We start from the raw sequence: 57671 nt of genomic DNA on the forward strand, positions 1-57671 counted from the left end.
CGGTCGCTGATCGAATAGGCCGTCTTGACGAAGTCCATCTGCGCATTGACGGGGATGAAATCCTCGCCGATGCCCTCGACGATCCACGACCCGGCCTCGCCATGGGTCCCGGTCGCCACATAATCGCAAAGGATCGAGCCGACGGGATCGGCCAGCACCATTTGCGTCTTCGGCGAATGCTGGGCCATGAACCGGCCGATGCCGGTCAGGGTGCCGCCCGAGCCGACCCCCACCACCACAGCGTCGACGTCGCCGCCCATCTGCTCGAAGATTTCCGGTGCGGTGGTGGTCTCGTGAGCCAGCGGATTGGCCGGGTTCTCGAACTGGTTGACATAGATCGAGCCAGGGATCGACTGGGCCAGGGTCTGGGCCATGTCCTGGTAATATTCCGGGTGGCCCTTGCCGACATCGCTGCGGGTCAGGCGCACGTCCACGCCCATGGCGCGCAGGTGCAGGATCTTCTCACGGGCCATCTTGTCCGGGACGATCAGGATCAGCTTGTAGCCCTTCAGCGTCGCCACCTGGGCCAGGCCCAGGCCGGTGTTGCCGGCCGTCGCCTCGATGATGGCCCCGCCGGGCTTGAGGCTGCCGTCGGCCTCGGCCGCTTCGATCATCGAGCGCGCGACGCGATCCTTGATCGAGCCCCCGGGGTTCTGGTTTTCGAGCTTCAAGAACAGTCGGCAGAGGCCGGTGTCGAGGTTGTGAACCTCCATCATCGGCGTCCGGCCGATCAGATCCAGCGCGGAACCGACGACCGGGGGAAGAGCGGATTTGGGGTCGTTCATGGCGCAACTCGGCGACAGAGAGAAATGATCTCCCTATCTAGGCCGGTTTCTTGAAACCGCCAACGTCGTTACGCGAAGCGCGGCTCCGCCGACGTCAAATGATTTAGCCCCCACTCGCTGGCGAACTTGCGGCTGACCGTCTCGTCCTCGAACACCACCTTGCGAAGTTCACCCGCCAGCTCTGGAGCGTTGTGGATCATCACGAACGGGAAACCGTTGCGCGACAGGAAGGCCTGCACGAAATTGGAGAACCGCAGGGCCTCGTCGGCGGAGGCGATGCAGATTTCAACAGCGATGTCGGCGACGTTCATGGCGCGCTCCCGCGTGGGTACTGAGACCCTAACGCACGAACTCGCAATTGCGAACCGCCTTCGCAGTCGCAAAAAGCAACGGCCCCGAAATCCTCCGGGGCCGCGCAGAAATCGAACAGGATTTGACGGTCCTACAGGATCGATTGCCCGGTTCCGGCCCAATCCTTCAGGAATTGCTCCAGGCCCTTGTCGGTCAGGGGATGCTTGAAAAGGTCGGCGAAGGTGGCCGGGGGGATGGTCACCACATCGGCGCCGACGATGGCCGCGTCCTTGACGTGGGCGACATGGCGCACCGAGGCGGCCAGGATTTCGGTCTCGTAGCCGTAGTTGTCGTAGATCGTGCGGATGTCGCGGATCAGGTCCATGCCGTCGAAGCCATAGTCATCCAGCCGGCCGATGAACGGCGAGACATAGGTCGCACCGGCCTTGGCGGCCAGCAAGGCCTGGGTCGCCGAGAAACACAGGGTGACGTTGGTCAAGATGCCCTCGCTGGCGAAGGCGGCGGTGGCGATCAAGCCGTCGCGGGTTAGCGGCACCTTGACCACGACATTGGGCGCGATGCCGGCAAGCTTCTTGCCCTCGGCGATCATCGCCTCGTGGGTGGTGGCGGCGACCTCGGCGCTGATCGGGCCGGGCACCAGGTCGCAAATCTCTGCGATCACTTCCAGCATCGGCCGGCCCGACTTGGCGATCAGCGTCGGGTTGGTGGTCACCCCGTCCACCAAGCCCGTCGAGGCCAGGTCGGCGATGATCTTGGTGTCGGTGCTGTCGAGGAAGATCTGCATGGGCCTGCGCTTCTTGTTTTGGAGTTTGGGTTGGGTTTATCCGCCCGGGGGCGGCGCGCCAACCGGGAAAGTCCCTAGCGGTCGGCCTCGGGGAGGCGCGGACCCAGGGACTCGCGCAGGAAGTCCAGCAGGTCGCCCCCCCCTGAACCGCAGTCCCTCGACCCCGGCTCGCCGCGCGGCCTCGACATCGGACGCCTTGTCGCCGACCAGCACCGTCTCCTCCGGCGCCAGTGACCAGTCGGTCAGGCCGCGCAGAATCATGCCGGGATTCGGCTTGCGATCGGGATGGTTGGGATGGCGGCAGCGCTCGACCATGCCGTGCCCGTGATGCGGCGCGACGTAGAAGGCGTCGATCCGGGCGCCGACTTCCGCCAAGTCCGCCTGCATCGCAGCGTGAAAGCCTTCAACCTGAGCTTCAGTGAAATAGCCGCGCGCCACGCCCGACTGGTTGGTGACCACCAGCACTTTCACCCCCGCCGCGTGAAGGATCGCGACGGCCTCGCGGGCCCCTGGAATCCAGTCCAGCTGAGCAGGCTCGAAGACATAGCCGTGATCGAGGTTCAGCACCCCGTCGCGGTCGAAGAACACGGCTTTCAGTGGTGGCTTGGCGGACATGGTTCCGCCTTACGCCAGGCGGCCCGAAGCGACAGGGCGATCACCTTGGCGAAGGGGTTGGCGAATTCCGGGGCGCATCCTAGAACGGCCTTGCCTGCAGGAGACCCCGATGACCCAAGATTTCGCCCGCCTTGTTCGCCTGCGTGATCAGCTGAAGGTCTGGGCTCTGGAGGCGGCGTTCCCGCTGTGGTGGACCGTCGGGGCGGACCATGTGCAGGGCGGGTTCTTCGAGAAGATCGCGCTGGACGGCGCGCCCGTGGAGGCCCCGCGCCGGGCCAGGGTGCAGCCGCGGCAGATCTATTCCTACGCGGTGGCGGGCCTGCTGGGCTGGGAGGGCCCGTGGAAACAGGCCCTGACCCATGGCCTGGACTTCTATCTGTCCAGGTACCGCCGCCCCGACGGCTTCATGCGCACTCTGGTGGCCAGCGACGGCTCGCCGCTGGACGACACCGTCGATCTCTATGACCAAGCCTTTGGGCTGTTTGGCCTGGCCATGGCCGCCCAGGTATTACCCCAACGGACCGACCTGCCGAGGCTGGCCACAGCGCTGCGCGACGCCCTTTACGCCACCCTCAAACACCCGATCGCGGGGTTCGAGGAAAGCGTTCCACGCACCCTGCCCTTGCTGTCCAACCCCCACATGCATCTGTTCGAGGCCAGCCTGGCCTGGATAGAGGCGGGGGGCGACGCCGCCTGGCGGGCAATGGCCGATGAGATCGCCGAACTCGCCCTCGCCAAATTCATCGATCCGGTCAGCGGCGGGCTCCGAGAATACTATGACGGCGACTGGAACCCGGCGTCGGGCGTGGCCGGTCGGATCATCGAGCCCGGCCACCAATTCGAATGGGCGTGGCTGCTATTGCGGTGGGGCCGGCTTGCCGGCCGTGACGACGCTATCGCCGCGGCCCTGCGGATGATCGCCATCGGCGAGGGGCCGGGTGTCGACCCGGCGCGCGGCGTGGCGATCTTCGCCCTGCTCGACGACATGAGCGTCCATGACGACATCGCTCGCCTCTGGGCCCAGACCGAACAGATCAAGGCCGGCGTGCTGGCCGCCCAGGTCACGGGCGACGCGCACTGGTGGACCACGGCCGCGAACGGCGCCGAAGCGCTGCTGAAATATCTCGACACGCCCGTGCGGGGGCTGTGGCGCGACAAGCTGCGGGCGGACGGGACCTTCGTCGACGAGGCCGCGCCGGCCAGCTCGTTCTACCACATCGTTTGCGCGATCCTGGAGCTGGACCGAGCGGTCAGCGCCAGACCGTGATCAGGACGACGCTGGCCGTCGCCGACTTGACCAGCGTGGGTGAGCGCAGGTCCTCGCGGGCGCCGGCGGCGAAGACCGCAGCCTCGGCGACTAGCTCGCCATCCAGAACCTGAATGGAGCTGGTCGGCAGGCTGACGACCGAGCCGGCCTCCATGCGCCAGACCTCGACCTCCGCCTTGGCGGCCTTGGTCAGGGGCTGACGTTCGACGCCGCCGCTGAAGGCAATAGCATGGCGGTGGGCGATGTCCCGACCGCCGGCCTTGAGGATGTCCACCAGGGTCTTGACGCCTTGGGCGTCGTCGCGACGGCAGACCAGCACCGCGTCGGGCTCGGCGACGATCAGCAGGTCCTCAACCCCGATCGCTCCGACAAACGGGCCTGTCGAGCGGGCCAGAACGCCCTTCGAATTGATCAGATGGACGTCGCCGCTCGCGGCGTTGCCCTCGGCGTCTCGGGCTGAAGCCTCCCAGATCGCGTCCCACGCGCCGAGGTCGGACCATGTGAAGGCCGCCGGGGCCACTGCGGCGCGGGTCGTGCGTTCCATGACTGCGTAGTCGAGCGACTTCTTGGTCGTGCGGCCGAACGCCTCGCGATCCAGGCGCAGACGTACGCCGTCGCGCTGGCCGCGCTCGACCGACGCCATCGCCCCCTGGCCAATCTCGGGTTCGAAGACCGCCAGTTCGTCCAGCAGGGTCTGGGCGGTGAAGGCGAAGTTGCCGCTGTTCCAGTAATAGCCTTCCGCCACATAACGCTCGGCGGTCTCGCGGTCGGGCTTCTCGACGAAGGCGGCGACCGACATCACGCCATCGGGCAGGGGCGCGCCGGGCTTGATATAGCCGAAACCGGTCGCTGGGCTGGTGGACTCGACGCCGAAGGTGACGATCAGCCCGGAACGCGAGGCCTGGATGGCCACCAAGGCCGCGTCACGGAACTTCTCGGGCTCGGCAATATGGTGGTCGGCGGCCAGCATCAGTATCACCCCGTCGGGGGACAGCGACTGGACATAGGCCGCCGCTGCGGCGATGGCCGGCGCGGAGTCCCGGGCCTCGGGCTCGATGATCACCGTCAGCTTGACGTTCAGCTCCAGGGCTTGCCGCTCGACCAGATCGGCCATGCCCTCGCCGGTCACCACCACGATCTCTTCGGTCCCCGGCAGGTCCATGACCCGCAAAATCGCGTCCTGGAAGCTGGAGCGATCGCCGATCAGCTTGAGAAACTGCTTGGGACGGTCAGCGCGCGACGCGGGCCAAAGACGCGTGCCAGAGCCTCCGCAGAGGATAACAGGATAGATGGCGGTCAAGACGTCCCCCGAATTTCGACGATGTGATCGCGCGGCAGCCGTCAGTTACCACATCGCCTTCGCCAAAATGAGCTGTTCTAACGCTTGACGCCGCTTTCAGGTCCTAGTCCGGCATTCCGCCGCGCAATTCCGCCAGCCAGGCGTCGGCCGTGGCGTCTGAAGGCATGCGCCAGTCTCCGCGCGGCGACAGGGCCCCGCCGGACGAGATCTTTGGCCCGTTGGGCATGGCAGAGCGCTTGAACTGGTTGGCGAAGAACCGCTTCAGGAACAGCGCCAGCCAATGCTTGATCTCCGCCAGGTCATGGGCCCTGCGCGCCGCGTCCGGCGTGCCAACCGGCCAGGCGCCGGCGGCCGCGTCATGCCAGGCGCTCCAGGCCAGGAAGGCGATCTTGGACGGCGCCATGCCGTAGCGGGTCATGTAATAGAGGTTGAAGTCCTGCAGGGCGTAGGGGCCCACAAAGCTTTCGGTAGCCTGGGTCACTTCACCCGGCACCAGTTCCGGCGAGATCTCGGTGGCCAGTATGTCCTCGAGCAGGTCGCCGGTCGCCTCGTCCACGTCGTCAGAGGCCGCCACGAAGCGGATCAGGTGCTGAATCAGGGTCTTGGGCACGCCGCTGTTGGGGTTGTAGTGGCTCATCTGGTCGCCGACACCATAGGTGCACCAGCCCAGGGCCAGCTCCGACAGGTCGCCGGTGCCCACCACCAGCCCGCCATTCTGGTTGGCCAGTCGGAACAGATAGTCGGTGCGCAGGCCGGCCTGGACGTTCTCGAAGGTCACGTCATAGACCGCCTCGCCCCGGGAAAACGGATGGTCCAGGTCCTTCAGCAGCTGCTGGGCGGCGGGGCGGATGTCGATCTCGGCGGCGGTGACGCCCATGGCGTTCATCAGCGCCCAGGCGTTGGACTTGGTGCGGTCCGAGGTCGCGAAGCCCGGCAGGGTGTAGGCCAGGATGTTGGTCCGAGGCAGCTTCAGCTGGTCCATGACCTTGGCGGCGACGATCAGGGCCTGGGTCGAATCCAGTCCGCCGGACACGCCGATCACCAGTCTGGACAGACCTGAGGCCTCGACCCGCCGCGCCAGGCCCTGGACCTGGATATTGTAGGCCTCGTAGCAGTTCTCGGCCAGCTTGGCCGGGTCGGACGGGGTGAACGGAAAACGCTCCACGGTCCGCTTTAGCGCGAGGTCGCCGGCCGGCGGCGTGAAGTCAAAGGGGACGATCCGGAACGGCGTCAAGGGCGGGCTGAGCGTCGCGGCGTCGCCGAAGCTGACGACGCGCATGCGCTCCTGGCGGATGCGGCCGACATCGACGTCGGCCATGGCCACCACCGCCTCGGTCGAGAAGCGCGGGCTCTGGGCCAGCAGGTTTCCCAACTCGTGGATGTCCACATGGCCGTCCCAGGCCAGATCCGACGAGCTCTCGCCCGCCCCGGCCGCCGAATAGACATAAGCGGCGATGGCCCGGGCCGACTGGCTGGCGCACAGCAGGCGGCGGGTTTCGGACTTGCCGATCGTGATGTTGCTGGCCGACAGGTTCAGCAGGATCTCGGCCCCGGCCATGGCCTGGGCGGTGCTGGGCGGGGTGGGCGTCCAGACGTCCTCGCAGATCTCGATCCCGACCGTGAAGGCGACGTCACCCACCGCGCGCAGCAGAACGTCGGTCCCGAACGGAACGGCCTGGCCCGCGAGGTTGAGCGTGCGGCCCGTGACGCCGGCCCCCGGCGTGAACCAGCGGCGCTCGTAGAATTCGCGATAGTTGGGCAGGAAGCTCTTGGGGATCACCCCCCGCACCCGCCCGCCCTGGATCGCCACGGCGGTGTTGTAGAGCCGGCCATTATCGCGCAGCGGCGCGCCGACCACGAACAGCGGGGCCAGGTCCTTGCTGGCCTCGGCCAGGGTGGTGATGGCCGTTTCGACGGCGTCCAGCAAGGCGTCCTGCTGCAGCAGGTCGTCGATGGCGTAGCCAGTCAAGCCCAGTTCCGGAAAGACGATGACCGCCGCGCCGGCCGCGTCGGCCTCGCGCACCAAGGCCAGCGCGCTCAGGGCGTTGGCGGCCGGATCGGCGAGCTTGACCTTCGGCGTCGCCGTCGCGACGCGGACGAAGCCGTGGCGATAGGGCGAGAAGAACGACAGGTCCGCCAAGGGTTGAGCCTTCGGTTGCGGCCGCGATCTGCGGGCGTGGCTATCAGGTAACGGCGCGCGCCCGGCCGGGCAAGGGAGAGCGCGCCCGAGGCCGGCTTTGCTTGACCCCATCGGCCTCGCGTGCCACGTGCGGGCCGCGCAGACCCCCGACACAAAAGCATCAAAAGAGCCTGTCCCATGCCTGTTTCGCCCGTCAAAATGGCCGATGCGATCCGCGTTCTGTCGATGGACGCCGTCCACAAGGCCAAGTCCGGCCACCAAGGCATGCCGATGGGCATGGCCGATGTGGCGACGGTGCTGTGGAGCAAGTTCCTGAAGTTCGACGCGAGCCAGCCCGACTGGGCCGACCGCGACCGCTTCGTGCTGTCGGCCGGCCACGGCTCGATGCTGCTCTATGCTCTGCTGCACCTGACCGGCTTCAAGGCCGTGACGATGAAGGAGATCGAAAACTTCCGTCAGTGGGGCTCGATGACCCCGGGCCATCCAGAAGTCCACCACACGCCCGGAGTCGAATGCACCACGGGCCCGTTGGGCCAGGGCCTGGCGATGTCGGTCGGCATGGCCATGGCCGAGGCCCATCTGGCGTCGCGTTTCGGCAAGGACGTCGTCGATCACCGCACCTGGGTGATTGCCGGCGACGGCTGCCTGATGGAGGGCGTCAGCCACGAGGCCATCAGCCTGGCCGGGCGGTTTGGCCTGTCGAAGCTGACCGTGCTGTTTGACGACAACAACACCACCATCGACGGCGAGGCGACGATCGCCGAGACCGGCGACCAGATGGCCCGCTTCAAGGCCGCTGGCTGGGCGGTCAAGGCCGTCGATGGCCACGACCACGGCAAGATCGCCGCCGCCCTGCGCTGGGCCACCCGGCAGCACAAGCCGACCCTGATCGCCTGCAAGACCCTGATCTCCAAGGGCGCGGGCCCCAAGGAAGGCGACCCCCACAGCCACGGCTACACGCTGTTTGACGATCAGATCAAGGATGCCCGCGAGGCGATGGGCTGGACCGACGGCCCCTTCACGACGCCCGCCGATGTCGCCTCCGCCTGGAAGGCCGTCGGCCGTCGCGGCGCCAAGGCCCGCAAGGCCTGGGACGCGAAGCTGGCCGCCTCGGACCATGTCGCCGACTTCACCGGCGCCATGGCCGGCCAGCTGCCGACCGGAGCCTATGACCGCATCGACGCTCATCTGGCCGAGGCCGCCAAGACCAAGCCGGGCAACGCGACCCGCGTCCATTCCGGCGCGGCCCTGGACCAGCTGATTCCGGCCATTCCCGAGATGATCGGCGGCTCGGCCGACCTGACGGGCTCCAACAACACCTTCGTCAAGGGCATGCGGCCCTTCGACAAGCCCGACTATGACGGCCGCTACGTGCACTACGGCGTGCGCGAGTTCGGCATGGCCGCGGCGATGAACGGCATGGCCCTGCACGGCGGGGTCATCCCCTATTCGGGCACCTTCCTGGCCTTCGCCGACTATAGCCGCCCGGCGATCCGCCTGGGCGCGCTGATGGGGGCCAAGGTCATCCACGTGATGACCCACGACTCCATTGGCCTGGGCGAGGACGGCCCGACCCACCAGCCGGTCGAGCAGGTGGCCTCCCTTCGGGCCATCCCCAACCTGCTGGTGTTCCGCCCCGCCGACGCGGTCGAGACCGCCGAATGCTGGAAGATCGCCCTGGACCAGGCCGCCACTCCGTCGGTGATGTGCCTGTCGCGCCAGAAGGTCCCCGGCGTGCGCGGCGACGCCACCGAAAACCTGTCGGCCAAGGGCGCCTATGAGCTGCTGGCCGCCGAGGGCGGCGAGGCCGTGGTGACGATCTTCGCCTCGGGCACGGAAGTCTCGATCGCCGTGGCGGCTCGCGACATCTTGCAGACCCAAGGCAAGCCGACCCGTGTGGTCTCCACCCCATGCTGGGAGCTGTTCGAGCAGCAGCCGGCCGATTATCGCCAGGCGGTGATCGGGACCGCCCCCACCCGCATCGCCGTCGAGGCCGCCATCCGCATGGGCTGGGAACGCTTCATCGGCGAGGATGGCAAGTTCGTGGGCATGACGGGGTTCGGCGCGTCGGCGCCTTTCGAGCGCCTCTACAAGGAATTTGGCATCACCGCTGAGGCCGTAGCGGCGCGCGCGGCAGATTGAAGGGCGCAGGAATCGGCGGCGATCCTCGCCTCTGGACGCGGCGAGCAACCCGATGCAAACAGGCGCCGCCGCCATAGGAGATGCCCTTGTCCGCCCCAGAGACCGCCATCGATGTGCCGTTCGCCGACATCCGACGCTGGATGTTCGACCAGGCTCTGCCCTTCTGGGCCGAACAAGGCGTCGATCACGAGAATGGCGGCTTCCTAGAACAACTCGACTTCGAGGGCCGCGACACAGGCGTCGATTTCAAACGTACACGGGTCACCTCCCGCCAGATCTACGTGTTCGCCCACGCCGCTGTGTTGGGCTGGACGCCCGGCAAGGCGCTGGCCGACCAAGGCGTAGCGTTTCTGAAGAAGGCGTGGCTAGGGCCGGACGGCGGCTGGGCCCGTCTTCTCAACCGTCAAGGCGAGGTGCTCGACACGACGCCGGACCTCTATGACATCGCATTCGCTCTATTTGCCCTGGGTTGGCACGTCCGCGCCACAGGCGACACCGCGTCCGCCGCCCTTGCCTTGCAAACCCTCGATTTCCTTGACGCACACATGCGTCCCAGCCAGGGTCGTGGCTTCCTGCACGAGAAGCCGGCCAAGGGCAGGCGGCTGCAGAATCCTCACATGCACCTCATGGAAGCCGCGCTGGCCTGCCTTGAGGCGACCGGCGACGCGCGCTACGCCGTCTTGGCCCAGGAGCTGGAGAGCCTTTTCCGCGACCGGCTCTTCGACCCCGAAACCCAGACCCTGGCGGAATATTTCGACGACGACTGGAATCGCGCGTCCGGTGACGAAGGCCGGATCGTCGAGCCGGGCCACCAGCTAGAATGGGCTTGGATATTGGCCAATCTTGAGCGACTGACCGGCGCCAAGACAGGCGACCTGGTCAGAGGCCTCACCGATTTCGCCGAGCGCCATGGCGTGGATCCTGAGACGGGCGTCACCTTCAACCAGGTTCGGGACGATGGCGTTGTGCTTGATCGCGGCTCGCGCACCTGGCCCAACACCGAGCGGCTAAAGGGCCATGTGGCGCGTTTCGAACAGTTAGGCGAAGACCCCCGGACGGCCCTGGCCAGTTCCAGCCGCGTGCTGCTAGATCGCTACCTGGGCTACGGTCGACCGGCGCTCTGGATGGATCATTTTGGTCCAAACGGCGAACATCGCGTGAACTTCGCGCCAGCCTCGACGCTCTACCACGTGTTCCTGGCCTTCGCCGAGGTTCTGCGGATCGAGCCGCGTCTGGCGGCGCTCTAAAGGCCCAGCTGCGTCACCAGGCTCTCAGCCGAGTTGAAACCAATCCAGTCGGCCTCGGCTTTGGTCGGGACGAAGGGCGAGGCGCCCACGCCAGCGGCGTCGGTCAATATCTGGGCCGCCGCGGCGAGATCGGTGAAGTCGGCTGGGAAGTAGCGCGTCAGCCCGACGCGGGCGGCTTCGTCGCCCATCCAGCCGTCCAGCGGGCCAACGACCGCGCAGCCGACCGCCAGCCCGGCCGCGAAGATGCCCGAGGTTCCGGCGCGATAGATGACCGGATCATAGGGTGTCAACAAGACGGCGCAGCCTGCCAGTGCAATGTGGAACTCCTGGCTGGAAAGCGGGGCTTCCAGCAAGGTGATGCGCGGCGCGGCGCGCAGCGCGGCCAGAGCTCGCGCGATCTCCGGGTCAGGCGCGTCATCCGGGTGACCATAGACCTGGACCACAAAGCTCAAGGTCGGGTCGGCCGACAACGCCGCGGCGAAAAGACCCGGCAGGTGCTGAAAACCCTTTTGGCGACGCATCGCCCCGAAAAAGCCTACGATCCGAGGCTTGGGCGCGACCCCGGACGCGGCCTGGACTGGGATGGGCGCCAAGCGAATCTCCGCAGGCGCGAGGGGGGCAAGCAGGGTTCGCAGGGTCTCGCTGTCGGCGAAAAGCGCGATACGCGGATCGGAAGCCGGCGCCAGGGCCCGCCGGACAGCCTCGACCGCGGCTGGATCGTCGTAATGGTCATAGCGCAAGATCACCGCCAGCCGGCCCTTGCCGAACCTGGAGAAGGCCAAGGCAATTCTGGCGATTTCGTCATAGGGCGCAGTGTGAACCAACCACAGGGTCGGGCCGCTCCGCGCGAAGAGGCGCTCGTACCGCATACGCTCGAGTCGCTCCCGCAGCGGCAGGAGCCGTGCCCGGACCCGCGTCGCCAGAGAGCGATCCGGAATCGGCGCCCGCCGCGTCGGCAGAACCGCGAGAGTTTCGCCAGGCAAACCGAGCTCCTCGGTCGGCGGCGGGCAAATTACCCGCACCGTCGCCCCTCGGCTGATGGCCGCGCGCGCGACCATCAGCGTATATTCATGCTCGTGGCCGACGCGGTTCGTCAGGCCAGGCGCCAGGATCGTCAGTCCGGACAAAGGCGCCACGTGTTTCGCCGATCACAAACGCAGGCCGTCGCCGGCTTCGGCGTAGTTCTCCTGGAACCACGCGTAGGTCTTGACCAGGCCTTCGCGCAGGCCCGTGGGGCAGTCGATGCCCATCTCGCGCATGCGCTTGACGTCGAAGATCTTGATTAGCTGACCCTCGGGCTTGTCGTGGTCCCAATTGATCTTCGCTTCGAGACCCACGACCTCGGCGACGGTTTCCGCCAACTCGCGAATGGTCGTGGTCGCTCCGTGCGAAAGGTTGACCGGACCGGGCACGTCCGTGCGGTCGAGAAACTGGGGAATGGCCCTGGCCACGTCTTCGGCATAGACAAAATCGCGCTGGGCGATGCCGCGACCCCAACAGGTGACTTCGCTCACGCCGTTCAGCTTGGCTTCGTGGAAGCGGCGCAGAAACGCCGGGATCACGTGGCTCTCGCCATTGCGATAGTTGTCGAATTCGCCGAACAGGTTGCCGGGCACCAGAACGGTCGAACTGATGCCATGCTGGGCCTCGTAGGCCTTGGCGGCGACGATACCCATCTTCTTCGCGGCCGAATAGGCGGCGGAGTCGCCCTGCGGATAGCCTTCCCACATCTGGTCCTCGCTGATCGGCGAGGTGGCGGTGCCGGGATACGAACAGCCGCCCATGGTGTAGACGATGCGCTTGACGCCGGTTTGGGCGGCAGCCTCGTACATGTTCGAGACCAGGGTGATGTTGCGCCAGTAGAAGTCGGCGGGCCAAGAGCGATTTGCGCCGATCCCCCCGGAATAGGCCGCCAAGTGGATCACCGCGTCGGGGCGAATTTTGTCGAGTAGCGCGCGGGTGGCTTCGAACTGCGTGAGATCTCCATCCACGCTGGACGCTCCGACGATCTCCCGGTCAGGATAGGCTTCGCGCAATACCGGCATCATGTGGCGGCCGAGAAAACCGGTCGCGCCGGTGACAAGAATCTTGCGTTGGGTCATCAGGCGCCTTTCGTCAGCGCATTTCGCGCGCGCCGCCTATGACAGACCCCACCGTCCGGGGTCAACGGACACGAAGAGGCGCGTTGTTGACAAGCCTGACGCGGACGGCCAATAGCCACGCGCTTTTCGACATTATTTGGAAGAGAGACATCGCATGCGCGTACTCATCACCGGAGGCGCCGGCTATATCGGCTCCATCCTCACCCCGACCCTTCTTGAAATGGGGCATGAGGTCACGGTGCTCGATACGTTCGCGCGTGGCGACACCGCTCTGGCGGCGTGCTGCCAATACGAAGGCTTCACGCCTGTGCGCGGCGACGCTCGCGATGAGCGCTTGCTGGACGAGTTGACCCCCAAGGCGGACGTAATCATTCCGCTCGCCGCGCTGGTCGGCGCCCCGCTGTGCAAGGAAGATCCGATCGCCGCACAGACGCTCAACCAGGACGCCGTCGTGGCCCTGGCCAAGCGCAAGGGCGAGGGCCAGATGATGGTGTATCCAACCACCAACTCGGGCTACGGCGTCGGCATCGCCGGTCAGTTCTGCACCGAAGAGACCCCGCTGAACCCTCTGTCGTTGTATGGCATCACCAAGATGGCCGCTGAAAACGCCGTGCTCGAGCAGGGTGGTGTTTCTTTCCGCCTGGCGACCGTGTTCGGCATGGCGCCGCGCATGCGGCTAGACCTGCTGGTCAACGACTTCGCTTGGCGCGCGGTCACAGACCGAGCCGTGGTAATCTTCGAAGGTCACTTCAAGCGCAATTACATCCACATTCGCGACGTCGTGAAGGGCTTTCTGTACGGGATCGAGAACTACGAAACCATGGGCGGCCAAGCCTATAATCTAGGCCTGTCATCGGCCAATCTCTCCAAGCTGGAACTGTGCGCCAAAATCCAGGAGCACGTGCCCAACTTCGTGTTCCTGGAAGCGCCTATCGGCGAGGATCCCGACAAGCGCGACTACATCGTGTCGAACGCAAAGCTCGAAGGAACCGGCTGGACCCCCGACTGGACGCTAGATCGGGGCATCCCCGAACTGCTGCGCGGCTACAAGACCATCCGCAACTCGCGCTACGCCAACGTCTGACCTGCAGGGCCGCGATCGGCGCTCACGCCGCTCGCGGCCCTTGGTCTCGGTCAGAACGCGCTCGCCGCCGTCTGAAACCGCGCGGTCATCGCAGAGAGCGTGTCGGCCCAGTCGGGCCGCCGTACGCCTCGCGGCGCGGGTGCGATGGCGAACACTTCCGATCCGGCATGCAGGATCGACGATATCTTCACCGCGCTTGTCTTGCGGTCGATAACATACAGAAGACTCTCATCGACGTGCAGCGCCTCGCGCTCGATCGGCACCGTAACGCCTAAATGTCTCGACCGCCTGCGGTGCGCGCTAGCCCCGACGATGACGTGCCGGGGCGTAACCATTAGCCCCCTAAGATAGCCGCGCAGGCGCGCCACCGGCGCGGCGCCTTCCCCGGGGGTGTGCCGCCAAACCGTCGAGGTGGCGGACTCGCACCACCAGAAGGCCAAACCCTCGGCAATCAGGGAATGAGGCTGCGCGATCCCTGACACCAGAATTTCGCCGCTCACGCAATCGACGATGAAGCCGCCGCGCGCCGATCGCCAACCTGCCCCCGGCTTAACGCCGAACGCCGTGGCTAGAACGCGCCCCCCCACGACCGCGACCGAATTGACGTGCTGAGTGTCGGCGCCGGTGTCGCTAGCCCGCCACAGGGTCTTGGTTGGTTTGCCGGGGCGCAGCCAAGCGATCCGATCGTGGCCGGTGTCCGCCACCACCAAGCCCCCCCGCCACGACCTTAGGTCGTGCCCGTCGGCGATCTCGGGCAGGTCCTCAGCCTGGCTCGGGGCCAGGGTTTCGTCATAGCGCGTCAACCAAGTTCCGCCGCCATAGACCTGTTCCATGGCCAGCATACCACCGGGGACACGGATCAATCCGTCGGTGCCGTTGAAGGCCGGTCGGCTTGGCACGCCGTGACCCACCCAACGAAAGTAGCCGCTATCAGGATCCAGCACCGCCAGCCCGTGTCCTGCCGGCCAAGTGTTGCAGAACGAGATTAGGACGCTACGCGACCGCGAATGGGTGACTCGATCAGCAAGAACAAATTCGCTTTCAACTAGGTGACCCGAAAAAACGCGGCCTTTATCTACCTCAAGAACGGAGGGAATATCAAAGATTGAATCCATAGTGTCTTGCTCTTCACTCAAACTATTCTAGTATAGATACTTTTAGGTCAAACAAATCCAGGCCAGAATTGCAACCGTCATTTGACGCTCCTAACCATATCGGATAAAGCGAGCGTCGGTCACGATGTTGGGGGCTTGAGTGGCAGAAATCATTGGCATTTCGGACGTTAGCGTAGGGTACGGATCGCCGGAGGTGCCTGCGTTGATGGACTCGATCTGCAAGCTGTTCGGCAAGCGCGGCCTGCTCATTGAGCCCGACGAGATCGCCCGCCCTCCGGTCGAAATGCCGTGGGGTCCCGCATTTGAGCTCAAGCGCGTCTCGTCTGACTATCCGGACCACAGTCCGATGTGGCAACGCGCATACCTTTCGCAAGCCCTGCGCATGGTGGAAAAATACAACCCAAAGCTTTTGGTGGTTTTCGGCTCCAGCGTCTTCACCAGCCTGATCGGTCTCAAGCGCCGTCCCCAGCGGATCATCTACCATGCGTACGAATTCATCTCGAACCTCCAGGAAGCCGATATCGACGCGCACCGCCTGATGCTTGCTGACGTCGACCTGATGGTGACGCCCGACGTCGAACGGCTGGTCTATGACGTGCGCACGGTGCAAACTCAGCCGAAGGTGGCGACCGCGATCTACAATGTCGCCGACGTCAGTTATCCTGCGGCCGTGCACAGCCTGCCGGCCGACCAGCGCAACGGCCGGTTTCTCTGGTACGGAACCCTTCACCGCCATCAGGCGCTAGCTGATCACTTCACCTCGGAACTGGTTCGCGAGTATCAGTTCGATCTGTTCGGGCGTATCACGGATCCGAACGCCGGCGAGGTGGAAGCCGCCCTGCGCGACGCGCACAACATTCGTTATTTTGGCGTGGCTCCTGCGGAAGAGTTGAATGCGCGCCGGGCCGAGAACATCTTTTCCTTCGTGTGGTGGAATCCAGAGATTTCGCCGGGACATTACTATCTCCCCTCGAACCGTTTCTTCACCTCGATCCAGGCCGGCGTGCCGCCGATTTGCGCGCCGCACCCTCAGTGCGTTGAACTGGTCGAGCGCTATGGCTGTGGCATGATCATGGAAGATTGGTCCCTGTCAGCTTTCGCCCGGGCCCTGGCGCGGGCGCAGCGGATCTATGGCACCAGCGCCTATGCGGATTTGGTCCGAAACTGCGAGATCGCGGCTCGCGACGAACTTAACTGGCCACGCCAGTTCGCTCGCGTCGAACCGCATATCCGCCAAGCCCTGGCCGGGGTGCTGTGATGACCACGTTTGAAACGATTGGCCGGATGGGCTCGCAATGCCGCGGATAATCTTCACCGACAAGCTCATGAGGTCGAGCGGCGGCCACCATCTGGAATACTGCCTGAGGTTGGTCGAGGCGTTCGTCGCCCAAGGCTATGAACCCGTCTTTCTCGCCAATCGCGAGTTCAAGGGGGCGCGCCCGCCCGGCCTGAAGGCCGTCATTGAGTTTGATTTCAATCGTGTGATCTTGGGCCAGGAGATGCGCGCCAAGCGTAAGCTTGAGCGTGAAAAGGATAGGCGTCGCCACACTCGGCGGATGCGGGAACGCTTTTATTTCTCACGTCTTGGCATCGCTCACCTGGCCCTGAACGAAATGCGGCGGGGCGCTTCCCTGCAGTCGGAACGCGGCCTGATCGTTGGCGCCTTTCTGATCGGTGCAGCCGCCTTGGCCGTGCGCCTCATCGGACTCGTCGTCTGGGTGATGACTTGGCCCTATCGCGTCGCGATGCGTGGCCTGCAGTGGCTGTCTGCCCGCGGTCGCCGGACGCGCCTCGCCAACGCACTGCGCGCCCGCTGGGAAGTGCTGACGGCGCGCCTGGCGGTGAAGGAACCCCTCAGGCTCCTTCGCGCGGTCTTACAGTCACGGGACGGGCCGGAACAGGCGCTGGTCGCCTCGATCGGACGCGCCCTCACGCGCCTTGAGCCGACAGAGAACGACATCATCTTCTGCACCACCACGGTGGTGTCTGACCTCAACATCTATCTGAAGGTGCTGGAAGCCTTCCCCAGGACGCGCAAACTCCACTGGAACTTCGTTTTCCGGGAACCGATCTTCCTCAACCAGGGGCCGAGCTACGTTGTCGGCCAGAACCAGCGTAGCCTGCGAACCAGGCTGATCTCCTTCGACAGCCGGAAAGACGTGCGGACAGGTTGGTGGGTCGATACTGACGAACTCGCCGAACAATACTCGCACCTGGGTGTTTTCCAGTTCCAGGCTCTGCCGATCCCCATGCCCAAGGCCTTATCGGACTTTGTTGACGATCCGCTCCCGGACGACCGCCCGCTGACGATCGGCTATCTAGGCGACGCGCGGCCCGAAAAGGGCTATTGCGACCTCTCGAACGCCATGCGGGACCTCTCGGCGACCCATCGTTACTGGCTGCGCCAACTCTATCGGATGGCCGACTTGGACGAGAGCGAGGCGCGAGCTCTTCTCCTGCCCAACCGTCCCTCGCCCGATGCGCGCGACGCGATGCTCAAGCGGCGAACCGCCCATCGCTACGAAATCGACCGCGCGAAGCTGAGGTCTGACCCGACCGACAATCTCAAGCACGCTCCGCGGTTCGCGATGCTTGCCCAAAGCAATTTTAACGTGCCCGACGGCATCGATCAGACCCGCTCGGAGCGTTACCGCTTGATGGCGCAAGACGACGTCGGCGTGAAGCTGATCCTCTCGCCGCCCAGTTCGGCCGAATATGTCGCGAACGTGAGACGCAGCGATCTCTTCATGCTGAACTATCGGCATCCACTCTATCACGCGGGCAGCTCGGGCGTGTTTGCCGAGGCTATCATGGCTGGCAGGCCGGTCCTGGTCAGCGACGACACCTGGGGTGGCCGGCGCCTGCGCACGTCTCTCGAATATGTTACCCATCTCAAGCAATTAACCGTGGACCACCAGTCCATCGAGATCGAGATCGCCGCGTCAAAGCATTCGTCGTACGGCCTGACCTGGCGAGTCCTGCCCAGAACGGTCAGCCACCTTGTTTCAGTCTGCGACTTCACGCAGCGCGCGGTCACTGATCAGTTGGCCTGGGTCGCGGAGTTCCGCACCGTCGACGGAACTGTCATCCTTCGCCGTCGCCTCCTGTGCAGCCGCCAGGGCGCCGCCGTCGCCATCGTGGAAGTCCCCGAACAAGCCGTCCTGGTGCGGTCGCGTATTGAGCGCTTGAACCCGCTGTTGCAGCCCAGCGACTGGTCCGTGCGCACCTTCGGCCTTGACCTGCGCGCGTTCGACGCCCCATTGGCGGCGGTCGGCATGGTGGTCAGCGATCCGGAAGAAATCGCGCCGGCCCTCGCCGAGATCGGTCGCCACTATGCCCACTACAGGCAAGGGGCGGCGAGCTTCGCCAGATCATGGGCCGCCGAGAACGACGCCAATCTTCTCGCCAAGCAGGTGGTGGATCACGCCCGCGACCTGCTCCTGCCAGCGGCCCCAGAGCCCGCGGCGGAGCCCAAGCTGCTCGATAACGCCGCCTGATCCGCGTCCCGCCCAGCAATCGCCGTCCAGCGGATATCCAGATGACCCATCAAACGATCCTCGTCACCGGCGCTACCGGCCTGCTCGGCCGGCACGTGGTGCCCCTCCTCGAGCAGCGTTTTTCAGATCGGACCATTATGGCGGTCGGTTCGGAGGCAGGGGACCTGTCGCGCCTCGACCATGCGCTGGGCCTGATCCGCGATACCCGGCCCGACTGCATCGTGCACCTCGCGGCTTACGGAGGCGGTCAAGAGTTCAACCGGGCCTGGACCGCCGACTGTCTGTTTCAGAACGCGTCGATGACCTTGAATCTGTATGAGGCGGCCAGCCAAAACGGGGTCAAGAAGATCGTCTATCCTGTGTCCTTCGACAGTTACCCTGCGCGGTGCCTCTCCCCTGTGGCGGAAAGCCAGCTGTGGGCCGGCTACAACCCGGCCAACTACGCCGGTCACGCCATTGGCAAGCGCCTCGGCGCTGCCGCAGCCGACGTCTATCGCTACCAATATGGAATGGACAGCGCGGTCCTGATCCTGGGCGAACTTTATGGTGAACAAGACAATTTCCGCGCCCAGGAAACCGCCACGGTCGCCTCGATCATCCGCTGCATGACGGAGGCGGAACGGTCCGGCTTACGCAAGATCAGCCTCCCGGCCTCCGACGACGTCCTGTACGATCTGGCCTATGCCGGCGACGTCGCCGCCTTGATCCCCTGGTTCATTGATAATGACAGCCCGCGCCCGGTGAATGTTTCACAGGGCGTCGGCTATAGCGTCAGCGACATCATTGAAGCGGTGCGCGAAGCGACGGGCTATCGCGTCGAGGTCGACCTGACGGAGCCGTCGGTCGACGCGCTCTCGCCGCACCTGATGAACGTCAGCGCGTTAGCCGAACTGGGCCTTTCATGCCCAACGCCCCTCAAGACTGGCATCAAGCGCACCGTTCAGTGGTATCTAAACAACTTGGATGCTCCAAAACATGGCTTCCGCGCATAATTTAGCGACACGGACATCTGATCTGGGAGTCTTTGGTTGATTATCGTCAGAACACCGCTGCGCATCTCCTTCTTCGGAGGCGGCACCGATCATCCGAGCTGGTTCAAGACTTACGGTCCCGGCGCCGTGCTGTCGACAACCATAGACAAGTACGTTTACATCACGCTGCGCCACCTGCCGGCGGTATTTGATTTCAACTACCGCGTCTCCTGGCGAATGCTGGAGCAGGCCGCGACGATCGCTGAAATTCAACATCCGGTCGTCCGTGCGGTGCTGACCCACTATACCGACCCGGACGACGCCGGATACGAGATCGCCTATAATGCTGATCTTCCGGCCCGGTCCGGTCTGGGTTCGTCATCCGCCTTCACCGTTGCGGCCTTGCACGCCCTGATGCGCCACCAAGGCAAGACGGTCTCCAAAATGAGTCTCGCCCAAGAGGCCATTCGGGTAGAGCAAGAATATCTTCAAGAACCAGTCGGCTCCCAAGACCAGACGGCCGTCGCCTTCGGCGGCTTGAACCGCATCGACTTCGAAGCCAACGGAGATCTAGGCGTGCGTCGCCTGGAGCTGTCCCTGAACCGGCAGATGGAGCTGGAAAGCCGCCTAATGATGTTTTTCACCGGCTTCACTCGTGACGCCAGCGCTATTGAAATAGCCAAGGTCCAGACCTTTGGCGATCAGCGCGAGCGGATGGAGAAGCTGTACAAGATGGTCGGCGATGGCGAGGCCATCCTGCTCGACGAAGGGTCCCCGATAGACGATTTTGGTCGGCTGCTACACGAGGCTTGGGTGGAGAAGCGCGGCCTGTCGGCCGGCGTATCGAGCGGGCCGATCGACCGGATGTACAACACCGCCCTGCAGGCCGGAGCCCTGGGCGGAAAGATTCTCGGGGCGGGGGGCGGCGGCTTCATGCTGTTGTTTGTTCCGCCTGAGGCGCAGCCTGACGTGCTGTTCGCCATGTCCAACCTCAAGCTCGACGATGTGCGCAGGCCAATCCACATCCCCTTTCGCTTCGAGCGCGACGGTAGCCAAGTCGTGCTGCACCAGCCCCAACTGACGGCAAACTACGAGCGGATGCCGATCCGGCCCGCGCGCGAGGCCTGATGGCCAACGCCCTCGAAGCCGCGGGCGCTACTCGCCTGGCTGTCGTCGGGGCTTGGTTGTTTCGCCCCACGCGTTTCGAAGACAGTCGAGGTTGGACCTGCGAAGTCATCACCGAGGCTCTCTGGCGAACGGCGGGTTGGCGGGGCTTTGTCCAGGAAAACCAGAACCACGCGGTGCGCAAGGGTACGGTGCGAGGCTTTCACTATCAGGCCGGCGCCAGCGCCCAGGCGCGGATCTTGCGTGTGGTACAGGGCGCGACCTATTCGGTGGTGCTGGATTCGCGGCCCGAGTCTTCGACCTATCGCCGCTGGGACGCGGCCCTGCTTACGGCGCGGGACGGCGACGTGATGTACGTGCCACCCGGATGCGCCCATGCGGTCCAGACGGTCGAGGACGACACTTCGACAAGCTGGATGACAGACGCGCCGTTCGACCGTTCAGCCGCAGCGGGCGTGTTGTGGAACGATCCCGCCCTGGCCATTCCCTGGCCACTGGGCGACGCGGCCTTGGTCGGCGACCGCGACGCGCGCTTCCCACCGGCAGCGCCGTGACCTTGGAGCCTTTCTCGTGACCGAAGTCCATTTCCGCCTCGCCCGCGACGAGCCGGGCGACGCGAAAGCCTTCCGCGCGCTCTCCAACAGCCTATACGCACGAAAGATCGACGAACGGTACTATCGTTGGCAGTTCTTCGACTGTCCCCACGCCCCGTTGCTGATGACCGGCTGGGCCGGCGAGCGCATGGTGGCCGCCTATGGCGTTCACGTGATCTCTAGTGGGGTCGAGGTCGCTGGCATGAGCCTGGACATCATGATCGCCGACGACCATCAGGGCTGCGGCCTCATCGCCCCTCTCGCCCAAGCCGCGATCGATGAGGCCCGTCGGCGCGGCGCCCTTCGGCTGGCGGTGATCGGCAACGCCCGGGCTCGCGATGCCATGAGCCGTCGTTTGGGCTGGAAGACCTGGCAGGTGTTGGCCGACTGGACCCGGCTCACCGCCGGGACAGACTCGGCGCCGGCCGAGCCCGTGGCGCGCCCTCCTCCGGCGTCGTTGGCGCCCGGCGCGCGAACCTTCTATCCGCGGGACGAAGCGACCTTGGCCTGGCGCACGGAACACAGCCCGCGCTACGACTATACGTGGCTAAGGGCTGGCCCCCCGGAGGCTCCACAAGGCTGGTCCGTGATCAAACTGTTCCGCGATCCGGTCAGCGGCGAGGGATTCGGCGACATCGTTGGCCTGTTCCTCTCGCAAGTCGGCGGTTCTCCAGAACCCATTCTCCAGGCGACGCTTGCCTGGCTGGACGCTCAAAACGTCGGCCAGGCTGCCTTTTATCCCGCCGGCCTCGCCGAAAACGCTGCCGCCGAGGCGCTCGGGTTCACCGCGTCCCGTCGCGAGCGCTACCTTTGCGGCGAGGGTGACGCCCTCCCCGGATTGAACATTGGAATGCTGGACGTCGACGTCTATTAGGCCGCCACAGCGCGAGGCTCAACGGGCGGAGGACGGCGGTTCGTTGGCCGGATAGGTGCCGGGTTGGGCTGGAATATCCTTCATGACGGCGGGACGCTCCCTCGTGGGAGCGGGCTCTGGAACCCACGGCTTGAAGATCAAGACCAGGGCAACCGCAAGCATGAAGACCGCGAGGACCGCCCATTCCTTTTTCTTCCACGACGAGCGCTGACGCGGAACAGTCGGTTCAGGGTCGGACATAGGGCGGTTCTCCACTCTGTCCGAAACGAACTCGCCGCATGTTCGATGCATGATTTCCGGATGAATGTTCACGCCGGGCTGGTTGTCCGTGACCGTCGGTCGTAATGGGCGTCTTGTCACCGAAAGCTGACGACCGCCCGGCGCCTGAGGAGGCTCGAACTGAACCGATATCTCGGTGGTTCGACCTCCCCCGGAGCGGGGCTTTTACGTCTTGGAGACTCGCATATACAGGCGGCCGATTGAGAAGAAACCCAGGCTTTCAAACGTGTAGCCGGACGTCGGCGCCCATTCGAAAAAGGCCTTGGTCTCACCCTTTTCCGGATTGAAGGTCCAATCGTCGAAAACCAGGATCGCGCCGTCAACCAATTTTCCGCTCAGGTAGGACAGGGTATCGACGGCGGATTCGTACAGGTCTCCGTCGACGCGGGCATAGGCGATCTGGTCCACTTGGGCTTCGGGCAAGCCGATCGTGTCGCAGAACCAACCTTTGATGAGCTTGAGGTGCGGCCGCTCGGCCAGGCGGAGACGCTGAGAAACCTGGGTCAGCGGCGCATTATATTCGCCTTCCGCCCAGCCCATGCCTTCATCGGCTTCCGTCGGGGCTGGAAGACCCTCGAAGCTGTCGAAACCCAACACGGGACGGGCCATGCCCATCCCGTCCATGGTGTTCATCAGGAACTCCAACCAACGGCCCTCGAAGACGCCGAACTCGACGACCGCGCCGGGGACCTGCTCTTCATGCAATTGCTTCAGCAGAGCCGCAGCGTATTCGCGCTCCACCACACACATGGCATCGTTGATGCGAGCGCCCCACATCGTACCGATGGGGAAACTCGAAGCTGGCCATGTATTCGGGGCAAAGGTGCAGCCCGTCATTAGACTGGAGGCGATTTGTTCGTAACTCATACTGGTATTGCTCCAAACGATTGGATCCGAATGACCGGGCGTATTCCGAAATTTTTGCCGCAAAAGCTTTAGGCGATGCGAGAAAGATTTTCGCAAGATCTTACCACCCCGACTTTACGGATTCCACGACCTTAGCCACGTCCTCGTCACTGAGGTCTTCGTGAATCGGAATATGGATCTGTTCGGCGTCAAAACGGGCAGCGCCTTCAAGATCTTCACGCAATCCGCCCAGAATCGGGTGCTTGTCGATTCTGCGGTCCACGACCGTGATCGGCACATCGCGCGACTTCATCGCCCGCCCGAAGTCTTCACGTCGCTCGACCAGGATCGGGAACAGCCAGAACCCCCCCTCGCTGTCGGCACGGCGGCGAATGTGGCGCAGGCCAGCGACCTGAGCCAGTTCGTGCAGATAGGTTGCCCCGATCTCGCGGCGGCGGCTCAAGCGGGCTGGGTGGTCAGGCAAATTCCCGACGCCCAAGGCAGCGGCGATATTGTTCATGTGGTACTTGTAGCCGAGGATGTCGATCGCCACGCTGCGCTCGCCGATGTCAGTGACCGGCGTGCGGGTCTTGTCGATCCCGAACCAGCGCCGGCGGGTGAGCAGGATGGCGTCCTCCTCGGACTGGACGGCGATCGCGCCGCCATCTCCCGTGGTCATCCCCTTGATCGCCTGGAATGAGAAACAGGTCAGGCGCGACAGCGTACCGACCATCCGGCCTTTGTAGACCGCTCCGAATGCGTGAGCCGCATCCTCGATAACGGCGATCCCCGCTTCGGTGGCGATCGCGTTCAACGTATCCATGTCGCAAGGCTCGCCGCCCCAGTGCACCGGAATGACGGCCTTGGTGCGCGCCGTGATCTTGCGTCGCACCGAGGCCGGGTCGATATTTCCCGTCTCAGGGTCGATATCGGCGAAAACCGGGGTCGCCCCCGCATGCAGGACAACCAGGCCGGTGGCCACGAAGGTTTGAGGCGGAATGATCACCTCGTCACCCGGTCCAATTCCCAGATGGATCAACGCCAGATGTAGCGCCGAGGTCGCGCTGTTGGTGGTCACGACGTGCGGGGCGCCGAGATAATCAACTAGATCCGCCTCGAACTCCTTGACGACCGCCCCCTCGTTTAGGAAGCCGGACCGAAGAACCTGGACGACCCGCTCAATTGCTTCATCTGACACTTTTGTAGTGAAGAAATTCATGGCTCGATCCACTGGCGCGCCGGCTTGTCCGGCCTGGGTTTCGTGCACGTGCCACATCGCGGACGACGTGACAATCGGTGGCGCGACGGGTTGCGCCCTGTCGCCTTGGCGGATAAGCGTCGCTCGCGCGCCTAGGCTTTCTACCGTACCCAAGGACATACATGCTCGCTGCCGCAGACGAATTTGCCGCCATATTCACCCGGTGGCGCGTCTGGTTCCTCATGGCGAACCAGGATATCAGCCTAAGATATCGACGGTCTTTGCTGGGCCCGTTCTGGATCAGCTTGGCGATGGCCTCATTGATCATCGGCTTAGGCTTGCTTTACAGCCAGATCTTTCACCAGCCGTTCAAGGAATATGTTTCCTTTATCGCCGCCGGACTGGTCGCCTGGACGCTGTTGTCGGGCTTGCTGCTTGAGTCCTGCAACGTGGTTATGGAGTCCGACAGCCACCTCCGGGCGCTGCCGCTCCCCCTATCGCTGTTTGCCGCGCGCATGGTTTTTCGCAACCTGATCATCTTTGGACACAACCTCTTGGTTGTGGTCCTGATGCTCTTCATTTTCCAGCACCGCATTTCACCCTTGATCGTGCTGGCGCTGCCCGGGCTGGCGATCATGCTGCTGTTCGGTTTCGGCGTCGCGCTTATCCTGGGCCCCCTGAGCGCCCGGTTCCGTGACATTCCGCAAGTGATGGCCAGCTTCGTTCAGCTCGCCTTTTTCCTGACGCCGATCTTCTGGCGCGCCAGTCAGCTAAAAGCCAGCAACCCGGTGGTCGTCCTCAACCCCCTCTTCCACTTCGTCGAGCTGATCCGCCAACCTCTGCTGGGCCACGTCCCGACCTTGCTGAATTGGGGCGTCGCCTTGGCTGTAACGGCCGTCAGCCTGGCGCTTGCCCTCGTCGTTCAGGCGTACACCCGCCGCAAGCTTTTCCTGTGGCTTTGAGACCCCAATGGCCCGCATCAATCTTGATCACATCGACTTCAACTACCCTGTCTACCAAGTCGCGGGGCGCTCGCTGAAGCTGTCCGCCATGCGTAGGATTAGCGGAGGCCCTTCAGGAGTGGTGCAGGTGCGCGCCATCCGCGACCTAAGCTTGCAGCTCGAAGACGGAGACCGACTGGGCCTGATCGGACGCAATGGGTCAGGCAAGTCCACGCTTTTGCGCGTGGTCGCTGGCCTTGCGCATCCCCAACGTGGCCGGGTCGATATCCAAGGCCGGGTCGTGGCCCTAATCGACAAGGGCCTGGGCATCAACCCCGAGCTATCGGGCGAAGCCAATATCGAGTTGCCGCTGCGTTTTCTGGGCGCGACCGAGGCTGAGATCAAGCACGCCCGAACCTGGGTGCCCGCGTTCACAAATCTCAACGAATTCATCCACCTGCCCTTCCGGACCTATTCGGAAGGCATGAAGGCTCGGCTGACCTTCGCCTTGAGCACGGTGATCGACGCCGATATCCTTGTGCTCGATGAATGGCTGAGCGCCGGCGACATCAACTTCGTTGACAAGGCTGAGGCCCAGCTGACCAGCATGCTGAACCGCACGCGGATCCTGGTGTTCGCCAGCCATTCTCTCGAACTGATCCGCCATACCTGCACCAAGGTGCTCTGGATGGACGGCGGACGTATGGTTCGCTTCGGCGAGCCTGACGAGGTGATTGACGAATACACCGTGGCCATGCGGCAAGCTGAAGCCGCCATGTAAGCCGCCGTTAGCGGGGGCGTCAGGCCCCCGCGATGGCTGCGCGGACTAAGACGTCGAGCGCGCCTCCTTCATATTTCACGCCGCGTACGCCCGCAGCCTTGGCGGCCTCGATGTCGCTGTCTTGGTCGCCGATCATCACGGAGCGCGCCGTATCCGCTTGCCAGTCGGACAAGGCTACGCGCAGCATGCCCGGGTTCGGTTTGCGCCAAGGATGATCGGCGTCGCGATAGGTGTCCACGATCGCCTCTGGATGGAACGGGCAGTGATAGAAGCCGTCGATATGTGCGCCGGCCGCGGCGAGCTCGCGCTGCATGTGGGCGTGGAACGCGCGCATCTGGTCTTCGGTGTAGAGCCCACGAGCGATGCCGGACTGGTTTGTCACCACCAAGGCCAGCCAACCGGCGTCGTTGATGGCCCTCACCGCCGCTACGGCGCCCGGCGTCCAGCGCAAGTCTTGGATGCGGTGCGTGTAGCCGGTGTCCACGTTCAAGGTGCTGTCGCGATCCAGCAATACGGCGGGCCGACGGGTGACGCGCGGCAACTCGTCCCGACCTTGTTGCAGGGTTTCGGGCAGGCCGATGTCCAGAAAATAGCCCTCGAAGGTCGCGCAACCCAGCCGGCCTGCCGCGGCGGCCTGTAGGAAGACGTCCGACTCAATCGAGCAAGGTAGCGGTCCCAGATAATCCAAAACCGACCGCCTGAGAAGGTAGACTCCGCCGGAGATCCAGGCCCCATCGGCCAGCGTCTCGTCCTTTTCGCGAAAACTCAGGATGCGGCCGTCGCGCTGCTCGGTCGCGCCATAGCGCCGCGCGTCTCCAACCCAGCGAAGAGCCAGAGCCCCCAGGTCACCAGGCCGCAGCACGCTGGTGAGAGCCAAGTAGTTGAAGTCGAAGAACGAATCGCCGTTCAACATCAGAAATACTGGGTCTAACCGGTCGCGAACATGAACCAACGCGCCGCCCGTGCCAGCGGGTTCGGGTTCGCGCACGACGATGATTTCACATTCACCGATCCGCTGACCGTCGTATCGCTGCTGCACCTGGTCACCCAGATGGCCCGCGATGAGCAGAATTTCGCTTATGCCGTGGCGCGCGACATTCGTGAGCAGATAGTCCAAAAAGCGCCGGTCGCCATCGATCTGCAGCAGCGGCTTGGGCGTGTTCCGGGTCAGACCACCAAGGCGCGTTCCCTTGCCCCCAACCAGGATCACAGCCTGCCTCATGGTTCTTCCTTCGCTTTCGGATGAGGCCATCCGGCCTACATCATGGGTGAATTTGGCATCCGTCATGCCAGAGTCGCGGCGACGAGACGCGCAATCGACAAGGCGCTCGTCAAGCCTGGCGACTCGATCCCGAAGAGCTCCACCAACCCCTCTCGGCCATGCGCGCCCGGACCGTCGATCCTGAAATCCGCGGCTGGCTCGCCGGGACCGCTTAGCTTGGCGCGGCACCCGGCATAGTCGGCGACCAAGGCGCCGTCAGGCAGTCCCGGCCAATAACGGCGCACGGCCGCGTAGAACGAATCGGCCCGCGCGATATCAACCGCGTAGTCCACGCGACCAGGGTCGTCGCCTGGCAGCCACTCGACGTCGGGCCCAAAGCGCATTCTCCCCGCCAAATCGAGGGTCACGTGGACGCCCAGCCCACCGTCCACGGGCGCGGGATAGATTAGTCGAGAGAACGCTGGCCGACCCGCATAACCAAAGTAGGATCCCTTGGCCAAGCGCAGGGCCGGCACGGGGCGGCTGAAGCCTTCGAGGGTCTGCGCCAGGCCGACCGCGCCCAGGCCGGCGGCGTTGACGAGCCGAGCGCACACGACCAACGTCGGAGCCGGGCCGCCCACCGTAACCTGGAAGCCCCCAGCAGCGCGCGCCTCGATCCTCGTAACCGGCGCGTTAAAGGCGACCACGCCGCCGAAATCCTCCAATTCGCCACGCAGGCTAACCATGAACCCGTGACTGTCGATGATGCCGGTCTGGCTTGAGAGGCTAGCGAGGGTGCAGTTCAGGTCCGGCTCAAGCGCCCGAGCCTGAGCGACTGTCAGCATCTCCATCCCCTCGACATCGTTTCTCAAGGCCTGGTGGTGAAGCGCTTCGACCTTGTCGTTCTCATTTACATCGGTAGCGACGATGAGCTTGCCGCACCGACGATGGTCCACGCCGCGCTCAGCCAAATAAGCATAAAGCAGGTGGCGGCCTTCGAGGCACAAGGTATGCTTCAAGCTGCCTGTCGGGTAATAGATCCCGGCGTGAATGACCTCGCTATTGCGCGACGAAGTCTGCGTGCCGATCGCTCGCTCGGCTTCCAGCACGACGACGTCTCGCCGCCCCTGCCTGGCCAGAGCCGCTGCGCAAGCCAGGCCGACCACGCCAGCCCCGATCACAAGCGTGTCGACCTCGAAGGATTCTATCATGCGTGGGCGATATAACAGACGTTGGCGCGGAGGTGAACGTGCATGCGCCGTTGCGGCGCGAGGGGAGCGCGACTAGGTTCCTGCCTTCAAAAAACCCGGCGGCCCAATGACCCTGTCAATTGAAACGATCCGCGCCGCCGCCGCCCGCCTCGCCGGCCAGATCGAGCGCACGCCGTGCCGTTACTCTCGGACCCTGTCCAAGATCACCGGCGCGGAAGTCTGGGTGAAGTTCGAGAACCTGCAGTTCACGGCCGCCTACAAGGAGCGCGGCGCGCTCAACAAGTTGATGCTGGTGTCGGACGCCGAGAAGGCCAAGGGCGTGATCGCCGCCAGCGCCGGCAACCATGCTCAGGGTCTGGCCTATCACGGCGCCCGGCTGGGCGTGCCGGTGACCATCGTCATGCCGCGCACCACCCCCTTCATCAAGGTTCAACACACCCGCGACTTCGGGGCCACGGTGGTCATAGAGGGCGAAAGCTATGACGACGCGAACGCTCATGCCCGCAAGCTGCGCGACGAGCAGGGCTTGACCTTCGTCCACCCGTTCGACGACTACGATATCATGGCCGGCCAAGGCACGATCGCGCTGGAGATGCTGGAGGACGCCCCTGATTTGGAGGTCATGCCCGTGCCGATCGGCGGTGGTGGCCTGATCAGCGGCGTGGGCACGGCGGCCAAGGCCATCAAGCCCGATATCCGCATCATCGGCTGCGAGCCGGCCATGTATCCGTCCTTCACCGCCAAGATGCGAGGCATCGAGGCTCACTGTGGCGGCCAGACCATCGCCGAAGGCATTGCCGTCAAACAGGTGGGGCAGCTGACCTACGGGGTCGCGCGACCGCTGATCGATGACGTGCTGCTGCTGGAAGAGCCGCATATCGAGCAGGCCGTGGCCCTTTACTGCAATGTCGAGAAGACAATCGCCGAAGGCGCGGGCGCGGCCTCGCTGGCCGCCCTCCTGGCCTATCCCGAGCGGTTCCGCGGCAAGAAGTGCGGCCTGATCCTGTGCGGCGGCAATATCGACACCCGCCTACTGGCCTCGGTGTTGACTCGCGAACTGGTCCGCGCCCAGCGCCTGGTGTCCTTGCGCATCGTCGGCGACGACCGACCAGGTCTGTTGTCAACCGTCGCCAATGTGATCGGCACGGCGGGCGCCAACATCATCGAGGTCAATCACAACCGTTTGGCCCTGGACGTGCCGGCCAAGGGCGCAGAGTTCGATATCACCATCGAAACCCGCGACGCCCAGCACACCCAGGAGGTCATGAACGCCTTGCGCGATAAGGGCTATCCGCCGAGGGCGGTGTAGAGAGATGTTTCGTCCCGGACTTCGATGGCCGGATCAACATCTTGCAGGCTCGCGCCTTAACTTTTTCAGCCGTGAGCCGCCGGACTCTCGTGGCTCTGACGTCTAGGCCTCTTGCCGAACGTAGGCGCCGCGCACCTTCCGGGCTTTGTCTGGGCGCGGCGCGTATTGGCCCAGTATGGCGTCCCATTGAGCGTCGTCGCCTTCCCACGTCCCGCTCTCCGAAACCTCGATCCGGTGAAGGTCGATCCGCTCATCCAAGGCGACATCGGCGTGGAGCGGCCAGATCGAGTCGTGATTGACAACGGCCAGCCGGAAGTCGCGCGACATCGCTTCCAGCGCGACAGCCAGCGCGTTGAGCTTGGAAAACGGCATTGGCTCGTCTGCAAGATAAGGATTTGCGTCGGCTGAATGCGCGAAGGTTCCAAAGCGTATGAAGGTGACCGGACCCATTCGGGCTTGGGCTCTGAAGTTCCGCAATTTGTGCAACAGCTTAGCGCGCGTGGAGAGCAGGGCTTCAACACTGAAGACTACAAGCCCATCCTTGTCGCGGATGAATTCATGATGATAGGAGACGCCATATCGCGCGCAGATTGCCGATTTCCCGTTTGACCGGGTCTTGACATCGCGCGCCAGCCCCTCTCCGTCATCCTCGATGATCTTGATCGTCCCGTCGATCGGGCTGACTAACCAGTCGAATGGGCTAGATGTCTTGCAACCGGTATAGCGCTGAATCTGATGCGCTACTTGACAATAGCCGCCAACACTCAAGAATTGCATGGCTAAACCCGCACCGCGCCCCGCCGGACTAACGCTCCGGCAAGACGGATGGTTCCTACCCGTGCGGTTAGCCGCAAAGCTCCCGGATCATCGCCCGGGCGGCGTCGGCCAAATCCGGACGCTTCAGCGCCATCGCCACATTGGCGCGCAGCAGGCCGATCTTGTCGCCGCAGTCATAGGTTTCGCCCTCGTATTCCAGGGCGTGGAAGTCCTGCGACTTGAGCAGGGTCAACATCGAGTCGGTCAGCTGGATTTCGCCGCCAGCCCCCTTGCCCTGTTGGGCCAGCAGGTCGAAGATTTCCGGTTGCAGGATGTAGCGGCCCGAGATGAACAGGTTCGAGGGCTCGGTCCCCTTCGGCGGCTTCTCGACCATGCCGGTCATGCGGTTGAGGCGGCCCTCCTGGCCGTCCAGCGCCACGATGCCGTACTGGTGGGCCATGCCCTCGGGGGCCGGCTCGACGACGACGATGTTGCCGCCCTTCTGGTCATAGGCCTCGATGGCCTGGGCCAGGGCCGGAACGCCGGCCGACATCACCATGTCGGGCAGCATGACAGCGAACGGCTCGTCGCCGATGACGTCACGGGCGCACCACACCGCGTGGCCCAGGCCCAGTGGGGCCATCTGGCGCACGAAGCTCATCTCGCCGGGTCGAGGCAATTCGCCGAGCAATTCTTCAAGCAGGGCGGTCTTGCCCTTGGCGGCTAGGGCGGCCTCCAGCTCGACCTGATGGTCGAAATAGTCCTCGATCGCGCCCTTGTTGCGGCCCGTCACGAAGACGAAGTGCTCGATGCCCGCCTTGCGACCTTCCTCGACGACATAGGACAGGATCGGCCGGTCCACGACGTTCAGGAGTTCCTTGGGCGTGGTCTTGGTGCAGGGCAGAACCCGGGTGCCGAAACCGGCGACGGGGAGAACAGCCTTGCGGACGGGTTTCATGAAAGCCTCGTGAGCGGTCATTGGGTAGAGGGTTTCTAGGGCGGGTCGCGCGTCTGCGCCACCACTGTTCGGTGACCGGGCGTTGCAAATCGCGCGCTGTTGAAAATCGGCGCGCCGCTCGCGCTCGAGCGCCCGTGGATTCCGCGACGGCGCAAAATGGTCTAGCAGGGAGCGGTATTGTCGCCGGAGTTTCCCGTCATGGTCCGCACCCTCAGCCTCATCCTCGCCCTGGGGGCCGCCCTGGCCCTGTCGGCCTGCGGGCCCAACGGCCGGCAGAAGCATAGTCTGGAGACCGCCAACGCCTTCATGGCCGCCAACGCCAAGCAGCCTGGCGTCGTCACCCTGCCCGACGGCCTGCAGTACAGGGTTGTCCGCTCAGGACCGGCCGAGGGCGGCAAGCCCGCGCCGATCGACGAGGTCACCGTCAACTACGAGGGCAAGCTGGTGGACGGCTTCGTGTTCGACAGCTCCTACGCGCGCCACCAGCCGGAAACCTTTCCCCTGCAAGGCCTGGTTCCGGCCTGGCAAGAGGCGCTTGTGATGATGCGACCCGGCGACGAATGGACCCTCTATGTGCCGCCGAGCCTGGGCTATGGCGCTGAGGACAAGGGTCCGATCCCCGGAAACAGCGTCATGATCTTCCGCATCGAGCTGGTCGCCGTGGAGTCCATGAAGATCCAGGCGCCCAAGGAACACGCCCCCACCTAGGCCGACCCAGTCGCGACCTGACCAAAGCAATACACGCGAATGACTCCTCCAAGCGTCGCTGCGGTAGGCGAGCGCCGCAGCTCAGGCTAGTGTCCCGTGATGGTCTCCTCCCCAGAAGCGCTTTCGGCCCGCGCCGTCGATATCCTGGCCACGCTGGTGGCTTTCGACACCACGTCGCGTCGTTCCAACCTGGCCCTGATCGAATGGGTGGAGGCCTATCTGTCCGACCTGGGCGTCGCCTCGCGGCGGGTGCCCAACGCGGACGGGACCAAGAGCAACCTGCTGGCCAGCATCGGTCCGGCCGTTCCGGGCGGCGTGGTGCTGTCTGGCCATACCGACGTGGTGCCGGTCGATGGCCAGCCCTGGACCAGCGACCCTTTCGTCCTGACCTCGCGCGGCGGCCGACTCTATGGCCGGGGAACCTGCGACATGAAGGGGTTTCTCGCCCTGGCCCTGGCCGCCGCGCCCGACCTGGCGGCCGCCACGCTCGACCGCCCTGTCCACCTGGCCTTCTCCTATGACGAGGAGGTCGGTTGCTTGGGCGCGCCCGACATGATCGCGGTGATCGCCACCGAATTGCCCCGTCCCGCCCTCGTGGTGGTCGGCGAGCCCACCGACATGGTGGCGGTGCGCGGCCACAAGGGTATCGCCAGCTTCCGCGTCACGGTCACCGGACGCGAGGCCCACTCCAGCCTGACCCATCTGGGCGTCTCGGCCAACATGTTCGCCGTCAAGCTGATGAGCCATCTGGTCGATCTGTCGGAGCGGCTGGAGCGCGAGGCCGACCCGGACTCGCCGTTCATGCCCAAGGGCGCCAGCCTGACGGTCGGTCAGGTGAACGGCGGCACGGCAGTCAACATCCTGGCGCGCGAATGTGTGTTCATCTTCGACCTGCGAATGCCGGCCGGTCTGAACGCCCAGACGATCCTATCCGACTTCTTCGCCCTGACCAAAACGCTGGACGCTCAGATCAAGGCCAAGGCCCCCGAGGGCGGCGTGGTGGTCGAGACCCGCTCGATGACCCCGCCCTTCGCGCCGGAGATCGACGGCGTCGCCGAGACCTTCGCCCGCCGCATCGCCGGCGACAATGGCCCGCCCCGCGTCGTGCCCTACGCCGCCGAGGCTGGCCAGTTCCAGGGGGCGGGCTTCTCAACCGTGATCTGCGGCCCCGGCTCGATCGACCAGGCCCACCAACCCGACGAATTCGTGGAAATCAGCCAGATGGAACGCGGCGCGACCTTCATGCGCCGGTTGATCGAGGACCTTTCCAAGGCCGGATGATCAGCCGGCGGCCAATGAAGGCTACGGGATCGATGCTCATGACCCGCAGGATCTCCCACGAGCCGACCTTGCGGCCGGCCTGGATCTGCCGTCGCGACGCCCAGATCCCAGCCAGCGCCTCGCGCTTCAGCGCCGCGCGGATGCCGCGCACCGCCGGTCCGGCGTCGCCACGCCGGAGATGCAGCAGCAGCAGTCCCGAGGTCACCGCCACGTGCAGCGGTGCGGTCAGCCAAAGCAGCAGCGGCGGGGTGTTCTTGATGAAGGTCCACACCCGATTGCGCGAGCCGTGGAAGACGGAGAAGTCCGAGCGGACGCCGGTGGTCGCCGAGCCGACATGGTCCACCCGCGCCTTCGGAACCAGAAGGGTCGCCTTCCCGGCCAGCCGCAGCCGATAGCCGAGATCAACGTCCTCGCAGTAGCAGAAGAACCGCTCGTCGAAGCCGCCCAGAGCCTGGAACAGCGCTCGGTCGATCAACGTCGCCGCGCCGCAGGCCGAGAACACCTCGCCCTCCGCCAGGGTCGCGGGCAGCTTTCTCCGGTAGCCGCCCCGGAACGGGATGCCGGACGAAGTCATGTTGTCGCCCGCCCCGTCCATCAACTCGGTCTCGTCGGCCACCAATTGCACGGTCGCGAACGAGCGAATGTCGGGGTGGCGGCGCGTGGCCGCGACGAGGGCCTCCAGCCAGTCCGGATGTGGATAGGCGTCAGGATTGAGCAGCGCCAGCCAGCGTCCCCGCGCCGTGCGCGCCGCCAGGTTGTTGCCAGCCGCAAAGCCAAGATTCGCACCGGGTTCAAGAAAACGTATCGCTGGGTTGGCCGCGACGGCGGCCTGAGGCGCGCCGTCCGTCGAGGCGTTGTCGACCAGCAAAATCTCGAAGTCAGTGAAAGTCTGGCCTTGCAGACCCGCCAAGCAGCGCTCAAGCGTCGCGCCGCTCTGATAGGAAACGAGGAGAATGCTGATAAGCGGCGGCGGGCCCATGAACGAACAGTCTATTGAATGCGAGTGGGAATTCTGGCTAACACAGCCCGACCGCGCCAAGGTACATTGATCGTGTGGAAACAAATCAAAGCTCTGGTGTGGCGGCGCCTGCCGGATATCTGCGAGGCGATTTCCGTTCGCCTGCCGGCGATACGCGCTTACCGCCGCTTCGGCTGGCGGCGTAAGCGCTCGACCTCCGGCGGTCCTATCGTCGTCGCCGGGTTTCATGGGGCGGTGCTGGGCCTGGGAGAGGCCGCCCGTGGCGTGGTCTCGGCGCTGGCTTCCACTGGAATGGCCGCCACCGCCTGGGACGTTTCGGAGCGCCTGGGTCATCCGCGCCAGCTCGATCATGGCGACGTCGCCACCCCACTTGGCGGGCCCGGCGTGATGATCGCTCACCTTAACCCGCCAGAGCTGATGCAGCTGATCGCCGCCGACTCGACGCCGTTCGAGGGCAAGCACGTTATCGGCTATTGGGCGTGGGAGCTGGCCGCCATCCCAGCTCTGTGGAGGCCGGCCTTTCGTTATGTCGATGAGATTTGGGCGCCCTCTCGATTCACAGCCGAGGCCATCCAGCGCGCCGCGCCGCGCGGCATGAGGGTGCGGATTGTGCCCCATTTCGTGTCCGTGGACCAACGACATCCGGCGCGGGCCCGATTTGGCCTGGATCCGGATCGGGTGATCGTGCTCTGCGCTTTCGACCTCCGTTCCACCCTGGCTCGCAAGAATCCCCTCGCTGCCTTGGAGGCTTTCCGCTTCGCCGCCGCCGACGCCCGCGCGCCCGTGACCCTGGTCTTTAAGACCGTAGGGGGGGCCGAGGCGCCGGAGGCCCTGGCCATGCTGCGGGCGGCGATCGGCAATACACCGGATGTGGTGTTGATCGAAGAGATCCTGACCGTCGCCGATCGCGACAGCCTGCTGGCCAGTTGCGACATTCTCCTGTCCCTGCATCGCTCCGAGGGTTTCGGCCTGCTGTTGGCCGAGGCGATGGCGGCGGGCAAGGCCGTAGTCGCCACGGGCTGGTCAGGCAATATGGACTTCATGGACGACTCGACCGCAGCCTTGATCCCATATTCCCTGGTCCCCGTTGATGATCCGCAAGGCATCTATCGCAAGGGCCTATGGGCACAGGCTGACGTGGCGGCGGCGGGTAAGGCCCTAGCCGAACTGATCGACGACCGCGCCCGCCGCGAGGCTCTGGGCGCCCGCGCCCGGAACGCCGCGCGCGACCAGCTCGCGGTGCGCGTCGTCGCCGACAACATGCGCCGCGCCCTCGATGGCTGGGGGCCTCCATCGACATCGCGGCCACATGACCTTGACGGACCTGTTCATGACTCTCGGCCAACTCCCGACCCCAGACGTCCTCTTGATCACGCCCCAGCGGCGCAATGACGAACGCGGCTGGTTTTCCGGGACAATTCGTCAATCTCTGCTGCAAGAGGCGGGCTTTACGGGGCGCGCTTTCGTACAGGACAATCACGCGTGCTCGACCAAGCGCGGCGTTGTGCGAGGCCTGCACTTCCAAAAGCCGCCGTATGCACAGGACAAACTGGTGCGCTGCGTACGCGGCGCGATCTTCGATGTCGCGGTCGATATCCGGCGCGGTTAGCCGACGTTCGGACATTGGGTTGGCGCGGAACTCTCGGCGTGCAACGACCACCAGTTGCTGGTCCCCAAAGGTTTTGCTCATGCCTACTGCACCCTGAACGACGACCGCGAGGCGCTCTATAAAGTGACCAACTATTACCAGCCCCAGGCCGAGGGCGCGCTCCGCTGGAACGATCCGGCGCTGGGCATTGACTGGAAGCTCCCGGCGGTCGAAATCACCGTCAATGCTCGCGACGCAGCGGCGCGCCTTCTGACCGACCTCGCCACACCCTTCGTGTACTGAACACAGCAGCAATCGGTTCCTGATCGGCGCGCCATGCGCTCGTCGGGATGACGGGTCGCCGTTCAATCGCCCTGACGTACAGCGCTCGCCCACTCCATCCTCACCGCCTCCACGTCTTCAGCCGCGGCGCCCGCCAGCCGCGCGAACGCGAACGCGTCCAATAGTCGTGCAGCCGCCCACACCGCCGCGCCGCGCACGGTCGGCGAAGGGTCCCCCAGCAGAGGCTCGACCACCGCCATTAGTCTCGCCTCGCCGCTATTGCCGATAGCGTACAGCACGTTGCGCACGAAACGGTCGCGGCCGATGCGCTTGATCGGGCTCTTGCTGAAGAGGGCCCGGAACGACGGGTCGTCGAGGCCGGCCAGCGCCGCCAGCGATGGCCCCTTCAGCGTCTCGCGCGCGTGGAAGGCCGCCTCGCTGGAAAGCTGGGCGAACTTGTTCCACGGGCAGACCGCCAGACAGTCATCACAGCCATAGATCCGATTGCCCAGCGCTTCACGGAACGCGACCGGGATGGGCCCGGCAAGCTCGATGGTCAGGTAGGAGATGCAGCGCCGGGCATCCAGCTGATAGGGGCTGGGAAAGGCGTTGGTCGGGCAGATGTCCAGGCAAGCGCTGCACGAGCCGCAGCGGTCGCGTTCGGGCGGATCGGCGGGCAGGTCGAGCGTGGTCAACACCGATCCGAGAAACAGCCACGAGCCGAACTGTCGCGACACCAGATTGGTGTGCTTGCCCTGCCAGCCCAGGCCGGCGCGCTGGGCCAGCGGCTTTTCCATAAGCGGCGCGGTGTCGACGAAAACCTTCACCTCGCCGCCGAACCGGCCGTGCATCCAACGGGCCAGGGCCTTGAGGCGCTTCTTGATCACCTCGTGATAGTCGTCGCCCTGGGCATAGACCGAGATCGCCGCGCGGCTCGGGTCCTCCAAGGCGACCAGGGGGTCGTGGTCGGGGCCGTAATTGACGCCCAGCACCACCGCCGTCCGGGCGTCGGTCCACATGGCGGTGGGGTGTGAACGCCGGTCCAGCGTCTCCTCCATCCAGCCCATGGCCCCGTGGAAGCCCTCGGCGACGAACTCGCGCAACCAGCCGCCATTGGGCCAAGCCTCGGAGGCGCTGGCGAAGCCGCAGGCGTCGAAACCCAGCCGCAGGGCCTCGGCGCGGATTTCGTCTCGCAGCGCGGAGTTGAGGTGGCTAGAAGTCGAGATCGTCATAGTGCGCGGCCGGCGCGAGGCCGGGCCAGCGGTCGGCCAGGATGGGCCGGAAGGCCGGCCTCGACTTGAGCTTCATGTACCAGGTCTTGGTCGCCGGGAAGTCCTTCCACGGCACGTCGCCGAAATAATCGATCACCGACAGGTGGGCGGCGGCGGCGAAGTCGCCCAGGCTCATCCGCCGGCCGGCCAGCCAGTCGCGGGTGTTGAGCAGCTCCTCGATATAGACCAGATGCTGGCGCAGGGCGTCGCGGCCCCGGCGCAGCGACGACAGGTCCGGCGCGCCCAGCCGCAGCAGGCGTTTCTCCATCTTCTCGTGTAGCAGGAAGCCGTTGACCTCGTTGTCGAACTTGCGGTCGAACCACTGCATCAGGCGGCGCGCCTCGGCCCGCTCGCCCGGCTCGCGGCCCAGCAAGGCGGGTTCGGGCTCCTGCTCCTCGATATGCTCGAGGATGGCGCGGTTCTCGGCGATCACCGTGGTGCGCTGGTGCCTGGTCTCGACCAGCACCGGCGGCACACCCGACGGGTTGAGCTTGAGGAATTCGGCCGGGCCTTCCCAATAGCGAACCTGGACCTCGACGAACGGCAGGCGCTTCTCGCCCAAGGCGAGACGCACCTGGCGCGAGGCCGGGTCCAAGGGGAAATGGTGAAGGGTACGTTCGACGCTCATGCCCACGCGCATTCAGGCTGCATCGTTTGATCGATGCGCCGTTTTGCTTAACAAGAACTTGCTGAACGCCGGTTGTTGGCCAAGTTAAGGGCCAAATCGAGACTATTCCACCTCAAGCTTGACCTTGGACCGCGCCGTTAACTCTTGAGATCAGGCCGGCGCGTTCATCCGGCCAATCAGGTTGGTGGTGCTCTGGCCCGCCTTCAGCTCGGCCAGAACCACCCGGCCGCCATAGCCCAGCACCACGTCGGAACCGACCACGGTCTCCACCGTATAGTCCGCCCCCTTGACCAGCACGTCGGGGCGGAAGGCCTTGATCAGGCCCAGCGGCGTCTCCTCGTCGAACAGCACCACCAAGTCCACCGACGACAGCGAGGCCAAGACGGTGGCGCGCGCACCCTCCTTCTGAACCGGACGGGTCGGGCCCTTCAGGCGCTGGACCGAGGCGTCGGTGTTGAGGCCGACGATGAGGCGATCGCAAGCGGCGCGAGCCTGGGCCAGCAGGGAGACGTGACCGGGGTGCAGCAGGTCGAAACAGCCGTTGGTGAAGCCAACCCTCAGGCCCCGCGCCCGCCAGCTGGCGACGACCGCCAGGGCGCCGTCGCGGTCGGCGATCTTGTCCTGGCCCGGATCGCCATGGGCCCCGAGGGCCAGGCCGACCAGCTCGTCGGCGGTGACCACGTCGGTGCCGATCTTGGCCACCACCAGGCCCGCAGCGAGGTTGGCGAGGCGGGCCGCGTCGAGTGGGGCCGCGCCCACGGCGAGCGCCAGCGCCAGGGTCGCGGCCACGGTGTCGCCCGCGCCGGAGACGTCGAACACCTCCAGCGCGGTGGCCGGCAAATGGACCGGCGCCGCGCCGCGCACGGCCAGGGTCATGCCGGCCCCGCCCCGTGTCACCAGGGCGGAGGCCAGGTTCGGGGCGGCGGCCAGGATGGCGTTGGCGGCCTCGGCGGCGGCCTCGTCGCCGGACCCCGTGACTCCCGTGGCCTCGGCGGCCTCGCGGCGGTTGGGTTTCACCAAGGTGGCGCCATCATAACGCGACAGGTCGCGGCTCTTGGGATCGACGATCACCGGCTTGCCGGCGGCATTGGCGGCGGCGATGGCGGCGCGCAACACCGGAACGCTGAGCACGCCCTTGGCGTAGTCCGACAGCACCACCACGTCGACCTGGCGCAGATGGGCGTTGAACGCCGCCAGCAGGACCGTGGCGTCGGCGTCGCCGCGATCTTCGCGGTCGGCGCGCAGCATCTGGTGCGAGCCGGAGATGTAGCGGGTCTTCTCGGTGGTCCGCCGCTTGGGATCGACGATCAGGGCGGAGTCGAAGCTGGCCTCGCGGTCGATCAGGTCGGTCAGGGTCCGCCCGGCGTCATCGTCGCCGATCATCCCGACCAGCACTGCCCGGCCACCCAGGGCCGCAACATTGCGGGCGACATTGCCGGCCCCGCCCAGCATCACGGTCTCGCGCTCGACGGCGATCACCGGCACCGGCGCCTCGGGCGAGATGCGGTCCACCGCGCCATAGACAAAGCGGTCGAGCATGACGTCGCCCAGCACCAGCACGGTGGCGCCCGCGAAGGCTCTCGGCAGCTTGGCCAGGATGTCGTCCATCGGGTCTTCGCTCGTCTCGTCGTGGAAGAGGCCATTTGGCCCTGCGAGGCCGTCTGGGCAAGTCTTCTACAGCGAGGCGGCTTCGCTGAACGCGCCGCCGTGCGGCTCGGCAACGCCGCGCGGATCGGGATGGATCAGGATGTCGGCGGTCGGAAAGGCCGCCAGCACCCGCGCCTCGGCCTCGACCATCAGGGTATGGACCACGACCAGGGGCGTCTCGGCGTCGAAATCCATGTGGGCCTGGATGTGGATGTGGGGGCCCGAAGCCCGGGTTCGCAGCTGGTGCACGCCGCTGATGCTCGGGTCAGCCGTGAGGAGGGCGAGGATCCGCGCCCGCTCGTCGTCGGGCAGCTCGCGGTCCATCAGCTGGTGCGACGCCTCGCGGAACACGCCGATGGCGCCCCAGACCAGCCACAGGGCGACGACCAGGCCGGCGGCGGAGTCCACCCAGGCCCAGTGCAGGAAGGCCGCCGCCGCTATGCCGACAAGGCTGACGGCGTTGGAGGCCAGGTCGGCGGCGTAGTGGGCCTTGTCGCTCGCCACGGCCACCGACCGGGTGCGCTTCATCACTTCGGATTGGGCGCGGATCAGGCCAAGGGTCAGCAGGATCGACACCGCCATCACCCCGACGCCCAGCACGCCGGCCTCGACGGGCTTGGGGTGCAGCATCGACCGCAGGGCCTCCTGACCGATCAGCGCCCCGGACGCGAAGACCAGCCCGGCCTGGGTCAGGCTTGAAAAGGCCTCGGCCTTGCCATGACCGAAGCGATGCTCGGCGTCGGGCGGCTCGGCCGCGTAGCGCACGGCGTAGAAGGTGACCAGCGAGGCGATCAGGTCCAGGCCGCTGTCGGCCAGGGAGGCGAGCATCGCCACCGAACCGCCAGCGATCCAGGCGACGCCCTTGATACAGATCAGGATCGTCGCGCAGCCGACCGACAGGGCGGTGACCTGACGGGTCAGTGTGAGGCCTTCGGCGGCGCTCAGGGCGGGGTGCGGGGCGGACATGATCGTTGTGTAGCAAGGCCCGCCGCGCAGCCCCAGCGCGAACGACTCGCGCGAGATGTTCGCAAGGCCGCGGGCGCGGATGGGGGACACACACCCAACCCACGACCTTGCAAGCACGGCCGAGACGACGGGATGGGTGTGTGTCCCCGTCTGATCCCCTAAGCTGCGGCCTTCGTCGGGGGCCCCACATAGACCGATTGCGGACGGATCAGCTTGCCCGTCGCCAACTGTTCGCGGGCATGAGCGATCCAGCCGGCCGTGCGGCCCATGGCGAAGACGCAGGTGAAGGCTGTCGGCGGCAGGCCCAGGGCCTCGAGGAGCAGGGCGGTGTAGAACTCGACATTGGTGTCCAACGGTCGGTCAGGCTTGCGTTCACGCAGCATGCGCAGGGCGGCCTGCTCGACGGCCTCGGCGAAGGCCAGACGCCCGGGGACAGCGTTCGAGGTCAGGGCCAGCTGGCGGATCGCCGCCTTCAGGGCGTCGGCGCGGGGGTCTCGGACCCGATAGATGCGGTGGCCGAAACCCATCAGCCGATCGCCCCGGTTCAGGGCCGCCACGATCCAGGCCTCGGCGTTGGCGGGCGTCCCAATGGCGTCGAGCATGTCGATCACCGGACCAGGCGCGCCGCCGTGCAACGGACCCTTCAGAGCCGACAGTCCGGCCAGGACCGCCGAGGTCAGGCCCGCGCGGGTGGACGCCACGACCCGGGCGGCGAAGGTCGAGGCGTTGAGGCCGTGGTCGCAGACGGTGACCAGATAGGCGTCCAGCGCCCTGGCCTCCCCTTCCGTGGCCGGCGCGCCCCGCGTCATTCGCAGCACGTCGGCGGCGTGCGACAGGGCAGCGTCAGGAGCGACCGCTTGCTGACCGGTGGCGACCCGCATCACGGCGGGTGTGAACACGGCTGGGGCGGCGATCAACAACAGGGCCGTGTTGAGGTCGTCGCCGTCGGGCAGACGGGCGATCAGGGCGCGGACGGCTTCGACCGGATCGCGCCTGGCCAGGTGTTCGTCGAGCGCCGCCACTTCGGCGAAGGCGCTGGCGCGGGCGGCGCCCAGAGCACGCGCCAAGTCCGACGGCAGGCTGTCGAAGAACCCATCAAGCAGCAGGTGGGCGACGTCCTCGAACGTGGCGCGGTGGGCGAGGTCTTCGACGGCATAGCCTCGGATGGTCAGGCGTCCGGCCTGGCCATCAACGTCGGAGAGCACGGTATGGGCGGCGATCACGCCTTCTAGACCTTCGGACATGGAGAGGTCTCCTTTCGCGCCTAATCCGCGTGCCCAGACCTTGATCGTCAATCTTGATCAATGTAATCAATATATATGGCCGATTGGATCGACGCGGAACAGGCGATGGCGACGCTGGGGGTGAGGGCCCAGACGCTGTACGCCTATGTCAGCCGGGGCCGGGTGGCCGCCGCCGCCCATCCCGACGATCCGCGCCGCAGCCTGTACCGCGCCTCCGATGTCGCCGCCCTAGCCGCCAAGAAGGCCCGGGGCCGCCGGGCCGCCGATGTCGCGGCCGAGGCCATCGCCTGGGGTGAGCCGGTCCTGCCCTCGGCGATCACCACGGTGATCAATGGCCGGCTCTATTATCGCGGCCAAGACGCGGTAGACCTAGCGCGGATGCATAGCCTGGAGCAGGCGGCCCGCCTGTTGCGCGGCGGCCATGGCGCGCCGCTGAAGGGGCCCGAGCCGAAAAAGCCCAAGAAGGGCGACACGCCACGCGCCCGGCTGTTCTCGACCTTGGCCGTCCGCGCCGGAATTGATCCCCCGGCCCGAGGGCGCGCGCCCTTGGCCCTGGCCATGGAGGCGGCCGGTCTGCTGGAGGCCGCCGCCGACGCGGTGGCCGGGGCAATCGGCGACGGCTCGATCCACCAGCGCCTGGCCGACGCCTGGGGCCTCGACGCCCAGGGCGCCGACCTCGTGCGCCGCGCGCTCGTCCTGCTGGCCGACCATGAGCTCAACGCCTCGACCTTCGCGGTCCGCGTGGCCGCCTCGACCGGCGCCTCGCTGGCGGCGGCGTCCCTGGCCGGGCTGGCGGCGCTGTCGGGGCCGTTGCATGGCGGCATGGCGGCGCGGGTCGAGATGTTCGTCGAGGATGCCGATCGGCGCGGACCTGGGCGGGCGGTGGCCGAGCGGTTGGCGCAGGGCTCGGCCATGCCCGGCTTCGGCCACCCGCTCTATCCCGACGGCGACCCGCGCGCGGCGGCCCTGTTGGACGCCCTCAAGGCACCGCCATTGCTGGCCGACCTGCGACGCGAGACCGAGGCCGCCACGGGCCTCCTGCCCAATATCGATTTTGCCCTGGTGGCGATGAGCCGGGCCCTCGCCCTCCCCATCGATGCGCCTTTCAGCCTGTTCGCGGTGGGGCGGATGGCGGGGTGGCAAGCGCATGCGATCGAGCAGCTGCAGACCGGGCAGTTGATCCGGCCCCGCGCCCGATACGTGGGGGTGCGGCCGGCGAGCTAAATCCTCTCCCTCTGGGGGAGGAGCTTTAAGCCCGCTCGTGAACCGCCTGCTCGGCCACCAGGGGCTGGGGCAAGCGCGAGACCATCTCCTTGGGGCAAACCTGCCAGAACAGGTCCCGCACCCGGTCCCAGTCGCGCAGCAGGCTGGCGGCGAAGGCCGAGTCCGTTTCGGAGGCGTGTTCGGTCACCAGCGAGCGCAGAACGCCTTCCCAATAGGGCGAGGCAAGGCGCTGGACGACGATGCTGTCGGGGTTGATATGGCCCTCGAAGCGGCCGTGCTGGTCAAGAACGAAGGCCATGCCGCCGGTCATCCCGGCCCCGAAATTACCGCCCGTCGGACCCAGGATCACCACCTGGCCGCCGGTCATGTATTCGCAGCCATTGGTCCCGCAGCCCTCGACCACGGTGGTGGCCCCGGAGTTGCGGACCGCGAACCGCTCGCCGGCCTGGCCCGCCGCGAACAGCCGCCCCGAGGTGGCCCCAAACAGCACGGTATTGCCCAGCAGGGTGTTTGTCTCGGGGGCCGCCAGGCCCCGCGCGGGCTTGATGACGATGGTCGCGCCCGACAGGCCCTTGCCGACATAGTCATTGGCCTCGCCGGTCAGCTCGATGCGCAGACCCTGGACCGCGAAGGCCCCCAGGCTCTGGCCGGCCGAGCCCTTGAGCTGGACGGTCAGGTGGCCGGCGGGCAGGCCGGTCATGCCGAACTTGCGCACGATGTGACTGGAGGTGCGCGAGCCGATCGAGCGGGCGGTGCTGCGAACCGTATAGGTCAGCTGCATCTTCTCGCCGCGCTCCAGCAGCGGCGCGGCGTCGCGGACGATCTGGGCGTCCAGCGTGTCGGGCACTTGATTGCGACCGCCCTCGACGGTGCAATAGGGCTTGTTGTGACCGGGGTCGGCCCGGACCAGCAGCGGGTTCAGGTCGAGGTCGTCGAGATGCTCGCCGCCCCGGCTGACCTGGGCCAGCAGGTCGGTGCGACCGACGATTTCCAGCAAGCTCTTGAAGCCCAGGCCGGCCAAGATTTCGCGCACCTCCTCAGCGATGAAGCTGAAGAGGTTGATGACCTTCTCCGGCGTGCCGGTGAACTTGGCGCGCAGGGCCTCGTCCTGGGTGCAGACCCCGACCGGGCAGGTGTTGGAATGGCACTGACGCACCATGATGCAGCCCATGGCCACCAGGGACGCGGTGCCGATGCCGAACTCCTCGGCGCCCAGCATGGCGGCGATCACCACGTCGCGGCCGGTGCGGATGCCGCCGTCCGTGCGTAGCACCACCGAGTGGCGCAGGTTGTTGAGCGTCAGGACCTGATTGGCCTCCGACAGGCCCATCTCCCACGGACCGCCGGCATATTTCACCGAGGTCTGCGAGGACGCGCCGGTGCCGCCGACATTGCCGGCGACGAGAATGACGTCGGCCTTGGCCTTGGCGACCCCGGCCGCGATGGCCCCGATGCCGGTGGCCGCCACCAGCTTGACCGTGACGCGGGCGATCGGGTTGATCTGCTTCAGATCATAGATCAGCTGCGCCAGGTCTTCGATCGAATAGATGTCGTGGTGCGGTGGCGGGCTGATCAGCATGACACCGGGCGTGGCGTGGCGGAGACGTGCAATCATCTCCGTCACTTTAAAGCCCGGCAATTGGCCACCCTCGCCGGGCTTGGCGCCTTGGGCGACCTTGATCTCGATTTCCCGGCATTGGTTCAGATATTCGGCGGTGACGCCAAACCTTCCTGAGGCCACCTGCTTGATGGCGCTGTTGGGGTTGTCGCCATTTGGCAAGGGCTTGTAACGCGCCGGGTCCTCGCCGCCCTCGCCCGACACCGACTTGGCCCCGATGCGGTTCATGGCGATGTTCAGCATGCCGTGGGCTTCCGGGCCCAGGGCGCCCAAGCTCATGCCCGGCGTGACGAAGCGCTTGCGGATCTCGTTGACGCTCTCGACGTCGTCGGTGGAGATCGGGTTGCGGTCCGAACGCCAGTCCAGCAGGTCGCGCAACTGCACGGGCTTCTGCGTGCGCAGGCCGTGCGACCACCGCCGATAGAGTTCGAAATCGCCGGTGTCGCAGGCGCTCTGCAGGGTGTGGATCAGCCGCGCCTCGAAGGCGTGGGTCTCGCCCGAACGACGCAGCTTGTAGAGGCCGCCGACCGGCAGGGTGACCGCCGCGCTGTCCCAGGCCTTGCGATGCAGCTCGACCGCCTTGCTCTCCAGGCCCGCAAGGCCGATCCCCGAGATGCGCGACGGCATGCCGGGGAAGAACTCGGCGGCCAAGGCGCGCGACAGGCCGACGGCTTCGAAATTGTAGCCGCCGCGATAGGACGAGATGACGCTGATGCCCATCTTGGAGATGATCTTCAGCAGCCCGGCCTCAATGGCGGTCTTGAAGTTGATGCAGACGTCGCGCAGCGACTTGTCGCCGAGCAGGCCGCGCTCCAGCCGATCCTGGAAGCTTTCCTGGGCCAGGTAGGCGTTGACCGCCGTGGCGCCGACGCCAACCAGCACCGCGAAATAGTGGGTGTCGAGGCACTCGGCCGAGCGGACGATGATCGAGACGTACGACCGCAGGCCCTTGGCGACCAGGTGGGCGTGAACGCCGCCGGTGGCCAGGATCATCGGCAGCGCCACGCGGCCCTGGGCTGAACCCTCATCGGTCAGGACGATGGCGCCGCAGCCGCGCAGCACGGCGTCTTCCGCGTCGGCCCGGATGCGGTCGAGATTGGCGCGCAGGGCGTCGCCGGGGCGAGCCTCCGGCGCGGGCAGCGGCATGGTGCAGTCGATGACCACCACGCTCTTCTCGCCCAGCAGGCCGTGGATACGCTCGTACATGCCGGTGGTGAGCACGGGGCTCTCCAGCACATAGACATCGGCCTGGGCCGCGTCCTGCGCGAGAATGTTGCCGAGGTTCTTGAACCGGGTCTTCAGGCTCATGACGCCGGTCTCCCGCAGGGGGTCGATCGGCGGGTTGGTCACCTGGCTGAAGTTCTGGCGGAAGAAGTGGCTGAGCGGCCGGTACTTTTCCGACAGCACGGCCAGGGGCGCGTCGTCACCCATCGAGCCGACGGCCTCCTTGCCCTCCTCGACCATAGGGGCCAGGACCATTTCCAGGTCCTCCAGCGAGAAGCCGGCGGCGGCCTGGCGGCGGGTCAGCTCCTCGCGGCCGTATTTGCGTGGCTCGGGGCCGGGGCCGATCTCCTTTTCGAGATCGACCATATTTCCCAGCCAATCCGTATAGGGATGGCGGCCGGCCAGTTCGTCGATGATGGCGTCTTCGCCGTAGAGCTTGCCCTCGGCCAGGTCGATGGCGATCATCCGGCCGGGCGAGATGGCCAGCTTGCGGGTGATGCGGCTCTCCTCGACGCCGCACATGCCGGCCTCGGAGCCCATGATCACCAAACCGTCGTCGGTATAGGCCACGCGCAGCGGGCGCAGGCCCGAGCGGTCCTTGCCGGCTACGACCCAGCGGCCGTCGGTGGCGCACAGGGCGGCCGGGCCGTCCCACGGCTCCATCACCGCGTTGCAATAGGCGTAGAGCGCCTGGTGCGGGGCGCTCATGTGCGCGTTGGCGGCTTCCGGCATCAGCAGGGCCTTAGTCATCGGCGCGTCGCGGCCGGCCCGGACCAGCACCTCGAAGGTGTTGTCAAGATTGGCGCTGTCGGACCCGCCCGGCTGGATCACCGGCTTCACGTCGTCCCCGAACTCACCGAAGGCGTCGGCCGCCATCTTGATCTCGTGGGACTTCATCCAGTTGATGTTGCCCTTGATGGTGTTGATCTCACCATTGTGGGCCAGCATCCGGAACGGCTGGGCCAGGCGCCATTCGGGGAAGGTGTTGGTGGAATAGCGCTGGTGGAAGATCGCCACCGCGGCGCTGAAGCGTTCATCCTTGAGGTCGGGATAGAACTCGTCGATGTGCTCGGCCAGAAACATACCCTTGTAGATCAAGGACTTCGCCGAGAACGAACACAGGTAGAAGCCCTGCAGGTTTTGGGCGTGGACGCGCTTTTCGATGCGCTTGCGGCACAGGAACAGGGCGCGCTCCAGGGCCTCACCCTCCAGGCCGGCCGGCGCGGCCAGCATGATCTGCTCGATCTCGGGCCGGGTGGCGTTGGCCTTCTCGCCGATCACCGAGGTGTCGACGGGCACCTGCCGCCAGCCATAGATATAGAAGCCGAAACGCAAGGCCTCGGCCTCGACGATGGTGCGGCAGGCCTCTTGGGCGGCGAGATCGGTACGCGGCAGGAAGACCTGGCCCACGGCGATCGGGCCCTGGCGCAGGGCGTGGCCGGTGCGGCGGACCTGGTCGACGAAGAAGTCCTGCGGCACGCTGACCAGCACGCCGGCCCCGTCGCCGGTCTTGCCGTCGGCGTCGACCGCGCCCCGGTGCCAGAGGGCCTTCAGGGCCTTGATCGCCAGCTCTACGACTTCGCGGCGCGGCTGGCCGTCGATGGCGCAGACCAGGCCGACACCGCACGCGTCGCGCTCGGTCGAGGGGTCATAGGCATGGCCGTCGATCAGGGCCTGGCGGTTCTTCAGATAGAGGTCCATCTGGGTCATCGTCTTGTCTCTCGCTCCTTCTCCCTTTGCGGGAGAAGGTGGCCGAAGGCCGGATGAGGGGTCGAAAGCCCTATCGGATAAGCCGGTGTGACCCCTCACCCGGCCGCTCTGCGGCCACCCTCTCCCGCAAGGGGAGAGGGAAACCAAGATTACTCCGCCGCGATCGAGATCGCAGCGCCCTTGGCCTGCAGATACTTGTGCATCGCGTCGGCGGCGTCGCGGCCGTCCTTGATGGCCCAGACCACCAGGGAGGCGCCACGCACGATGTCGCCGGCCGCGAACACGCCGTCCAGATTGGTCATCTGGTGGCGGACATCGGCCTTGACCGTGCCCCAGCGGGTGACCTTCAGGTCGGGCGCGGAAAACAGCTCCGGCAGGTTTTCCGGCTCGAAGCCCAGGGCCTTGATCACCAGCTGGGCGGGGCGATCGAAGTCGCCGCCGTCGATTTCCTCCGGCGATTGGCGTCCAGAAGCGTCCGGGGCCCCCAGGCGCATGCGGATGGCGCGCACGCCTGTCACGCCGCTGGCCTCGCCCATCACGGCGCGCGGGGCGGCCAGCCATTCGAAGACCACGCCCTCTTCCTCGGCGTTGGACACTTCGCGCATCGAGCCCGGCATGTTGGCCTTGTCGCGGCGATAGAGGCAGGTGACCGAGGTCGCGCCCTGGCGGATGGCTGTGCGCACGCAGTCCATGGCGGTGTCGCCGCCGCCGACCACGACCACGTCCTTGCCCTCGGCGTTCAGCTCGCCGCTGTCATAGGCAGGAACATCGTCGCCGAAGGTCTTCTTGTTGGAGGCGATCAGATAGTCGAGGGCCGGAACCACGCCGGCGCTGCCGGCGCCGGGGGCCACCAGGTCGCGGGCGGCATAGACGCCGGTGGCGATCAGCACGGCGTCATGCTGTGCGCGCAGCTCCGGCAGCGTGGCGTCGCGGCCGGCCTCGAAGTTCAGCCTGAACACCACGCCGCCGTCGGCCAGGCGCCTCGTGCGGCGCTCGACGACGTCCTTTTCCAGCTTGAAGCCGGGGATGCCGTAGATCAGCAGGCCGCCGGCCCTGTCGTGGCGGTCATAGACGGTGACGGCGTAGCCCTGTTCCCGAAGCAGCTCGGCCGCCGACAGACCGGCCGGACCGGCGCCGATGATCCCGACCGACTGGCCACGGTCCGGACCCGCCACCAGCGGCTTGACCCAGCCCATCTCCCAGGCCTTGTCGGCCAGGTAGCGTTCGACGGAGCCGATCGTCACCGTGCCGTGACCCGATTGCTCTATGACGCAGTTGCCTTCGCAGAGGCGGTCCTGCGGGCAAATCCTGCCGCAGACCTCGGGCATCGAACTGGTGGCTTCGGAGAGTTCGTAAGCCTCCTGGATCCGGCCCTCGGCCGTCATCCGCAGCCAATCGGGAATGTTGTTGTGCAGGGGGCAGTGGGTTTGGCAGAACGGCACGCCGCATTGCGAGCAACGCGCGGCCTGCTCGGTCGCCTTGGCGTCGATGAAATCGGCGTAGATCTCGTGGAAATCACCACTGCGCTCTTCCGCCGCCCGCTTTTCAGGCGTGCGACGGGCGACCGTGGTGAATTTCAGCATGCGTTCGGCCATGCGACTTCCCTCGTCCCCGCTTCCAGGGAAAAACTTGCGTGCGGTGGCGTCATACAGACTCTTGGCGGCAAGATGAATGCATTAGTCAAAATTATGGACGATTATAGCCACGTTGACTGAGTAAGTCGTGCGAGCGACTCTTAGCTGGGCGCTCTAATAGTCCACTTTATGGATAAACCGATTGTTTACCGTGTCGGGCGCACGCCAGACACCTTGATTCAAGGGGCCCTGGCCCTCGGGGGACTAAGATGCCGGATTGGCTGACAGCGATCGTTCTGGGCCTGGTCGAGGGCCTGACCGAATTCATTCCCGTCTCGTCGACCGGACACCTGCTGCTGACCAAGATCGCGCTCGGCCTCACCGACACCAGCTGGGACACCTTCATCGTGCTGATCCAGCTGGGCGCGGTGCTGGCGGTGGTCGCCCTTTACTTCCAGCGCCTGTGGACGGTGGTGATCGGCCTGCCGACCAAGCCAGAAGCCCGCCGCTTCGCGCTCAGCGTGATCCTCGGCTGTATCCCGGCCTTCGCCGCTGGCCTGGCCCTGCACGGGGTGATCAAGCACCTGTTCGACAACCCCTATATCCCGCAGATCATCTGCGTGTCGCTAATCGTCGGCGGGGTGATCCTGCTGATCGTCGACAAAAAAGCCCCCGCCCCCCGCGAGATGGACGGCATGGCCCTGAACCTGAAGACCGCCTTCTTCATCGGCCTGTTCCAATGCCTGTCGCTGTTGCCCGGAGTCTCGCGCTCGGGCTCGACCATCGTCGGCTCGATGCTGCTGGGCGTCGATCGCAAGGCCGCCGCCGAGTTCAGCTTCTTCATGGCCATCCCGATCATGGTCGGGGCCTTCGCGCTCGACCTGCTCAAAAACTACAAGGACATCGACACAAGCCAGGCTGGGATCATCGCCATCGGCTTCGTGGTGTCGTTCCTGTCGGGCCTGCTGGTGGTGAAGTACATGATCGACTTCGTCGGCAAGCGCGGCTTCACCCCTTTTGCGTGGTGGCGGATCGTGGTGGGGGTCGTGGGGCTGGGGCTGATCTACATTCCGCGCTAAGCGCTAAAAGCCCTCTCCCAGAGGGTTTTCTTTTCCCTAGAACGCCCCCGTCGGGACCTCGGCATATTGGCCGCCCTTGCGGTAGCGGTAGAGGTAGGATGGGACCACCGACTCGACGGTGGTCGGAACCACGCCCATCTCGGCCAGGCCCGGCAGGCCCTTGTCCGCCACATTGTCGGCCTTCAGCGACTCGACTTGGTCGCTGGTCAGCGGCGGGGTCAAGGGCGACAGGTCGCCGACCTTGCCGATGAAGCTGGCGGCGAACCACGGGATCGGCGCCAGGAGGCGGTTCCGGCCCGTCTCGCGCAGGATCATCTCCAGCAGCTGCTTGAAGCTGTAGACCACCGGGCCGCCCAGCTCATAGGTCAGGCCCTCGGCGGCCGGGCTGGCGACCGCCTTGGCCACTGCGGCGGCCACGTCGCCGACATAGACCGGCTGGAATTTGGTCTCGCCGCCGCCGATCAGCGGCAGGGCGGGGAACAGGGCGGCCATCTGCCCGAACTTGTTGAAGAACTTGTCGTCGGCTCCGAACACGATCGACGGCCGGATCACCACCGCGCCGGGGAAGGCCTCGCGCACAGCGGCCTCGCCCGCCGCTTTCGTCCGGGCGTATTTCGAAGGCGCGTTCGCATCGGCGCCGATGGCCGAGATCTGCACCAGGCGCTTGACCCCGGCGGCCTTGGCCTGCTCGGCGACCGTCTTGGCGCCCATGACATGCAAGGTCTGGAATTGCTGTCGGCCGGCCTCGAACAGCACGCCGACCAAGTTCACCGCGGCTTCCGCGCCGTCCAGCGCCCGGGCGACCGAGTCGACGTTGCGCAGATTGGCCTGCACCACCTCGATCTGGCCGACATCGCCCAGCATCCGCATCTTGTAGGCCAGGTTGGGGTTGCGCACCGCGACGCGGACCCGGTGGCCCGCCTTGGCGAGCTGCCTAACGACCTGGCCGCCGACGAAGCCGGAGCCGCCGAACACCGTGACCAGACCCTGCATGTTCTACCTCGTCCTAAACCCGTGGTCGGGGGATAGACGAGAGCGAGCCCATTCGCAATGAAATGCGCAACTAAGCGATTGACGGGATCAGAACCTTTGCATAAACGTCCCGGCCTCGCGGCGATCCACGGATTGCCTTGCGGGCCCAGGTGGCGGAATTGGTAGACGCGCTGGCTTCAGGTGCCAGTGACTGTAAGGTCGTGGAGGTTCGAGTCCTCTCCTGGGCACCACCCCCTACCAACCTTCGCGAGAAGGTCGGGGTGGCGCCGAACGAAAACCCGGCATCACAAGTTGAGTTTCACCCGCTTGGGGGGTTGAGACGGGCTGGCGGTCGCGGCGCCCAGGCGTTAGATATCCTGTTCATCCGGCCGACAGGGTCGGCGCCCCATATTCAGGCGTGTCGGGAAATTCGGGCGTCCGCGCGACGAAACCGAGGCGCGGAGACCACGAGACTTGGCCAACTTCCTGCATGAAGGCGATCTGCCGGGCGACGTCTTCGCCGGCGCGACCGCCATCGCCATCGATTCCGAGACCATGGGCCTGCGGCTGGGCCGCGACCCGCTGTGCGTCATCCAGCTGTCGTCGGGCGACGGCGACGCCCATGTGGTGCGCCTGGATCGCTCGACCTATGACGCGCCCAACCTCAAGCGCCTGCTGACCGATCCGGCGGTTGTGAAGCTCTTTCACTTCGGCCGCTTCGACATCGCCATGTTCCTGTTGCACCTGGGTGTCATGACGGCGCCCGTGTATTGCACCAAGATCGCCAGCAAGCTGGCCCGCACCTACACCGACCGCCATGGCCTCAAGGACGTGACGCGCGAACTGGTCGGGGTCGAGCTGTCCAAGGTCCAGCAGAGCTCGGACTGGGGTGCGGCGACGCTGTCGCCCGAGCAGTTGGCCTATGCCGCCTCCGACGTGCTGCATCTTCATGCCCTGCGCGAGCGGCTGAACGCCATGCTGGTCCGCGAGGGCCGCATGGACCTGGCCAACGCCGCCTTCGACTATCTTCCCCACCGCGCGGCCCTCGACCTGGCCGGCTGGGAAGATGTCGACATCTTCGCCCACACCTAAGGACGAAGCATGACCACCCTTGACGCGGACCGGGGCGCATACAGGCGGGACCTAAGCCGTTGGCGCAATCGCTCGCGTCGCGTGCGGCTGGCCCGGGTCCTGTTGCCGATCGCCATCCTGGCGATTCTCGCCAGCGTTGGCGGCCAGGTGGCCTGGCGCAGCTTCACCGGCGGGGACCGCCGACCGGCCGAGAGCAAGGCGCAGATTCGCATGATCTCGCCGCGCTTCCAGGGCCAGTCCAGCGACGGCCGGCCCTTCCTGATTACCGCCCGCTCGGCGGTGCGCGACGAGGCCGACCTCAAGCGCGTGTTCCTCGACGCCCCGACCCTGACACTGGGCGTCGGCAGCCCCGTCCCGACCCGCTCGACGGCCGATCGGGGGATCTATCGCGAGGATACACTGAAGCTCCAGCTGTTCGGCAATGTTCGCATGGACGACGGGGCCGGCTACCGCTTCGCCTCGAACGAGGCGATGGTCGACACGCGCACCGGAAACATCACCGGCGAAACCACGCTGAACGGCGAAGGCCCAACTGGACAGGTGCAATCCAACGCCTACTCCGTATATGACAAGGGCGACCGTATCGTCTTCCGGGGCGGCGTGAAGACGCGGCTCGATCGCAAGACGGGCGAGGCGGCCCCAGAATAGATGAGGACGTGGTTGATGAATCGATGGATGGCGCCGGCGGTGATCGCCCTCAGCCTCGCGGGGACCAGCCTTTCGGGCGGCGTCGCCCTGGCGCAGGTCGGATCCAACAGTTCCAGCGCGCCGGTCGATATCTCCGCCGACGAGCAGGAAGTCATCACCAGCCAGTGCAAGACCATCTTCCGAGGCTCGGTCGAGGTTCTGCAGGACAAGTCCCGCATGCGCGCCGCGACGATGACGGTATTCAATCGCCGCAAGACGCCGGGCAAGACCTCGACGGGTCCGGGTCCAGGCGGCAATGCCGACTGCGGCGACGTGGATCACGTCGTGGCCGACGGCAATGTGTTCTACGTGACGCCCGAACAGACCGTGCGCGGCGACCACGCCGTCTACGACTACGCCACCGACACCATCGTGGTGACCGGCGACGTCGTGGCTGTCCAGGGCCAGGATGTGGCGCGCGGCGACCGCATGACCATCAAGACCAAGACCAATGACGTGAAGATGGAATCCAACGCCACGGGTCGCGGCAAGACCCGCGTGCGCGCGGTGATCTATCCCGACCAGAACAAAAAGCCCGCCGTCGCTAAGCCGTAGGATCAAATGGCGTTCACGATGCAATATCTGGGGGCCGACAAGACGGCCGGCGACGGCCTTTTCGTCGATGCGATCGGCAAGTCGTTCGGCGATCGTCCGGTCGTCAAGAGCGTGTCGCTGACCCTCAAGCGCGGCGAGGTCGCGGGCTTGCTGGGCCCCAACGGCGCGGGCAAGACCACCTGTTTCTACATGATCACCGGCTTGGTCGCCGCAGACTACGGCTCGATCTTCCTGGACGGCGAGGACATCACCGGCCAGCCGATGTTCCAACGGGCCCGCATGGGTGTCGGCTACCTGCCCCAGGAAGCCTCGATCTTTCGCGGCATGACCGTCGAGCAGAACGTCATGGCCGTGGTCGAGATGCGCCAGAAGAACCAGCGCCAGGCCCGCGAGCAGGTGACCAGCATCCTGGAAGAGCTGCGCATCACCCACATCCGCAAGTCGCCGGCCGTCGCCCTGTCGGGCGGAGAGCGGCGCCGGGTGGAAATCGCCCGCGCGCTGGCCAGCGAGCCGTCGTTCATGCTGCTGGACGAGCCCTTCGCCGGCATCGATCCCCTGGCGATCGCCGACATCCGCGAGGTCATCGGCTATCTGAAGGGCCGCGGCATCGGCATACTGATCACCGACCACAATGTCCGCGAGACGCTGGACATCATCGACCGCGCCTCGATCATCCATGCTGGCGAGGTGCTGTTCGAAGGCTCTCCCCAGGAGATCGTCGACAATCCCGAAGTGCGCCGGGTTTACCTGGGCGACAGTTTCGCCGAGCGCGGCTAGGCATATCCTGCGGCCCGCGACCCCGCGATGGTCGGGGCGGACGGCGATCCGGTCCTAAGGATCGCGTTCACCAATGCCGTGTCCGACACGCATTCGGGCCTCTCGGACAAGAAAACCGACGATATCTCGGGACGAGATGGTCGCAGCGGCACGCTTTTTGCTGACGTTGGCGCCCCGTTAACCAGACTGCTCTTCAATGGTGATCGACACCGGTTCGATTTGCCCAGGAGGGCGCCTTGGCTCTCGGCCACAGATTGGAGCTTCGACAAGGCCAAGGCCTCGTCATCACGCCGCAGCTTCAGCAGGCCATCAAGCTGCTGCAGTTGTCGAACCTCGAACTCGACGCCTTCGTCGAGGCCGAGCTCGAGCGTAATCCCCTGCTCCAGCGCGAAGATGGCCCAGTCGAGGCCGAGCGCGCGTCCGAAGCCCCCGAAGGCGCGACCGAGAACCTCGGCCTGGACTCGGTGTCCGACAGCGCCGCCAGCGGCCAGATGGACGCCACGCCCGACGACGTCTCGCCCGGCGAGCGCGCCACCGGCGATGGCCCAGACTCGGAAAATGGAGCCGAGCAGGCCGGCGGGGCCATCGACTGGTCGCGCACCGGCGGCGGCGGCAATTTCGAGAGCGACGACAATTACGAAAGCGCCCTTACCCGGCCCCCGACCCTGACCGAGCACCTGACCGGCCAGCTGTCGGTGGCGGGTCTCTCCCCCGCCCAGAACGTGGTGGCCCGGGTGCTGATCGACGCGGTGGACGAGACCGGCTATCTGCGCGCCGACCTCGGTGAGGTGGCCGAGCGCCTGGGCTGCGAGCTTGCCTTCGTCGAAGGGGTTCTGGGCGCCCTTCAGGGCTTCGAGCCAGCCGGCGTCCTGGCCCGCGATGTGCGCGAGTGCCTGGCCCTGCAGCTGAAGGACGTCAATCGCTACGACCCCTGCATGGCCGCCCTGCTGGACAATCTGGACCTGCTGGCCAAGCGCGACATGAATGGCCTGCGCAAGATCTGCGGCGTCGACGACGAGGACCTGCGCGAAATGATCGCCGAGATCCGCGCCCTGACCCCCCGCCCCGGCGCGGCTTTCCACTCCGACCCGCCCCAGACCCTGGTGCCCGACGTCCATGTGCGTGAGACGCCCGGGGGCCTGTGGCATGTCGAGCTCAACACCGACACCCTCCCCAAGGTGCTGGTCGACCAGCGCTACCACGCCCGGGTCAGCAAGGGCGCGCGCAGCGACCAGGAAAAGAGCTTCGTCTCCGACTGTTTCGCCACCGCCAACTGGCTGGTAAAAAGCCTGGACCAGCGGGCCAAGACCATCCTCAAGGTCTCCAGCGAGATCGTCCGCCAGCAGGACGGCTTCCTCGCCTACGGCGTCGAGCACCTGCGGCCGCTGAACCTCAAGACCGTCGCCGACGCCATCGGCATGCACGAGAGCACCGTCAGCCGGGTGACCTCCAACAAGTACATGGCCACCCCGCGCGGGGTGTTCGAGCTGAAATACTTCTTCACCTCGGCCATCCAGGCCACCGAGGGCGGCGAGGCCCATTCGGCCGCCAGCGTCCGCCACAAGATCAAGGGCCTGGTCGAGGCCGAGCGCAGCGAAGCCGACGTCCATTCCGACGACGCCATCGTCGAGATCCTCAAGGGGGCCGGCGTCGACATCGCCCGCCGCACCGTGGCCAAGTACCGCGAGGCCCTGCGAATTCCCTCCTCGGTCGAGCGTCGACGGCTGATCAAGGAAACCGCGTAAAAAGGATCGATGGCGCATAGCCACGAAGGCCGCGCTCTGCGTTTCTAGAGACGCGACCAAAGGCGAAGCATGACGACCCAGAGTTTGTCCGACGTGATCGAGGGGTTTGGCGAGGACACACGCCCCGTTCTGACCGTCGGCCAGATGCTGGAGCAGTTCGATAGCCGCGCCTTCGGGGCCATGCTGTTCGTGTTCGGACTGCTCAACTGCCTGCCCCTGCCGCCAGGCTCCTCGACCATCCTCAGCCTGCCGATCTTGCTGCTGGCCCCGCAGATCGCCTGGGGCTCGGATATTCCATGGCTGCCGCGCAAGCTGGTTCACCATCCCCTGAAACGCGACGACCTGCGAGGCCTGTTCCGTAGGCTGACGCCGATCGTCCGGCGGATGGAGCTGGTCACCCGCCCGCGCCTGGAGATGTTGTTCGCGCCGGCCGGCGAGCGGATGATCGGCGTGGTCTGCACCCTGCTGGCCATGGTGCTGGTGCTGCCGATCCCCCTGGGCAACCTCGCGCCGGGCGCGACGGTGGCGGTGCTGTCTCTGGCCCTGCTGCAGCGTGACGGCCTGCTGGCCTTGGCGGGCTATCTGATGGCGGCGGTCAGCGTCGGCCTGCTGGTGCTCAGCGCCGGTGTCGTCATGGCTGCGGTCGAACGCCTGCTAGACATGTTTTCAGGGCTGTTTTAAGTCGCCTTGGCGGCGCTTGACACCACGTCAGGACAGGCGCGTTGTTACCGCATGCAAGTCCAAATCTCCGGCAAGCATGTCGACGTTGGCGAGGCTCTGCGAGCGCGAGTCTCCGACGAAATCACCCTGAGCATCGGTAAGTATTTTGATCGCGGCGGCGACGCCGAAGTGATCATCAGCAAGGAGGGCTACGCCTTCCGGGTCGATTGCTCGGTCAAGCTGGCTTCGGGTCAGCAACTGATCAGCCACGGGTCGGGAGGAGACGCACACGCGGCCTTCGACGCCGCCCTGGCCAAGATCGAAACGAGGGTTAGGCGCTACAAACGACGATTGAAAAGCCACTCCATCGCCGCCAACGCCAAGGCGGCCGAAAACGCGGCGATGTACGTGCTGCGGGCCCCCGAAGACGACGATGCCGACGAGGACGACTGGAGTAGCGAGGACGACCATCCCGCCGGCGCGCCGGCCGCGATGATCATCGCCGAGAGCCAGGGCTCCCTGAAGACGATGACCGTTTCCATGGCGGTCATGGAACTGGACTTGACCGAGTCCCAGGCAATCGTGTTTAGGAACGCCGCACACGACGGATTGTCAGTGGTCTATCGGCGGCCAGACGGAAATATTGGCTGGATCGATCCCGAACGGACGCAGGTGAAGGCCCCCGCGCTGAACGGACACGGGCCAGCCGCAAGCTGACAGAACCTCG

Annotated in this window: 50 protein-coding genes, 1 tRNA gene and 1 pseudogene (1 of these 52 only partly in view); 27 read left to right on the top strand and 25 right to left on the bottom strand. The window is 65.8% G+C overall.

Annotation, left to right across the window (positions count from 1 at the left end; translation table 11 throughout):
• From ACP696_RS08235 to ACP696_RS08250, 4 genes are all read right to left on the bottom strand, one after another.
• Positions 1-785, bottom strand: the 5' portion of a protein-coding gene (locus ACP696_RS08235; protein WP_426010589.1) for a pyridoxal-phosphate dependent enzyme. 616 nt of this gene lie to the left of the window's left edge; 785 of the gene's 1401 nt are visible here — the first part of the coding sequence; the start codon lies at positions 783-785; its stop codon lies beyond the left edge, outside the window.
• Between the two features lie 68 nt (positions 786-853).
• Positions 854-1096 carry a hypothetical protein gene (locus ACP696_RS08240; RefSeq protein WP_426010587.1) on the bottom strand — a complete coding sequence of 81 codons (243 nt, stop codon included), beginning with the start codon at positions 1094-1096 and terminating at the stop codon, positions 854-856.
• A gap of 131 nt (positions 1097-1227) precedes the next feature.
• A complete protein-coding gene (fsa, locus tag ACP696_RS08245; protein WP_426010585.1) occupies positions 1228-1881 on the bottom strand; it encodes a fructose-6-phosphate aldolase in 654 nt (217 codons plus the stop codon).
• A 36-nt stretch (positions 1882-1917) separates the two neighbouring features.
• The gene (locus tag ACP696_RS08250; RefSeq protein ID WP_426010584.1) at positions 1918-2496 is read right to left on the bottom strand and encodes a D-glycero-alpha-D-manno-heptose-1,7-bisphosphate 7-phosphatase; all 579 of its coding nucleotides are present in this window, start codon (positions 2494-2496) and stop codon (positions 1918-1920) included.
• A gap of 109 nt (positions 2497-2605) precedes the next feature.
• Between ACP696_RS08250 and ACP696_RS08255 the strand changes: the two genes are divergently transcribed.
• Entirely contained in the window at positions 2606-3763 is a 1158-nt protein-coding gene (locus tag ACP696_RS08255; protein ID WP_426010582.1) for an AGE family epimerase/isomerase, read from the top strand.
• Here the strand turns inward: ACP696_RS08255 and ACP696_RS08260 are convergent.
• Together ACP696_RS08260 and ACP696_RS08265 are read right to left on the bottom strand one after the other, a co-directional pair.
• Positions 3747-5063, bottom strand: a complete 1317-nt coding sequence (locus ACP696_RS08260; RefSeq protein WP_426010580.1) for a mannose-1-phosphate guanylyltransferase/mannose-6-phosphate isomerase — start codon at positions 5061-5063, stop codon at positions 3747-3749. The two genes, ACP696_RS08255 and ACP696_RS08260, sit on opposite strands and share 17 nt — an antisense overlap.
• Before the next feature lie 103 nt (positions 5064-5166).
• On the bottom strand, positions 5167-7203 hold the full coding sequence (locus tag ACP696_RS08265) for an NAD(+) synthase (protein WP_426010578.1): 2037 nt from the start codon (positions 7201-7203) through the stop codon (positions 5167-5169).
• A gap of 177 nt (positions 7204-7380) precedes the next feature.
• On the opposite strand from ACP696_RS08265, the gene tkt reads away from it, so the two are divergent.
• Positions 7381-9345, top strand: coding sequence for a transketolase (gene tkt / locus ACP696_RS08270; RefSeq protein WP_426010577.1), 1965 nt, complete (start codon positions 7381-7383; stop codon positions 9343-9345).
• Positions 9346-9431: 86 nt separating this feature from the next.
• Complete coding sequence (locus ACP696_RS08275) at positions 9432-10592, top strand: AGE family epimerase/isomerase (protein WP_426010575.1); 1161 nt, start codon at positions 9432-9434, stop codon at positions 10590-10592.
• On the opposite strand, the gene ACP696_RS08280 is transcribed toward ACP696_RS08275, so the two are convergent.
• The gene (locus ACP696_RS08280) at positions 10589-11728 is read right to left on the bottom strand and encodes a hypothetical protein (protein WP_426010574.1); all 1140 of its coding nucleotides are present in this window, start codon (positions 11726-11728) and stop codon (positions 10589-10591) included. The genes ACP696_RS08275 and ACP696_RS08280 overlap by 4 nt on opposite strands.
• A gap of 12 nt (positions 11729-11740) precedes the next feature.
• Positions 11741-12694 carry an NAD-dependent epimerase/dehydratase family protein gene (locus ACP696_RS08285; protein WP_426010573.1) on the bottom strand — a complete coding sequence of 318 codons (954 nt, stop codon included), beginning with the start codon at positions 12692-12694 and terminating at the stop codon, positions 11741-11743.
• Positions 12695-12848: 154 nt separating this feature from the next.
• Between ACP696_RS08285 and ACP696_RS08290 the strand changes: the two genes are divergently transcribed.
• On the top strand, positions 12849-13778 hold the full coding sequence (locus ACP696_RS08290; protein WP_426043657.1) for an NAD-dependent epimerase/dehydratase family protein: 930 nt from the start codon (positions 12849-12851) through the stop codon (positions 13776-13778).
• 50 nt (positions 13779-13828) lie between these two features.
• Here ACP696_RS08290 and ACP696_RS08295 read toward each other — a convergent pair whose 3' ends face one another.
• A complete protein-coding gene (locus ACP696_RS08295; RefSeq protein ID WP_426010571.1) occupies positions 13829-14893 on the bottom strand; it encodes a DUF4915 domain-containing protein in 1065 nt (354 codons plus the stop codon).
• Between the two features lie 139 nt (positions 14894-15032).
• Between ACP696_RS08295 and ACP696_RS08300 the strand changes: the two genes are divergently transcribed.
• The 6 genes from ACP696_RS08300 to ACP696_RS08325 are packed head-to-tail and all read left to right on the top strand — an operon-like array spanning position 15033 to position 21953.
• On the top strand, positions 15033-16151 hold the full coding sequence (locus ACP696_RS08300) for a glycosyltransferase (RefSeq protein WP_426043658.1): 1119 nt from the start codon (positions 15033-15035) through the stop codon (positions 16149-16151).
• Between the two features lie 37 nt (positions 16152-16188).
• Entirely contained in the window at positions 16189-18390 is a 2202-nt protein-coding gene (locus ACP696_RS08305) for a hypothetical protein (protein ID WP_426010568.1), read from the top strand.
• Between the two features lie 41 nt (positions 18391-18431).
• Positions 18432-19382, top strand: coding sequence for an NAD-dependent epimerase/dehydratase family protein (locus tag ACP696_RS08310; RefSeq protein ID WP_426010567.1), 951 nt, complete (start codon positions 18432-18434; stop codon positions 19380-19382).
• A gap of 36 nt (positions 19383-19418) precedes the next feature.
• On the top strand, positions 19419-20489 hold the full coding sequence (locus ACP696_RS08315; protein WP_426010565.1) for a kinase: 1071 nt from the start codon (positions 19419-19421) through the stop codon (positions 20487-20489).
• Positions 20489-21040 carry a dTDP-4-dehydrorhamnose 3,5-epimerase family protein gene (locus tag ACP696_RS08320; protein WP_426010563.1) on the top strand — a complete coding sequence of 184 codons (552 nt, stop codon included), beginning with the start codon at positions 20489-20491 and terminating at the stop codon, positions 21038-21040. Before ACP696_RS08315 ends, ACP696_RS08320 begins: the two co-directional genes overlap by 1 nt.
• A 16-nt stretch (positions 21041-21056) precedes the next feature.
• On the top strand, positions 21057-21953 hold the full coding sequence (locus ACP696_RS08325; RefSeq protein WP_426010561.1) for a GNAT family N-acetyltransferase: 897 nt from the start codon (positions 21057-21059) through the stop codon (positions 21951-21953).
• Positions 21954-21971: 18 nt separating this feature from the next.
• Here ACP696_RS08325 and ACP696_RS08330 read toward each other — a convergent pair whose 3' ends face one another.
• The 3 genes from ACP696_RS08330 to ACP696_RS08340 form a co-directional block, all read right to left on the bottom strand.
• Positions 21972-22193 carry a hypothetical protein gene (locus tag ACP696_RS08330; protein ID WP_426010559.1) on the bottom strand — a complete coding sequence of 74 codons (222 nt, stop codon included), beginning with the start codon at positions 22191-22193 and terminating at the stop codon, positions 21972-21974.
• Between the two features lie 204 nt (positions 22194-22397).
• Positions 22398-23099: a TylF/MycF/NovP-related O-methyltransferase gene (locus tag ACP696_RS08335; RefSeq protein ID WP_426010557.1), complete on the bottom strand. Its 702-nt coding sequence runs from the start codon at positions 23097-23099 to the stop codon at positions 22398-22400.
• Positions 23100-23199: 100 nt separating this feature from the next.
• Complete coding sequence (locus ACP696_RS08340; RefSeq protein ID WP_426010555.1) at positions 23200-24297, bottom strand: DegT/DnrJ/EryC1/StrS family aminotransferase; 1098 nt, start codon at positions 24295-24297, stop codon at positions 23200-23202.
• A 161-nt stretch (positions 24298-24458) separates the two neighbouring features.
• Here ACP696_RS08340 and ACP696_RS08345 point away from each other — a divergent pair, with 161 nt between their 5' ends.
• Both ACP696_RS08345 and ACP696_RS08350 read left to right on the top strand, forming a co-directional pair.
• A complete protein-coding gene (locus tag ACP696_RS08345; protein ID WP_426010553.1) occupies positions 24459-25238 on the top strand; it encodes an ABC transporter permease in 780 nt (259 codons plus the stop codon).
• 7 nt (positions 25239-25245) lie between these two features.
• Positions 25246-25998, top strand: coding sequence for an ABC transporter ATP-binding protein (locus ACP696_RS08350; protein WP_426010551.1), 753 nt, complete (start codon positions 25246-25248; stop codon positions 25996-25998).
• A 19-nt stretch (positions 25999-26017) separates the two neighbouring features.
• Here ACP696_RS08350 and ACP696_RS08355 read toward each other — a convergent pair whose 3' ends face one another.
• Together ACP696_RS08355 and ACP696_RS08360 are read right to left on the bottom strand one after the other, a co-directional pair.
• Entirely contained in the window at positions 26018-27286 is a 1269-nt protein-coding gene (locus ACP696_RS08355; protein WP_426010549.1) for an HAD-IIIA family hydrolase, read from the bottom strand.
• On the bottom strand, positions 27283-28410 hold the full coding sequence (locus ACP696_RS08360; RefSeq protein WP_426010547.1) for an NAD(P)/FAD-dependent oxidoreductase: 1128 nt from the start codon (positions 28408-28410) through the stop codon (positions 27283-27285). The genes ACP696_RS08355 and ACP696_RS08360 overlap by 4 nt, the downstream gene beginning before the upstream one ends.
• A 106-nt stretch (positions 28411-28516) precedes the next feature.
• Here ACP696_RS08360 and ACP696_RS08365 point away from each other — a divergent pair, with 106 nt between their 5' ends.
• Entirely contained in the window at positions 28517-29719 is a 1203-nt protein-coding gene (locus ACP696_RS08365) for a threonine ammonia-lyase (RefSeq protein ID WP_426010545.1), read from the top strand.
• A 102-nt stretch (positions 29720-29821) separates the two neighbouring features.
• Here ACP696_RS08365 and ACP696_RS08370 read toward each other — a convergent pair whose 3' ends face one another.
• Positions 29822-30496 carry a DUF1796 family putative cysteine peptidase gene (locus ACP696_RS08370; protein WP_426010543.1) on the bottom strand — a complete coding sequence of 225 codons (675 nt, stop codon included), beginning with the start codon at positions 30494-30496 and terminating at the stop codon, positions 29822-29824.
• A gap of 67 nt (positions 30497-30563) precedes the next feature.
• Positions 30564-31433: a UTP--glucose-1-phosphate uridylyltransferase gene (locus ACP696_RS08375; RefSeq protein WP_426010541.1), complete on the bottom strand. Its 870-nt coding sequence runs from the start codon at positions 31431-31433 to the stop codon at positions 30564-30566.
• A gap of 198 nt (positions 31434-31631) precedes the next feature.
• On the opposite strand from ACP696_RS08375, the gene ACP696_RS08380 reads away from it, so the two are divergent.
• The gene (locus tag ACP696_RS08380; protein WP_426010539.1) at positions 31632-32141 is read left to right on the top strand and encodes an FKBP-type peptidyl-prolyl cis-trans isomerase; all 510 of its coding nucleotides are present in this window, start codon (positions 31632-31634) and stop codon (positions 32139-32141) included.
• A 99-nt stretch (positions 32142-32240) separates the two neighbouring features.
• On the top strand, positions 32241-33422 hold the full coding sequence (gene argE, locus ACP696_RS08385) for an acetylornithine deacetylase (RefSeq protein WP_426011287.1): 1182 nt from the start codon (positions 32241-32243) through the stop codon (positions 33420-33422).
• Here argE and ACP696_RS08390 read toward each other — a convergent pair.
• Positions 33382-34401 (bottom strand): glycosyltransferase family 2 protein, encoded by a 1020-nt coding sequence (locus ACP696_RS08390; RefSeq protein ID WP_426010537.1) that lies wholly within the window; start codon positions 34399-34401, stop codon positions 33382-33384. The genes argE and ACP696_RS08390 overlap by 41 nt on opposite strands.
• 72 nt (positions 34402-34473) lie before the next feature.
• Here ACP696_RS08390 and ACP696_RS08395 point away from each other — a divergent pair, with 72 nt between their 5' ends.
• Together ACP696_RS08395 and rfbC are read left to right on the top strand one after the other, a co-directional pair.
• On the top strand, positions 34474-35793 hold the full coding sequence (locus ACP696_RS08395; RefSeq protein ID WP_426010535.1) for a glycosyltransferase family 4 protein: 1320 nt from the start codon (positions 34474-34476) through the stop codon (positions 35791-35793).
• Positions 35768-36292, top strand: a pseudogene (gene rfbC / locus ACP696_RS08400) (dTDP-4-dehydrorhamnose 3,5-epimerase). The gene ACP696_RS08395 and the pseudogene rfbC overlap by 26 nt, the downstream one beginning before the upstream one ends.
• A gap of 62 nt (positions 36293-36354) precedes the next feature.
• On the opposite strand, the gene queG reads toward rfbC, so the two are convergent.
• The 5 genes from queG to ACP696_RS08425 all read right to left on the bottom strand — a co-directional run bounded on the left by queG (position 36355) and on the right by ACP696_RS08425 (position 42027).
• Positions 36355-37503 carry a tRNA epoxyqueuosine(34) reductase QueG gene (gene queG, locus ACP696_RS08405; RefSeq protein ID WP_426010533.1) on the bottom strand — a complete coding sequence of 383 codons (1149 nt, stop codon included), beginning with the start codon at positions 37501-37503 and terminating at the stop codon, positions 36355-36357.
• Positions 37484-38170, bottom strand: a complete 687-nt coding sequence (locus tag ACP696_RS08410) for a glutathione S-transferase family protein (RefSeq protein ID WP_426010532.1) — start codon at positions 38168-38170, stop codon at positions 37484-37486. Before ACP696_RS08410 ends, queG begins: the two co-directional genes overlap by 20 nt.
• Positions 38171-38320: 150 nt before the next feature.
• A complete protein-coding gene (rfaE1, locus tag ACP696_RS08415; RefSeq protein ID WP_426010530.1) occupies positions 38321-39778 on the bottom strand; it encodes a D-glycero-beta-D-manno-heptose-7-phosphate kinase in 1458 nt (485 codons plus the stop codon).
• Positions 39779-39844: 66 nt separating this feature from the next.
• Complete coding sequence (locus ACP696_RS08420) at positions 39845-40783, bottom strand: cation diffusion facilitator family transporter (RefSeq protein WP_426010528.1); 939 nt, start codon at positions 40781-40783, stop codon at positions 39845-39847.
• A 158-nt stretch (positions 40784-40941) separates the two neighbouring features.
• Positions 40942-42027: a citrate synthase/methylcitrate synthase gene (locus tag ACP696_RS08425; RefSeq protein WP_426010526.1), complete on the bottom strand. Its 1086-nt coding sequence runs from the start codon at positions 42025-42027 to the stop codon at positions 40942-40944.
• A gap of 75 nt (positions 42028-42102) precedes the next feature.
• Between ACP696_RS08425 and ACP696_RS08430 the strand changes: the two genes are divergently transcribed.
• Positions 42103-43251, top strand: coding sequence for a citrate synthase (locus ACP696_RS08430; protein WP_426010525.1), 1149 nt, complete (start codon positions 42103-42105; stop codon positions 43249-43251).
• A 25-nt stretch (positions 43252-43276) separates the two neighbouring features.
• Here the strand turns inward: ACP696_RS08430 and gltB are convergent, their stop codons facing one another.
• Positions 43277-47803 (bottom strand): glutamate synthase large subunit, encoded by a 4527-nt coding sequence (gene gltB, locus ACP696_RS08435; protein WP_426010523.1) that lies wholly within the window; start codon positions 47801-47803, stop codon positions 43277-43279.
• Positions 47804-47952: 149 nt separating this feature from the next.
• Positions 47953-49398, bottom strand: coding sequence for an NAD(P)-dependent oxidoreductase (locus tag ACP696_RS08440; RefSeq protein ID WP_426010521.1), 1446 nt, complete (start codon positions 49396-49398; stop codon positions 47953-47955).
• A gap of 248 nt (positions 49399-49646) precedes the next feature.
• On the opposite strand from ACP696_RS08440, the gene ACP696_RS08445 reads away from it, so the two are divergent.
• The gene (locus ACP696_RS08445) at positions 49647-50456 is read left to right on the top strand and encodes an undecaprenyl-diphosphate phosphatase (RefSeq protein WP_426010519.1); all 810 of its coding nucleotides are present in this window, start codon (positions 49647-49649) and stop codon (positions 50454-50456) included.
• 36 nt (positions 50457-50492) lie between these two features.
• Here ACP696_RS08445 and ACP696_RS08450 read toward each other — a convergent pair whose 3' ends face one another.
• Entirely contained in the window at positions 50493-51449 is a 957-nt protein-coding gene (locus ACP696_RS08450) for a complex I NDUFA9 subunit family protein (protein ID WP_426010517.1), read from the bottom strand.
• A 143-nt stretch (positions 51450-51592) separates the two neighbouring features.
• Here ACP696_RS08450 and ACP696_RS08455 point away from each other — a divergent pair.
• The 8 genes from ACP696_RS08455 to hpf all read left to right on the top strand — a co-directional run bounded on the left by ACP696_RS08455 (position 51593) and on the right by hpf (position 57661).
• A tRNA-Leu gene (locus tag ACP696_RS08455) sits at positions 51593-51679 on the top strand.
• A 223-nt stretch (positions 51680-51902) separates the two neighbouring features.
• A complete protein-coding gene (locus ACP696_RS08460) occupies positions 51903-52520 on the top strand; it encodes a ribonuclease D (protein ID WP_426010515.1) in 618 nt (205 codons plus the stop codon).
• Between the two features lie 9 nt (positions 52521-52529).
• A complete protein-coding gene (lptC, locus tag ACP696_RS08465) occupies positions 52530-53168 on the top strand; it encodes an LPS export ABC transporter periplasmic protein LptC (protein WP_426010514.1) in 639 nt (212 codons plus the stop codon).
• Between the two features lie 15 nt (positions 53169-53183).
• Positions 53184-53762: an LptA/OstA family protein gene (locus tag ACP696_RS08470; protein WP_426010512.1), complete on the top strand. Its 579-nt coding sequence runs from the start codon at positions 53184-53186 to the stop codon at positions 53760-53762.
• A gap of 18 nt (positions 53763-53780) precedes the next feature.
• A complete protein-coding gene (lptB, locus tag ACP696_RS08475) occupies positions 53781-54539 on the top strand; it encodes an LPS export ABC transporter ATP-binding protein (protein ID WP_426011286.1) in 759 nt (252 codons plus the stop codon).
• 236 nt (positions 54540-54775) lie between these two features.
• Complete coding sequence (rpoN, locus tag ACP696_RS08480; RefSeq protein WP_426010510.1) at positions 54776-56284, top strand: RNA polymerase factor sigma-54; 1509 nt, start codon at positions 54776-54778, stop codon at positions 56282-56284.
• Between the two features lie 69 nt (positions 56285-56353).
• Positions 56354-56965, top strand: coding sequence for an exopolysaccharide biosynthesis protein (locus ACP696_RS08485; RefSeq protein ID WP_426010509.1), 612 nt, complete (start codon positions 56354-56356; stop codon positions 56963-56965).
• A 51-nt stretch (positions 56966-57016) separates the two neighbouring features.
• The gene (gene hpf, locus ACP696_RS08490) at positions 57017-57661 is read left to right on the top strand and encodes a ribosome hibernation-promoting factor, HPF/YfiA family (protein WP_426010508.1); all 645 of its coding nucleotides are present in this window, start codon (positions 57017-57019) and stop codon (positions 57659-57661) included.
• Positions 57662-57671: the final 10 nt, after the last annotated feature.

Source organism: Caulobacter sp. DWR3-1-2 (genome assembly GCF_049896225.1).
In the GTDB taxonomy this organism is placed as follows: Bacteria; Pseudomonadota; Alphaproteobacteria; order Caulobacterales; family Caulobacteraceae; genus Caulobacter.

Bases quoted from the DNA above. Each gene is read 5' to 3' on its own strand.
- ACP696_RS08445 (WP_426010519.1), top strand. From the start codon at position 49,647: ATGCCGGATTGGCTGACAGCGATCGTTCTGGGCCTGGTCGAGGGCCTG.
- ACP696_RS08250 (WP_426010584.1), bottom strand. From the start codon at position 2,496: ATGTCCGCCAAGCCACCACTGAAAGCCGTGTTCTTCGACCGCGACGGG.
- gltB (WP_426010523.1), bottom strand. From the start codon at position 47,803: ATGACCCAGATGGACCTCTATCTGAAGAACCGCCAGGCCCTGATCGAC.
- ACP696_RS08440 (WP_426010521.1), bottom strand. From the start codon at position 49,398: ATGGCCGAACGCATGCTGAAATTCACCACGGTCGCCCGTCGCACGCCT.
- queG (WP_426010533.1), bottom strand. From the start codon at position 37,503: ATGACGATCTCGACTTCTAGCCACCTCAACTCCGCGCTGCGAGACGAA.
- ACP696_RS08240 (WP_426010587.1), bottom strand. From the start codon at position 1,096: ATGAACGTCGCCGACATCGCTGTTGAAATCTGCATCGCCTCCGCCGAC.
- ACP696_RS08255 (WP_426010582.1), top strand. From the start codon at position 2,606: ATGACCCAAGATTTCGCCCGCCTTGTTCGCCTGCGTGATCAGCTGAAG.
- ACP696_RS08390 (WP_426010537.1), bottom strand. From the start codon at position 34,401: ATGGGCCCGCCGCCGCTTATCAGCATTCTCCTCGTTTCCTATCAGAGC.
- ACP696_RS08485 (WP_426010509.1), top strand. From the start codon at position 56,354: ATGACGACCCAGAGTTTGTCCGACGTGATCGAGGGGTTTGGCGAGGAC.
- rfaE1 (WP_426010530.1), bottom strand. From the start codon at position 39,778: ATGGACGACATCCTGGCCAAGCTGCCGAGAGCCTTCGCGGGCGCCACC.
- fsa (WP_426010585.1), bottom strand. From the start codon at position 1,881: ATGCAGATCTTCCTCGACAGCACCGACACCAAGATCATCGCCGACCTG.
- ACP696_RS08295 (WP_426010571.1), bottom strand. From the start codon at position 14,893: ATGGATTCAATCTTTGATATTCCCTCCGTTCTTGAGGTAGATAAAGGC.
- ACP696_RS08330 (WP_426010559.1), bottom strand. From the start codon at position 22,193: ATGTCCGACCCTGAACCGACTGTTCCGCGTCAGCGCTCGTCGTGGAAG.
- ACP696_RS08375 (WP_426010541.1), bottom strand. From the start codon at position 31,433: ATGAAACCCGTCCGCAAGGCTGTTCTCCCCGTCGCCGGTTTCGGCACC.
- ACP696_RS08410 (WP_426010532.1), bottom strand. From the start codon at position 38,170: ATGAGCGTCGAACGTACCCTTCACCATTTCCCCTTGGACCCGGCCTCG.
- argE (WP_426011287.1), top strand. From the start codon at position 32,241: ATGGTCTCCTCCCCAGAAGCGCTTTCGGCCCGCGCCGTCGATATCCTG.
- ACP696_RS08340 (WP_426010555.1), bottom strand. From the start codon at position 24,297: ATGAATTTCTTCACTACAAAAGTGTCAGATGAAGCAATTGAGCGGGTC.
- ACP696_RS08355 (WP_426010549.1), bottom strand. From the start codon at position 27,286: ATGACGGATGCCAAATTCACCCATGATGTAGGCCGGATGGCCTCATCC.
- ACP696_RS08305 (WP_426010568.1), top strand. From the start codon at position 16,189: ATGCCGCGGATAATCTTCACCGACAAGCTCATGAGGTCGAGCGGCGGC.
- ACP696_RS08320 (WP_426010563.1), top strand. From the start codon at position 20,489: ATGGCCAACGCCCTCGAAGCCGCGGGCGCTACTCGCCTGGCTGTCGTC.
- tkt (WP_426010577.1), top strand. From the start codon at position 7,381: ATGCCTGTTTCGCCCGTCAAAATGGCCGATGCGATCCGCGTTCTGTCG.
- hpf (WP_426010508.1), top strand. From the start codon at position 57,017: ATGCAAGTCCAAATCTCCGGCAAGCATGTCGACGTTGGCGAGGCTCTG.
- ACP696_RS08285 (WP_426010573.1), bottom strand. From the start codon at position 12,694: ATGACCCAACGCAAGATTCTTGTCACCGGCGCGACCGGTTTTCTCGGC.
- ACP696_RS08470 (WP_426010512.1), top strand. From the start codon at position 53,184: ATGAATCGATGGATGGCGCCGGCGGTGATCGCCCTCAGCCTCGCGGGG.
- ACP696_RS08430 (WP_426010525.1), top strand. From the start codon at position 42,103: ATGGCCGATTGGATCGACGCGGAACAGGCGATGGCGACGCTGGGGGTG.
- ACP696_RS08425 (WP_426010526.1), bottom strand. From the start codon at position 42,027: ATGTCCGAAGGTCTAGAAGGCGTGATCGCCGCCCATACCGTGCTCTCC.
- ACP696_RS08360 (WP_426010547.1), bottom strand. From the start codon at position 28,410: ATGATAGAATCCTTCGAGGTCGACACGCTTGTGATCGGGGCTGGCGTG.
- ACP696_RS08345 (WP_426010553.1), top strand. From the start codon at position 24,459: ATGCTCGCTGCCGCAGACGAATTTGCCGCCATATTCACCCGGTGGCGC.
- ACP696_RS08420 (WP_426010528.1), bottom strand. From the start codon at position 40,783: ATGTCCGCCCCGCACCCCGCCCTGAGCGCCGCCGAAGGCCTCACACTG.
- lptC (WP_426010514.1), top strand. From the start codon at position 52,530: ATGACCACCCTTGACGCGGACCGGGGCGCATACAGGCGGGACCTAAGC.
- ACP696_RS08365 (WP_426010545.1), top strand. From the start codon at position 28,517: ATGACCCTGTCAATTGAAACGATCCGCGCCGCCGCCGCCCGCCTCGCC.
- ACP696_RS08370 (WP_426010543.1), bottom strand. From the start codon at position 30,496: ATGCAATTCTTGAGTGTTGGCGGCTATTGTCAAGTAGCGCATCAGATT.
- ACP696_RS08310 (WP_426010567.1), top strand. From the start codon at position 18,432: ATGACCCATCAAACGATCCTCGTCACCGGCGCTACCGGCCTGCTCGGC.
- ACP696_RS08290 (WP_426043657.1), top strand. From the start codon at position 12,849: ATGCGCGTACTCATCACCGGAGGCGCCGGCTATATCGGCTCCATCCTC.
- ACP696_RS08335 (WP_426010557.1), bottom strand. From the start codon at position 23,099: ATGAGTTACGAACAAATCGCCTCCAGTCTAATGACGGGCTGCACCTTT.
- ACP696_RS08450 (WP_426010517.1), bottom strand. From the start codon at position 51,449: ATGCAGGGTCTGGTCACGGTGTTCGGCGGCTCCGGCTTCGTCGGCGGC.
- lptB (WP_426011286.1), top strand. From the start codon at position 53,781: ATGCAATATCTGGGGGCCGACAAGACGGCCGGCGACGGCCTTTTCGTC.
- ACP696_RS08380 (WP_426010539.1), top strand. From the start codon at position 31,632: ATGGTCCGCACCCTCAGCCTCATCCTCGCCCTGGGGGCCGCCCTGGCC.
- ACP696_RS08350 (WP_426010551.1), top strand. From the start codon at position 25,246: ATGGCCCGCATCAATCTTGATCACATCGACTTCAACTACCCTGTCTAC.